The organism is Caulobacter sp. DWR3-1-2 (assembly GCF_049896225.1).
GTDB lineage: Bacteria > Pseudomonadota > Alphaproteobacteria > Caulobacterales > Caulobacteraceae > Caulobacter.
The window spans coordinates 53,856-107,888 of sequence record NZ_JAFCTW010000005.1 but is presented as its reverse complement, the minus strand read 5'-3'; the positions used below and the strand labels follow the sequence as shown (position 1 = coordinate 107,888).

The 54,033-nt window shown below is 67.7% G+C and carries 57 protein-coding genes and 1 tRNA gene (2 of these 58 running past the window's edge); 35 read left to right on the top strand and 23 right to left on the bottom strand.

Translation table 11 applies throughout. The features are described 5' to 3' along the window. Together ACP696_RS09185 and ACP696_RS09180 are read left to right on the top strand one after the other, a co-directional pair. Positions 1 to 885 carry the 3' portion of an ActS/PrrB/RegB family redox-sensitive histidine kinase gene (locus ACP696_RS09185; protein WP_426010127.1) on the top strand. Its footprint begins 516 nt before the window's first position, so the window shows 885 of its 1,401 coding nt (coding positions 517-1,401); its start codon lies off the left edge, out of view; the stop codon is at positions 883 to 885. Positions 886 to 975: 90 nt separating this feature from the next. After that, the gene (locus ACP696_RS09180; RefSeq protein WP_426010125.1) at positions 976 to 1,533 is read left to right on the top strand and encodes an ActR/PrrA/RegA family redox response regulator transcription factor; all 558 of its coding nucleotides are present in this window, start codon (positions 976 to 978) and stop codon (positions 1,531 to 1,533) included. Positions 1,534 to 1,578: 45 nt separating this feature from the next. Here the strand turns inward: ACP696_RS09180 and ACP696_RS09175 are convergent, their stop codons facing one another. The 3 genes from ACP696_RS09175 to ACP696_RS09165 all read right to left on the bottom strand — a co-directional run bounded on the left by ACP696_RS09175 (position 1,579) and on the right by ACP696_RS09165 (position 3,532). Then, positions 1,579 to 2,364: an SDR family oxidoreductase gene (locus tag ACP696_RS09175; protein WP_426043723.1), complete on the bottom strand. Its 786-nt coding sequence runs from the start codon at positions 2,362 to 2,364 to the stop codon at positions 1,579 to 1,581. A gap of 210 nt (positions 2,365 to 2,574) precedes the next feature. After that, positions 2,575 to 2,862 (bottom strand): 4a-hydroxytetrahydrobiopterin dehydratase, encoded by a 288-nt coding sequence (locus ACP696_RS09170; RefSeq protein WP_426010122.1) that lies wholly within the window; start codon positions 2,860 to 2,862, stop codon positions 2,575 to 2,577. Between the two features lie 28 nt (positions 2,863 to 2,890). After that, entirely contained in the window at positions 2,891 to 3,532 is a 642-nt protein-coding gene (locus ACP696_RS09165; protein ID WP_426011275.1) for an HAD-IA family hydrolase, read from the bottom strand. A 128-nt stretch (positions 3,533 to 3,660) separates the two neighbouring features. Between ACP696_RS09165 and ACP696_RS09160 the strand changes: the two genes are divergently transcribed. Beyond that, a complete protein-coding gene (locus tag ACP696_RS09160) occupies positions 3,661 to 4,053 on the top strand; it encodes a hypothetical protein (RefSeq protein WP_426043722.1) in 393 nt (130 codons plus the stop codon). 349 nt (positions 4,054 to 4,402) lie between these two features. Next, positions 4,403 to 6,388 carry an AsmA family protein gene (locus tag ACP696_RS09155; protein WP_426043721.1) on the top strand — a complete coding sequence of 662 codons (1,986 nt, stop codon included), beginning with the start codon at positions 4,403 to 4,405 and terminating at the stop codon, positions 6,386 to 6,388. Between the two features lie 55 nt (positions 6,389 to 6,443). Here the strand turns inward: ACP696_RS09155 and rsmD are convergent, their stop codons facing one another. Both rsmD and ACP696_RS09145 read right to left on the bottom strand, forming a co-directional pair. Further along, positions 6,444 to 7,007 carry a 16S rRNA (guanine(966)-N(2))-methyltransferase RsmD gene (gene rsmD / locus ACP696_RS09150; protein WP_426010116.1) on the bottom strand — a complete coding sequence of 188 codons (564 nt, stop codon included), beginning with the start codon at positions 7,005 to 7,007 and terminating at the stop codon, positions 6,444 to 6,446. Positions 7,008 to 7,009: 2 nt separating this feature from the next. Beyond that, positions 7,010 to 7,642 carry a TMEM175 family protein gene (locus ACP696_RS09145; RefSeq protein WP_426010114.1) on the bottom strand — a complete coding sequence of 211 codons (633 nt, stop codon included), beginning with the start codon at positions 7,640 to 7,642 and terminating at the stop codon, positions 7,010 to 7,012. 119 nt (positions 7,643 to 7,761) lie between these two features. Here ACP696_RS09145 and ACP696_RS09140 point away from each other — a divergent pair, with 119 nt between their 5' ends. After that, positions 7,762 to 8,709, top strand: coding sequence for a CPBP family intramembrane glutamic endopeptidase (locus tag ACP696_RS09140; RefSeq protein ID WP_426010112.1), 948 nt, complete (start codon positions 7,762 to 7,764; stop codon positions 8,707 to 8,709). A gap of 1 nt (position 8,710) precedes the next feature. Here the strand turns inward: ACP696_RS09140 and ACP696_RS09135 are convergent, their stop codons facing one another. Both ACP696_RS09135 and ACP696_RS09130 read right to left on the bottom strand, forming a co-directional pair. Then, on the bottom strand, positions 8,711 to 9,361 hold the full coding sequence (locus tag ACP696_RS09135) for a lysophospholipid acyltransferase family protein (protein ID WP_426010110.1): 651 nt from the start codon (positions 9,359 to 9,361) through the stop codon (positions 8,711 to 8,713). 2 nt (positions 9,362 to 9,363) lie between these two features. Continuing rightward, positions 9,364 to 10,266 carry a phosphatidate cytidylyltransferase gene (locus tag ACP696_RS09130; RefSeq protein ID WP_426010109.1) on the bottom strand — a complete coding sequence of 301 codons (903 nt, stop codon included), beginning with the start codon at positions 10,264 to 10,266 and terminating at the stop codon, positions 9,364 to 9,366. A 138-nt stretch (positions 10,267 to 10,404) separates the two neighbouring features. On the opposite strand from ACP696_RS09130, the gene ACP696_RS09125 reads away from it, so the two are divergent. Then, positions 10,405 to 11,064, top strand: coding sequence for a CDP-alcohol phosphatidyltransferase family protein (locus tag ACP696_RS09125; protein ID WP_426010107.1), 660 nt, complete (start codon positions 10,405 to 10,407; stop codon positions 11,062 to 11,064). A 39-nt stretch (positions 11,065 to 11,103) separates the two neighbouring features. Here the strand turns inward: ACP696_RS09125 and ACP696_RS09120 are convergent, their stop codons facing one another. Continuing rightward, positions 11,104 to 12,564, bottom strand: a complete 1,461-nt coding sequence (locus tag ACP696_RS09120; protein ID WP_426010105.1) for a pseudouridine synthase — start codon at positions 12,562 to 12,564, stop codon at positions 11,104 to 11,106. A 133-nt stretch (positions 12,565 to 12,697) separates the two neighbouring features. On the opposite strand from ACP696_RS09120, the gene ACP696_RS09115 reads away from it, so the two are divergent. From ACP696_RS09115 to ACP696_RS09105, 3 genes are read left to right on the top strand one after another with little or no spacing between them, the layout of a single operon-like run. Next, a complete protein-coding gene (locus ACP696_RS09115; RefSeq protein WP_426010103.1) occupies positions 12,698 to 13,225 on the top strand; it encodes a DUF7662 domain-containing protein in 528 nt (175 codons plus the stop codon). Continuing rightward, positions 13,215 to 13,640, top strand: a complete 426-nt coding sequence (locus ACP696_RS09110; RefSeq protein ID WP_426010101.1) for a type II toxin-antitoxin system VapC family toxin — start codon at positions 13,215 to 13,217, stop codon at positions 13,638 to 13,640. Before ACP696_RS09115 ends, ACP696_RS09110 begins: the two co-directional genes overlap by 11 nt. Further along, positions 13,637 to 14,113, top strand: a complete 477-nt coding sequence (locus tag ACP696_RS09105) for a nucleoside deaminase (RefSeq protein WP_426011274.1) — start codon at positions 13,637 to 13,639, stop codon at positions 14,111 to 14,113. The genes ACP696_RS09110 and ACP696_RS09105 overlap by 4 nt, the downstream gene beginning before the upstream one ends. Positions 14,114 to 14,124: 11 nt before the next feature. Here the strand turns inward: ACP696_RS09105 and ACP696_RS09100 are convergent, their stop codons facing one another. Continuing rightward, entirely contained in the window at positions 14,125 to 14,532 is a 408-nt protein-coding gene (locus ACP696_RS09100; protein ID WP_426010100.1) for a hypothetical protein, read from the bottom strand. 117 nt (positions 14,533 to 14,649) lie between these two features. Here ACP696_RS09100 and pseB point away from each other — a divergent pair, with 117 nt between their 5' ends. The 3 genes from pseB to ACP696_RS09085 all read left to right on the top strand — a co-directional run bounded on the left by pseB (position 14,650) and on the right by ACP696_RS09085 (position 17,341). Then, positions 14,650 to 15,684, top strand: a complete 1,035-nt coding sequence (gene pseB / locus ACP696_RS09095; protein WP_426010098.1) for a UDP-N-acetylglucosamine 4,6-dehydratase (inverting) — start codon at positions 14,650 to 14,652, stop codon at positions 15,682 to 15,684. Positions 15,685 to 15,703: 19 nt separating this feature from the next. After that, positions 15,704 to 16,864, top strand: a complete 1,161-nt coding sequence (pseC, locus tag ACP696_RS09090; protein ID WP_426011273.1) for a UDP-4-amino-4,6-dideoxy-N-acetyl-beta-L-altrosamine transaminase — start codon at positions 15,704 to 15,706, stop codon at positions 16,862 to 16,864. Between the two features lie 135 nt (positions 16,865 to 16,999). After that, a complete protein-coding gene (locus ACP696_RS09085) occupies positions 17,000 to 17,341 on the top strand; it encodes an endonuclease domain-containing protein (protein WP_426010096.1) in 342 nt (113 codons plus the stop codon). 434 nt (positions 17,342 to 17,775) lie between these two features. Here ACP696_RS09085 and ACP696_RS09080 read toward each other — a convergent pair whose 3' ends face one another. Continuing rightward, the gene (locus ACP696_RS09080; RefSeq protein ID WP_426010094.1) at positions 17,776 to 19,485 is read right to left on the bottom strand and encodes a hypothetical protein; all 1,710 of its coding nucleotides are present in this window, start codon (positions 19,483 to 19,485) and stop codon (positions 17,776 to 17,778) included. A gap of 228 nt (positions 19,486 to 19,713) precedes the next feature. Here ACP696_RS09080 and ACP696_RS09075 point away from each other — a divergent pair, with 228 nt between their 5' ends. The 5 genes from ACP696_RS09075 to ACP696_RS09055 all read left to right on the top strand — a co-directional run bounded on the left by ACP696_RS09075 (position 19,714) and on the right by ACP696_RS09055 (position 23,294). Beyond that, entirely contained in the window at positions 19,714 to 20,421 is a 708-nt protein-coding gene (locus tag ACP696_RS09075) for a response regulator transcription factor (RefSeq protein WP_426010092.1), read from the top strand. 7 nt (positions 20,422 to 20,428) lie between these two features. Then, positions 20,429 to 22,108, top strand: coding sequence for an ATP-binding protein (locus tag ACP696_RS09070; RefSeq protein WP_426010091.1), 1,680 nt, complete (start codon positions 20,429 to 20,431; stop codon positions 22,106 to 22,108). Then, a complete protein-coding gene (locus ACP696_RS09065; protein WP_426010090.1) occupies positions 22,105 to 22,539 on the top strand; it encodes an HPr kinase/phosphorylase in 435 nt (144 codons plus the stop codon). The genes ACP696_RS09070 and ACP696_RS09065 overlap by 4 nt, the downstream gene beginning before the upstream one ends. A gap of 75 nt (positions 22,540 to 22,614) precedes the next feature. Further along, complete coding sequence (locus ACP696_RS09060; RefSeq protein ID WP_426010089.1) at positions 22,615 to 23,019, top strand: PTS sugar transporter subunit IIA; 405 nt, start codon at positions 22,615 to 22,617, stop codon at positions 23,017 to 23,019. Further along, positions 23,016 to 23,294 (top strand): HPr family phosphocarrier protein, encoded by a 279-nt coding sequence (locus ACP696_RS09055; RefSeq protein WP_426010087.1) that lies wholly within the window; start codon positions 23,016 to 23,018, stop codon positions 23,292 to 23,294. The genes ACP696_RS09060 and ACP696_RS09055 overlap by 4 nt, the downstream gene beginning before the upstream one ends. A 173-nt stretch (positions 23,295 to 23,467) precedes the next feature. Here the strand turns inward: ACP696_RS09055 and bioB are convergent, their stop codons facing one another. After that, a complete protein-coding gene (gene bioB, locus ACP696_RS09050; protein ID WP_426010086.1) occupies positions 23,468 to 24,487 on the bottom strand; it encodes a biotin synthase BioB in 1,020 nt (339 codons plus the stop codon). 111 nt (positions 24,488 to 24,598) lie between these two features. Here bioB and ACP696_RS09045 point away from each other — a divergent pair, with 111 nt between their 5' ends. From ACP696_RS09045 to ACP696_RS09025, 5 genes are all read left to right on the top strand, one after another. Next, positions 24,599 to 26,134 carry a CHAD domain-containing protein gene (locus tag ACP696_RS09045; RefSeq protein WP_426010084.1) on the top strand — a complete coding sequence of 512 codons (1,536 nt, stop codon included), beginning with the start codon at positions 24,599 to 24,601 and terminating at the stop codon, positions 26,132 to 26,134. A 108-nt stretch (positions 26,135 to 26,242) separates the two neighbouring features. After that, on the top strand, positions 26,243 to 27,634 hold the full coding sequence (gene ahcY / locus ACP696_RS09040) for an adenosylhomocysteinase (RefSeq protein WP_426010082.1): 1,392 nt from the start codon (positions 26,243 to 26,245) through the stop codon (positions 27,632 to 27,634). 168 nt (positions 27,635 to 27,802) lie between these two features. Further along, positions 27,803 to 28,663, top strand: coding sequence for a bifunctional hydroxymethylpyrimidine kinase/phosphomethylpyrimidine kinase (locus ACP696_RS09035; RefSeq protein ID WP_426010081.1), 861 nt, complete (start codon positions 27,803 to 27,805; stop codon positions 28,661 to 28,663). 131 nt (positions 28,664 to 28,794) lie between these two features. Then, positions 28,795 to 29,922, top strand: a complete 1,128-nt coding sequence (locus tag ACP696_RS09030; protein ID WP_426010079.1) for a serine hydrolase domain-containing protein — start codon at positions 28,795 to 28,797, stop codon at positions 29,920 to 29,922. Between the two features lie 23 nt (positions 29,923 to 29,945). After that, a complete protein-coding gene (locus ACP696_RS09025) occupies positions 29,946 to 30,755 on the top strand; it encodes a transporter (protein WP_426010078.1) in 810 nt (269 codons plus the stop codon). 142 nt (positions 30,756 to 30,897) lie between these two features. On the opposite strand, the gene rarD is transcribed toward ACP696_RS09025, so the two are convergent. From rarD to ACP696_RS09010, 3 genes are all read right to left on the bottom strand, one after another. Next, entirely contained in the window at positions 30,898 to 31,800 is a 903-nt protein-coding gene (gene rarD, locus ACP696_RS09020; RefSeq protein WP_426010077.1) for an EamA family transporter RarD, read from the bottom strand. A gap of 95 nt (positions 31,801 to 31,895) precedes the next feature. After that, positions 31,896 to 32,924 carry an aspartate-semialdehyde dehydrogenase gene (locus tag ACP696_RS09015; protein ID WP_426010076.1) on the bottom strand — a complete coding sequence of 343 codons (1,029 nt, stop codon included), beginning with the start codon at positions 32,922 to 32,924 and terminating at the stop codon, positions 31,896 to 31,898. A 170-nt stretch (positions 32,925 to 33,094) separates the two neighbouring features. Continuing rightward, complete coding sequence (locus ACP696_RS09010; protein WP_426010075.1) at positions 33,095 to 33,988, bottom strand: LysR family transcriptional regulator; 894 nt, start codon at positions 33,986 to 33,988, stop codon at positions 33,095 to 33,097. Positions 33,989 to 34,084: 96 nt separating this feature from the next. Here ACP696_RS09010 and ACP696_RS09005 point away from each other — a divergent pair, with 96 nt between their 5' ends. Both ACP696_RS09005 and ACP696_RS09000 read left to right on the top strand, forming a co-directional pair. Next, positions 34,085 to 35,080 carry an aldo/keto reductase gene (locus ACP696_RS09005; protein ID WP_426010074.1) on the top strand — a complete coding sequence of 332 codons (996 nt, stop codon included), beginning with the start codon at positions 34,085 to 34,087 and terminating at the stop codon, positions 35,078 to 35,080. Positions 35,081 to 35,333: 253 nt separating this feature from the next. Further along, positions 35,334 to 36,527, top strand: coding sequence for a class I SAM-dependent methyltransferase (locus ACP696_RS09000; protein WP_426010073.1), 1,194 nt, complete (start codon positions 35,334 to 35,336; stop codon positions 36,525 to 36,527). A 9-nt stretch (positions 36,528 to 36,536) separates the two neighbouring features. On the opposite strand, the gene ACP696_RS08995 is transcribed toward ACP696_RS09000, so the two are convergent. Beyond that, positions 36,537 to 36,998 (bottom strand): SAM-dependent methyltransferase, encoded by a 462-nt coding sequence (locus ACP696_RS08995; RefSeq protein WP_426010071.1) that lies wholly within the window; start codon positions 36,996 to 36,998, stop codon positions 36,537 to 36,539. A gap of 35 nt (positions 36,999 to 37,033) precedes the next feature. Continuing rightward, the gene (gene glmS, locus ACP696_RS08990; protein WP_426010070.1) at positions 37,034 to 38,854 is read right to left on the bottom strand and encodes a glutamine--fructose-6-phosphate transaminase (isomerizing); all 1,821 of its coding nucleotides are present in this window, start codon (positions 38,852 to 38,854) and stop codon (positions 37,034 to 37,036) included. Between the two features lie 159 nt (positions 38,855 to 39,013). Here glmS and glmM point away from each other — a divergent pair, with 159 nt between their 5' ends. After that, positions 39,014 to 40,363: a phosphoglucosamine mutase gene (glmM, locus tag ACP696_RS08985; RefSeq protein WP_426010068.1), complete on the top strand. Its 1,350-nt coding sequence runs from the start codon at positions 39,014 to 39,016 to the stop codon at positions 40,361 to 40,363. A 134-nt stretch (positions 40,364 to 40,497) separates the two neighbouring features. Here the strand turns inward: glmM and ACP696_RS08980 are convergent, their stop codons facing one another. From ACP696_RS08980 to ACP696_RS08970, 3 genes are all read right to left on the bottom strand, one after another. Further along, positions 40,498 to 40,797 (bottom strand): winged helix-turn-helix domain-containing protein, encoded by a 300-nt coding sequence (locus ACP696_RS08980; RefSeq protein WP_426010066.1) that lies wholly within the window; start codon positions 40,795 to 40,797, stop codon positions 40,498 to 40,500. A gap of 2 nt (positions 40,798 to 40,799) precedes the next feature. Then, entirely contained in the window at positions 40,800 to 41,354 is a 555-nt protein-coding gene (locus tag ACP696_RS08975; protein WP_426010064.1) for a hypothetical protein, read from the bottom strand. Positions 41,355 to 41,602: 248 nt separating this feature from the next. Beyond that, the gene (locus ACP696_RS08970; protein ID WP_426010063.1) at positions 41,603 to 42,346 is read right to left on the bottom strand and encodes a DUF6065 family protein; all 744 of its coding nucleotides are present in this window, start codon (positions 42,344 to 42,346) and stop codon (positions 41,603 to 41,605) included. A 102-nt stretch (positions 42,347 to 42,448) separates the two neighbouring features. On the opposite strand from ACP696_RS08970, the gene ACP696_RS08965 reads away from it, so the two are divergent. The 5 genes from ACP696_RS08965 to ACP696_RS08945 all read left to right on the top strand — a co-directional run bounded on the left by ACP696_RS08965 (position 42,449) and on the right by ACP696_RS08945 (position 45,462). Then, the gene (locus ACP696_RS08965; RefSeq protein ID WP_426010061.1) at positions 42,449 to 43,015 is read left to right on the top strand and encodes an AAA family ATPase; all 567 of its coding nucleotides are present in this window, start codon (positions 42,449 to 42,451) and stop codon (positions 43,013 to 43,015) included. After that, positions 43,012 to 43,518 (top strand): prolyl-tRNA synthetase associated domain-containing protein, encoded by a 507-nt coding sequence (locus ACP696_RS08960; RefSeq protein ID WP_426010060.1) that lies wholly within the window; start codon positions 43,012 to 43,014, stop codon positions 43,516 to 43,518. The genes ACP696_RS08965 and ACP696_RS08960 overlap by 4 nt, the downstream gene beginning before the upstream one ends. A 117-nt stretch (positions 43,519 to 43,635) precedes the next feature. Further along, positions 43,636 to 44,550, top strand: coding sequence for a tetratricopeptide repeat protein (locus tag ACP696_RS08955; protein ID WP_426010058.1), 915 nt, complete (start codon positions 43,636 to 43,638; stop codon positions 44,548 to 44,550). A gap of 9 nt (positions 44,551 to 44,559) precedes the next feature. Then, positions 44,560 to 45,225: an LON peptidase substrate-binding domain-containing protein gene (locus tag ACP696_RS08950; RefSeq protein ID WP_426010057.1), complete on the top strand. Its 666-nt coding sequence runs from the start codon at positions 44,560 to 44,562 to the stop codon at positions 45,223 to 45,225. Positions 45,226 to 45,261: 36 nt separating this feature from the next. Then, entirely contained in the window at positions 45,262 to 45,462 is a 201-nt protein-coding gene (locus ACP696_RS08945) for a Trm112 family protein (RefSeq protein ID WP_426010056.1), read from the top strand. Positions 45,463 to 45,614: 152 nt separating this feature from the next. Here ACP696_RS08945 and ACP696_RS08940 read toward each other — a convergent pair whose 3' ends face one another. After that, entirely contained in the window at positions 45,615 to 46,865 is a 1,251-nt protein-coding gene (locus ACP696_RS08940; RefSeq protein ID WP_426010054.1) for a UbiH/UbiF/VisC/COQ6 family ubiquinone biosynthesis hydroxylase, read from the bottom strand. A gap of 107 nt (positions 46,866 to 46,972) precedes the next feature. Here ACP696_RS08940 and ACP696_RS08935 point away from each other — a divergent pair, with 107 nt between their 5' ends. After that, positions 46,973 to 48,058, top strand: a complete 1,086-nt coding sequence (locus tag ACP696_RS08935; RefSeq protein WP_426010053.1) for an AI-2E family transporter — start codon at positions 46,973 to 46,975, stop codon at positions 48,056 to 48,058. 375 nt (positions 48,059 to 48,433) lie between these two features. On the opposite strand, the gene ACP696_RS08930 is transcribed toward ACP696_RS08935, so the two are convergent. Continuing rightward, positions 48,434 to 48,892, bottom strand: coding sequence for an acyl-CoA thioesterase (locus ACP696_RS08930; RefSeq protein WP_426010051.1), 459 nt, complete (start codon positions 48,890 to 48,892; stop codon positions 48,434 to 48,436). Further along, the gene (locus ACP696_RS08925) at positions 48,870 to 49,139 is read right to left on the bottom strand and encodes a zinc-finger domain-containing protein (RefSeq protein WP_426011272.1); all 270 of its coding nucleotides are present in this window, start codon (positions 49,137 to 49,139) and stop codon (positions 48,870 to 48,872) included. The genes ACP696_RS08930 and ACP696_RS08925 overlap by 23 nt, the downstream gene beginning before the upstream one ends. 198 nt (positions 49,140 to 49,337) lie before the next feature. Here ACP696_RS08925 and ACP696_RS08920 point away from each other — a divergent pair, with 198 nt between their 5' ends. Further along, positions 49,338 to 50,300, top strand: a complete 963-nt coding sequence (locus ACP696_RS08920) for an ABC transporter ATP-binding protein (protein WP_426010050.1) — start codon at positions 49,338 to 49,340, stop codon at positions 50,298 to 50,300. 140 nt (positions 50,301 to 50,440) lie between these two features. Here ACP696_RS08920 and ACP696_RS08915 read toward each other — a convergent pair whose 3' ends face one another. Continuing rightward, entirely contained in the window at positions 50,441 to 51,352 is a 912-nt protein-coding gene (locus ACP696_RS08915; protein ID WP_426010048.1) for a 5'-methylthioadenosine/S-adenosylhomocysteine nucleosidase, read from the bottom strand. Positions 51,353 to 51,581: 229 nt separating this feature from the next. Between ACP696_RS08915 and ACP696_RS08910 the strand changes: the two genes are divergently transcribed. The 3 genes from ACP696_RS08910 to ACP696_RS08900 form a co-directional block, all read left to right on the top strand. After that, on the top strand, positions 51,582 to 52,637 hold the full coding sequence (locus ACP696_RS08910) for a purine nucleoside permease (RefSeq protein WP_426010047.1): 1,056 nt from the start codon (positions 51,582 to 51,584) through the stop codon (positions 52,635 to 52,637). After that, complete coding sequence (locus ACP696_RS08905) at positions 52,638 to 53,954, top strand: NCS2 family permease (RefSeq protein ID WP_426010045.1); 1,317 nt, start codon at positions 52,638 to 52,640, stop codon at positions 53,952 to 53,954. 60 nt (positions 53,955 to 54,014) lie between these two features. Continuing rightward, positions 54,015 to 54,033 (top strand) — tRNA-Arg (locus ACP696_RS08900) (it continues 58 nt past the right edge of the window).

The window sequence follows — 54,033 nt, the reverse complement described above, 5'->3', positions numbered from 1 at the left end:
CCCCTGCCCTATCGTTCGGCCGCGGGTCCCGGCCCCATGCCCGGCATGCTGACCATGATGACCATCGTGCTGTCGCGGGTGCTCGGCATCGCCCTGACCGGCGCCTATGCCTGGCAGGCGGCGACGGAATCAGCGCGGATGGAACTGGCGCTCAATGTCACCGAGACGGTGTTGGCCCGCGAGCAGCGGCTGTCGGCCCTGGGCGCCCTGGCCGCCGCCGCCGCCCACGAGCTCGGCACGCCGCTAGCCACCATCTCGGTCGTCGCCCGCGAGATGGTCCGCAACGCCCCCGACGAGCAGACCCGCGAGGACGCCGAGCTGATGATCGGCCAGGCCGCCCGCTGCCGCGAAATCCTGCAGCGCCTGACCGAGATGCCCGAGGCCAAGGACGCCGTGCACGAGCGGATGAGCCTGGTCCAGTTGGTCCAAGAGACCATCGAGCCGCACATGATCCACGGCGTCCGCGTCGAGGCCGTGGTCAATGGCCCGTCCGGCGAGGCGGCGCCCGACATTTGGCGGCGGGCCGAGGTGATCCATGCCCTGACCTCGATCGTCGAGAACGCCGTCGACTTCGCCCGCGCGGAGGTGATCGTCATCGCGCGTTTCGACGCCCGCGCCGTGGTCATCGAGGTGCGTGACGACGGTCCCGGCTTCTCGCCCGAGGTGCTGGCCAAGCTGGGCGAACCCTATGTGACCTCGCGCCCCGGAGCGGAGGGCTCGCGCACCGGCCATATCGGCATGGGACTGGGCTTCTTCATCGCCAAGACCCTGCTGGAACGAACCGGCGCCACCGTGGATTTCAGGAATGGACGGCGTGGCGGCGCGGTTGTGGCGGCGCGCTGGCCGCGATCGGCGCTGGAAGCGCCGGGCTTCGTGGGCGTATGAGCATGAAACGCTTGCGGTCCAATGGAATCGGGCGACATGATGACCCCCGGGGGTTCAGGTTAAGTATTGGCGCGGGGAGGCGCTGAGTTCATGGCGGATATCGTAGAACTGGTTGCGGCCTTGCCGGACAAGTCCCTGCTCCTGCTCGACGACGACGCGCCTCTCCGGACGCGTTTAGGCCGGGCGCTGGAGCAACGCGGATTTTCGGTGACACTCTGTGCTTCGGTCGCCGAAGCCATGAGTTCTCTACGAAGTCATGCTCCCGCCCACGCGGTTCTCGACATGCGTCTTGAGGACGGCACCGGTTTGAAAGTCGTGGAAGCCGTGCGCGATGCGCGCCCCGACGCCAAGGTCATCATGCTGACGGGCTATGGCAACATCGCAACCGCCGTGGCGGCGGTGAAGGCCGGGGTGATCGACTACCTTTCCAAGCCCGCCGACGCCGACGACGTGGCCCGCGCCCTGCTGGCCGCCAAGGGCGACGCCCCAACCCCGCCGGAAAACCCGATGAGCGCCGACCGCGTCCGTTGGGAGCACATCCAGCGCGTCTACGAGATGTGCGGCCACAATGTCTCCGAGACCGCCCGCCGCCTCAACATGCACCGCCGGACCCTGCAGCGCATCCTGGCCAAGCGCGCGCCGCGGTGACTGCTGATGGGGACATGCGCACGCGCATGTCCCCAATCGTATGGCTCACATCGCCGAAATGCCGCCGTCGACCTTGATCTCCGCGCCGGTCATGAACTTGCTCTCGTCGCTCGCCAAATAGAGCACGGCGTTAGCGATATCCAGCGGCTCGCCGATGCGGCCCAGCGGCACCTGCCGCGCCAGCTTGGCATGGGCCTCCTCCTTGCCGAACCGCGCTGTGAAGCCATCCAGGATCGGCGTGTCGATGAAGGTCGGGTGGATCGAGTTGGATCGAATGTTCAGCCCCTGCTTGGCGCAGTAGAGGGCGATGTTCTTGCTGAGCAGCCAAACCGCCGCCTTGGAAGCGTTGTAGGCCGGCGAATTGCCGTTGGCGATCAGGCCGGCGATCGATGAGAGGTTGATGATCGAGCCCGGCTGGTGGGCCCGCATGTGGGTCAGGGCGTGCTTGGCGCCCAGGAACACCGAGTCGACATTGACCGACATCACCTTTTTCCAGAGCCCGAAATCAAGGCTCTCGATGGGGCCATCGCCGCCGATGCCGGCGTTGTTGACCAGCACCGACAGGCCACCCATCGCCTCGGCCGCCTGTGCCAGAACCTCGATCCACTGGTCTTCCTGGGTGACGTCCAGCTCATAGGCGAAGGCCGTGCCCGCGCCGTGGGCGGCGTTCAACTCGTCGGCCACGGCCTGGACGCCGGAGAAATTGATGTCGGCCACGGCCACCTTGGCCCCGTGCTCGGCCAGCAGCCGCGCCGCCGCCGCGCCCAGGCCTTGGGCGCCGCCCGTGATGAAGGCCTTCTTGCCGGCGACCCGGCCCGTGCTCTGCGCCATTCGGCGTCCTCCCGATTATAATTCAAACGATAGTTTGAACCGGATGGGCGGCTGGAGGAAGGGGGAAACGCAAGTCCTCCCCCTGTGAGGCAGGTGTCGGCGCAGCCGACGGAGGGGGAAGCGATTGGCAGGCCGCAAGGCCGACGAGCTTCGATCCCAGAACTCCCCCACCGATCGCTTCGCGATCACCTCCCCCACAGAGGGAGGAACTCAGCCGGCGATCTCGTCCATGAACCGGGCCATCGTCACGTCCAGGTCGCTGACCCCGTCGGCGTCGTGGGTGGTGAGCACCACCTCGACCCGGTTGTAGACATTGAACCATTCGGGATGGTGGTCGAGCTTGTCGGCCAGCAGGGCCACGCGGGTCATGAAGCCGAAGGCGGCGTTGAAGTCCGCGAACCGGAAGGTCTTGCTGATCGCATCCTTGTCGGACACGGTGGCCCAGCCCTCCAGTTGGGCGAGGGCGGCGGGCGCGCCGATCTTGGCGGGGCGGGACATGGCGGCTCCTGCGGAAGGCTTTCCCCAGTCAGAACGCCAAACCGGTCGCCGCCGCAAGGTCCGCCAACGCCTGGTCTTCCGTAGCGACCTTGATCGCGGTCATGCCCAAGGCTGCCGCCGGCTTGCAGTTGACCCCCAGGTCGTCGAGATAGACGCAGTTTTCCGGCGCGACGCCGAGCGCCTCGCACATCATCTGGTAGATGCGCGGATCGGGCTTGCGCACCCCGACCTTCGAGCTTTCCAGCACCACCTCGAATTCAGCGATGATCCGCGCCACCGCCGCCGCCTTGTCGGCCGAGCCCGACATGCCCGCGCCATGGCCGGTGACCACGTTGTTGGTGATGCAGCCGACCCTGAAGCACGCCTTGCAGGTCTTCAGCGCCGCCACCACGCGTGGACGGATGTCGCCCGACAGCAGCGGCAACACCTCGGCGCCGGCCAGTGGGTGGCCCAGGCGCGCGGATTCTTCCAGGAACCGGGCGTCGAAGGCGGGGGCGTCGATTTCGGAACGCTCGAACAGCGCCCAGGCGTTGGTGTCGGGGTTGGTGGCGTTGACCCGGCGGATGAAGTTCTCGGGCAGGCCGCGCTGAGCCTCGAACCGCGCGAAGGCCTCGAAGGGCGACGTGGTGAACACGCCCCCGAAATCCCAGATCACCGCCTCGATCGCCATATCGCCCTCAAACAACTGTTTAATCGCACGCTAGGCCGGGAGAAATCTCATGGCAACGCTCGCGTCGCGGATGAAATCCTGAGCGCGCCCCTTACGCTTCTGATTTGTTAACTTTCTGGAGTTTCCGCATGTCGCGCCGCCTCGTCCTTTCGCTGTTGCTGCTCGCCGCGCCGGCTTTCGGCGCCGGCGTCGCGACGGCTCAGGACCGGCCGGGCCTCTACCTTGATCCCCAGCAATTGCCGCCCGACACGCGCTCGGGCGAATGCGTCACCCGCCGGGTCACCGGTCCGGGCGGGGCCTATCGTTGGGATCGGGTGGAATGCGAAGGCGACGGCGGTTGGAGCGATTTCGATCGTTGGGGGCATGGACGTCCGCTGAACGTCGAGAATCGGACGGAACGCGGCGGCCGCTACGGTTATGAATATCGGCCCGGGTGGGGATCCGGGCCGAACGATCGTCGCTACCGCGTGGCGGGCCGCGACGGCGACGGCTTCCTGGTCTGGCCAGGCAAGCAGCCATAGGAACACGATTTTTTGGCCCGAGGATTGCGTCCGGGGGGACTGGACGCATCAATTCGGGACGGGGGGACTACCATCATGCGATCGCCTAACGGGCCGCTCTTCAAGCGATATGAGATTATCGCCATCGTCGCTTTCGTGTTGGCGGCTGTCGCCGTCAGCAGCTTGAGGCTGGTCTACTAAGCCAGCTTTCGAGCGGGTTCGGAACACAAGGCCCCCGTCTGCGCGTTGTGGGCGGGTACCGGAGGTTCCCGCCCTGTCCACGCCGTCGATCACGTCCGCTCAAAACCCCGCCTGGCATCACAGGGCGGTGAAGCATTGGCGCGGCCTGCCGCCTGGCGCGCGGCGCGGCATGCTCGCCGCGACCCTGGTGTTCGCGGCCGTCATCGTCTTCCTGATCCTCTTCGATTGGAACTGGTTTCGAGGCGCGGTGGGCCGATTGGCTTCGGCCCAGCTGAACCGCGAAGTGGTCATCCAAGGCGACCTGCGGGTCCACCCTTGGTCGTTCTCGCCCAAGGTCGAGGCCTATGGCGTGCGCGTAGCCCAGCCCGATTGGGCGCCGAAGACAGGGGATCAGGCCGGGCGGCCCATGGCCAAGGTCGACCGCATCGCGGTGCAGATCAAGATCCTGCCCCTGCTGAAGGGCGAGGTGATCCTGCCGCTTCTGGCCGTCGATCGACCCGACGTGCGCCTGTTGCGCGAGGCCTCGGGCCGCGCCAACTGGGTGTTCGGCAATCCCAACGCCCCGAAAAAGCCGCTGAAGCTGCCGGCCATCCAGCACTTCATCATCAATGACGGCCAACTTCGCTACGAGGACAAGCAGCGCGACATCTTCTTCAACGGCATGGTCAGCTCCAACGAACAGGCGACCGGCGACGGGCGGGGCAAGTTCGTGCTGGAGGGCAAGGGCCAACTGAACCGCTCGCCGTTCACCGCCATGGTCACCGGCGGCCCGCTGCTCAACATCTCGCCGCGCAGGCCCTATCCGTTCGACGCCACGGTCGATGCGGGTCCGACTCATGTCACCGCCAAGGGTGACATCACCAAGCCCTTCGACCTGGGACGGTTCGAAACCCAGGTCAGCGTTTCGGGTCCGGACCTCAACCGGCTGTACGCGCTCACCGGCCTGACCCTGCCCAACACCCCGCCCTACAAGATCAGCGGCCACCTCAGCCGCAAGGATGAGCGCTTCGATTTCCAAAAGCTTGTCGGGCGCATCGGCGACAGCGACGTCTCGGGCGACCTGTTCGTGCTGATGGGCAAGGAACGCCCCTATCTCGAGGCTGACCTGCAGTCCAAGCGGCTGGACTTCGATGACCTGGGCAGCCTGGTCGGCGCCGCGCCGGCCACGGGCAGGGGCGAGACCGCCTCGGCCGGCCAGAAGGTCGAGGCCGGACAGCGCGACGCCACCCAACGCCTTCTGCCCGACGCCACCCTGCAAGTGGATCGCGTCAAGGCCATGGACGCCAAGGTCAAGTACCGCGCCCTGGCCGTGAACGCGCCCAACCTGCCGCTGAAGAAGGTTCGCCTGGACCTGACGCTGGACAAAGGCGTGCTGACCCTGGACCCGATCGCCTTCAGCTTCTCGCGCGGCGATCTGGCCGGCAAGATCCGGCTCGACGCCAATCCCAAGGTGCCACGCACCGATCTCGACCTGCGGCTGACCAACGCCAAGCTCGAGGACTTCATTCCGATCAAGAGCGGTGGGCAGCCGGCGATCGAGGGCGGGGTGATGGCCCGCGCCAAGCTGACCGGCTACGGCAATTCGGTGCACCGCGCCGCGTCCAGCGCCAATGGTCAGGTGACGGTTGTGTCGCCCAAGGGCGAGATGCGCCAGGCCTTCGCCGAGCTGCTGGGCGTCAACGCCTCCAAGGGCCTGATCCTGCTGCTGTCGGGCGACAACCGCCAGACCAGCGTGCGCTGCGCCGTCGCCGACTTCACGGTCAAGGACGGGATCATGCGCTCCAACCAGATCGTCGCCGACACCGGCGTGGTGCTGGCCAAGGGCACGGGCACGATCGACCTGCAGAACGAGAAGCTGGACCTGCGCATCGAGGGCCAGAGCAAGAAGCCCCGCTTGGTGCGGCTGTTCATTCCGATCAACATCAAGGGCCCGTTCATGGCGCCCAAGGTCGGGCTCGACACCAGCGGCGCGGTGACCCAAGGCGGTATCGCCGCCGTGCTGGGAACGCTGGTCAACCCGCTGGCCGCGATCATCCCCTTCGTCACTGGCGGCGGCGCCAAGGACGCCGACTGCGCCAGCCTGGTCGCCGGGGCCCGCGGCGACGGCGCCCCGGTGAAGGTGACCCAGACCACGCCGGCCAAGGTCAAGAACTAGGGTTGGGCCGGGGTGCGGCCGGGGACATGCCCATGGCCATATCCCCGGCGGTTCTTTAGGCCAGTCGGAAGAAGAACACCCGCGCCGCGCCGTAATCGCGCGCGTCTAGCCGCTCGAAGCCTTGCGGCGCCGGGTCGAGTTCGTCGCGGCCGCGTTCGAACATCACGATGGCGCCAGGCGCCAGCCAGTCGCCGGCGATCAGTTCGGCCAAGGCCTTCTCGCCCAGGCCCTTGGCATACGGCGGATCCAGAAAGGCGATCGTGAACGGCGCGCCGACGCTGGCGGGGCGCAGGCCCAGATCGGCGGCGTCGCGGCGGTGGACCTTGGTCTGGCCGAACAGGCCGAAGGCGTCGATGTTCTCGCGGATCGCGCCGCGCGCCGCGTCGTCGGTCTCGACGAACACGCAGAAGGCCGCGCCGCGCGAGATCGCCTCCAGGCCCAGGGCTCCGGAGCCTGCGAACAGGTCGATCACCCGCGCGCCGTGCAACTCGGGAGCCCAGGCGGCGTGCTCCAGGATGTTGAACACCGCCTGGCGGGCTCGATCGGAGGTGGGGCGCGTGGCAGCGCCGGGCGGCGTGGCGATGGCCTTGCCGCGATACTGGCCGGAGACGATGCGCATGCCTAGGCCTCGGAAGGCAGGGGCGCCGGCTTGGGCTGCAGGCGGCGGCCGATCAGGGCCAGGGCCAAGCTGATCGCCCCAATGCCCAGGAACCCCCAGGGGGTGTGCGTGCCGAGGCTGAGGAACGACAGGCCGCAAAACAGGCCCGGCAGCAGCGTCACGCGCAGCAGGATGAACAGCCGCACGCCCAGGCCTAACGGCTCTGCCAGCTTGCCGATGAAGGCCGCATGGGTCCAGATGAGGCCCTGGGTCAGGCCGATGACAGCCACCAGGCTGACATAGAGGATCAGCGGCCCAGCCGTGTGCACGCCCCACAGCAGCTGCGTCGCCAGGGGCAGCAGCGCCACCAGCCCCAGCATCAGAAAGTTCAGCACGTCCAGCAGGGCGTCGGCGCGCCGCAGACGGGAGAAGGTTCGCCGGTGGCTGATCCACAGCACGCCGATGGTCGCGAAACTAACGGCATAAGACTGCAGCTTGGCGGCCATTAGATGGAAGAAGGATCCGACCTCGCCATCCCAGCCTTCGGGTGGGTGGATCTCGATAGCCAGCAGGGTGATGGCGATGGCGAACACCGCGTCCGAGAACAGGATCAGACGGTGGAGGTGCTGCTCTTCCTTGTCTGCGATGTTGGTCATGGGGCGCCCCGTCTTTGAACCGATGTGTGCCGCGCTCCGGCCATCGCGGCAAGTCGCCTGTTGGGCGCCTTGCGTCCCGCGCGGCGAACGCCTAGCGGTGAACCAGGATTTGAACGGGAATGACGGTGCTAGCAAAGCTTCAACGGTCACCGTTCCTGGACGACCTGACCCCCGACGACCGGCGCGTGAGCCGCGTCTTGCTGACCTTGCCGCTGGGCGTCGTGGCCGCCTTGCTGAACGCCGTGATCGCCGGACTCTTGGTCTTCCTGGTTTTCCTGTTCGGCGCGGGCCTGGGCGAGGCGCGGTTGATGGACGCCCTGCGCGGTCGGGTTCCGCTGGGCGGCGACGTCATGCTGGTGATGTTCGTCCTGGCCCTGCTGGCGGCCACCAATGGCGGCATGGCGGCCGCCTTCACCGCCGTCGCGGCGCGCTTGCATCATCGGCGGCTTCGCTCCTACGTCACCGCCGCGCCCCGCTTCCGCTGGCGGTTGACGCTGCTAGGCCTGGCCCTGTTCGCGGCGGGCATCGGTCCGCTGCTGCTGCTGTCGGTGGCGCTGGATCCCAAGACCGCGACCATCACCGCGCCGATCCTGACCATCAGTCCCAGCCTGGAGGGCCGCGCGGCCTATGCGGTCGGCGCGGTCGTCCTGCTGCTGCTGGCGGCGGCGGCCGAGGAACTGGTGTTCCGCGGCTGGATGGTGAAGGTGCTCGGCGCCTATACACGCTCGCCATGGGTGCTGATGATCGTCAGCGCGGCGGCGTTCTCGGCCGTGCATTTCGATCCCAATCTCGACGCCAACCTGATCCGCGCAGCGATGGGCGTGGGCCTGGCCTGGAGCGTTCTGCGCCTGGGCGGCATCGAGTTCGCCATCGGCGCCCACGCCGCCAACAACATTCTCATCCTGCTGTTCCTGCAGCCGATGTCGCTGAAGCCCGAGCCGCCGCACGCCTTTCCGCTGGAAGTACTGATCCTCGCGCCGCTGATCCTGGCCGGCTACGTCGCCATGGCCGAGATCGCCGCCCGCTGGACGCCGCTGCGGCGGTGGAGCCAGGTGGCTGTCGCCTAGGCTAAGACCAGCGAAGGGGCGGCGCTTCGGCCCTCAGGGCCAGCAGCGACGAGCGCAGCTTGGTCATGAAGGCGTGGCGGTCACCCTCCCAGGCCAGGGGCTCGCCGACCAGCACCGCGCAGTTCAGCGGCACGGGGATGGTCTCGCCCTTGGGCAGCACGCGGCCGGCGCCCTGGATCCAGACCGGCGTCACCGGCGCGTCGGGAAAGGCCTCGGCCAGACGCGCCACGCCGCTCTTCAACTGACCCATGCCCTCGTCGCCCTCGCCGTCGCCCCGCGTGCCTTCCGGAAACACCACGACGATGTCGCCGGCCGCCAGGGCCGCGCGGGCGGGCGCGAGAACGTCCTCGTCGCGCCCGAACTTGCGCCGCGCCACGGGCACGATGCCGATCACGTGGCGCGAGAACCAGCCGATCACCGGGTCCCTGAGGAAATAGTCGGCCGCCGCCGCTGGCCGCACCCGCGCCAGGGCTCGGGAGGGAAAGATCGCCAGCAGCAGTAGGGTGTCGACATGGCTGGAATGGTTGGCCGCGACGATCGCCGGTCCCTTCAGCGGCAAGCGCTCGCGCCCCGAAACATCGGCCCCCGTCATGAACAGCGCCAGGGGGCGGGCCACCAGGATCAGCAACAGGAAGCGCAACCAGCCCTTCATGGTCAGAACTTCACCAGGGCGAACAGCGCCAGCAGATGGAAATAGAGCGGGGCGGTGAAGGTCAGGCTGTCGGCGCGGTCCAGCACCCCGCCGTGGCCGGGGATGGCGTGGGAGGTGTCCTTGACGCCGATGTCCCGCTTGACCGCGCTCATGGTCACATCGCCCGCGAAGCCCGCCACCGGCAGGGTCACGGCGACGACCAGCAGGCCCAACCCGGCCAGCGGGGTGAACACCGGCCCGACGAACCAGATCAGCAGGACTGTCGCCAGCCAGCCGCCGAGGAAGCCTTCCAAGGTCTTGTTGGGGCTGACGGTGGGGGCGATCTTGTGGCGGCCCAGCAGCTTGCCGAACACATATTGCGCCACGTCGTTGAACTCGGTGACCAGCAGCAGGAAGAACACCAACCCAGCCGCCCCGGCCGGCAGGGGTTCGCTGGCCGGCGTGCGCATCAGGAAGGCGGCGAAACCCAGGTTGTAGACGCAGGTCACCAGGCCCCAGTGAAAGGTCGCGGCAGTGGTGAGAAAGCCGCGCGTCTGCCCCAGCATGGCCATCAGGAAAGGCAGACCCAGGAAGGTCCAGACCGGGATGAACACCAGATAGAACATGTACTGGTCGGCGGCGACGAAACCGTAGGCGGCGATCAGGATCAGATAGGCCGCCAGGATCGCCGGACGGTCCTCCTTGCGGATCGGGGCCAGGGACAGGAACTCGCGCAGGGCCATGAACGAGATCAGGGCGAAGACTACGACCGTGGCTTGCCACCCCACCAGCAGCGCCCCGGCTAGCAGGGCCACCATCACCCACCAGCTGGCGATGCGCTGGCGCAGTTCGAGATAGGACTTGTCCGGCCGCAGCGCCGTGAGCACTGCGGCGACGATCCCGGCCACCCCCAACAGGATCACCACGCCGACCAGGCCCGCGAGCAGGGCGGGCGGTTGGGCGGCGATGAGGGCGCGGATGGTCGGAAGAATGGTCCTGCGTCTCCTGGCGGCGATCGGGTTTAGCTATAGCCTAGTTCGTGTTCGCGACCACCGGAGCGCCGCATGACCGACGACCTCGACAACCGCCGACCGCTGAAGGTGCGCCAGGCCGCCTTCGCCCGGCGCCTGGCCCAGCGTCTGGCCGACGCCAAGATCACCCCCGACGCCATCTCGGCGATGAGCGTGGCCTTCGCCTTGCTGGGCGGGGCGCTGCTGGCGGTGTCCGGCGCGTTCGACGGGTTCATTCGGGGCGCGTGCCTGGTCCTGGGTGCGGCGTGCATCCAGGGCCGGCTGCTGTGCAACCTGCTGGACGGCATGGTCGCGGTCGAGCACGGCCGGGCCAGCAAGGCCGGGCCGGTGTGGAACGAACTGCCCGACCGTGTCGCCGACATCTTCCTGCTGGCAGGAGCGGGTTACGGCGCCCAGACGGCCGGGCTTGTCGGGGCAGACGCCCTGGGTTGGATCGCCGCCGTGCTGGCGGTGCTGACCGCCTATGTCCGCGAACTGGGCCGAGGCCTGGGCTTGCCCGCCGATTTCTCGGGCCCGATGGCCAAGCAGCATCGCATGGCCGCTCTGACGGTGACCTGCGGGATCTCGGCGTTTGAGCCCCTTTGGGGCGGCCAGGCGCAGGTGCTCGTCGTGGGGCTGGCGGCCATCGCGATCGGGACGCTGGTCACTGTGGTCCGGCGGACACGGAACCTGGTGCGGGGACTCAAGGGCTAGCCCGCAGCGCCGGGGAGCGGACGGTCCCCGTCCTATCCGCTAACGCTTGCCGCGTGGTCCGCCGGCGCCGCTGGACTTGCCGCCCGGACGAGGGGCCGACTTGGCCATCCCAGGCTTGGACCACACCTTGCCCGCTTCGCCGGGCCTGGTCGCGCCGGTCGCCTTGACCGTGCTGGGCTTACTCCCCGGACGCGCGCCGGGGCTGCTGGCCGGCTTGCCCGAACCCTTGGCGTCCAGCGGCTTATAGCCATTGGCCCGCAGCGCGCCCAGCTTCGGCTTCGACGGCGGCCTGGAAGACGGAGCGCTCTCGGCCTTGGCGGGCCGCTCGGTCTTGCCGCTGGCCGCGCGCTTGTCGGCGGCGTTCTTGCTGGCCATGCCCTTTTCGCGCACGCGCTTGGCGGCGGCGTCGCGGTAGGACAGCGGCTTGGGGCCGATCATCTTGCTGTCGAGCGACTTCTTGGCCGCCCTCACGGGCTCGCGGCCAGCGATCACCGGCTTCTTCTTGGGCTTGGCCCAGCCCGGCTTACGGACGAACTTCGCCTCTTCCACCGGTTCCTCTTCGGTGATGATCGACACCTGGGTCAGCCTGTTGCTGCGCGGCACGCCGCGCCGCTGCATCTCGCCGCCGCCCGTCGTGCCCACGGCCTTGATCGGATCGGCCACGCCCATGAACTGCGGCTTGTCGCCCTTGGGCATGTTCTCCTCGGAGACGATGCCGTCCAGCAGTTCCCGGATCACCCGGGGGCCGACCTCCTCGACCTGGCCCGGCATCAGCGTGCCCAGGGCGAACGGGCCGTAGGACAAGCGGATCAGGCGATTGACCTTCAGGCCGAGCGACTCCAGCACGCGCCGCACTTCGCGGTTCTTGCCTTCGCTCAGAGTGAGGGTGATCCAGATGTTCTTGCCGCCGCCGACCTTTTCCTGGGCCTTGTCGAGGCGGGCCTCGATCGGGCCGTAGCGGACGCCCTCGACCGTGCAGCCGTCCTTCAGCCTGCCCAGCTTGGCCTGGGTGGTGTCGCCGAACGCTCTGGCGCGATAGCGCCGCACCCAGGCGTTGTTGGGCATTTCCAGGGCGCGTGACAGGGCGCCATCATTGGTCAGCAGCAGCAGGCCCTCGGAATTGAGGTCCAGCCGGCCGACCGAGATCAGCCGGGGCAGGTCGCGCGGCAGGGCCTGGAACACCGTCGGGCGTTCCTTGGGATCGTTGTGGGTGGTCATCAGCCCGGTGGGCTTGTGATAGCGGAAGACGCGCGTCGCCTCGGGCGCGTCGATCATCTTGCCGTCGACCGTGAGGATGTCGTCGGCGCGAACCTTGACGACGGGACTGGTCAGAACCTCGCCGTTCAGCGCCACGCGCCCGGCTTCGATCAGCCGCTCGACCTCGCGCCGCGAGGCCACGCCAGCCCGAGCCAGCATCTTGGCGATCCGCGAACCGCCCTCGCCGTCGTCTTGACCGGGGACGGCGTTGTCATGCAGGTGGGGCTGGTATTTCTCGGTCATGGCGTCGGTCCTTCAAGGGGAGAGGCGCATCTCACGATGGGCAGCTTTCTAATGCGCACTGAATGCGGCCCGGATCAAGTTTGACCGCGTTCAGAAATAGTATATACTAAGTATAATATCTGGAGTTAGCGCAGTGAAGTACGGGCCTCTGAAGCACCATCTGGAAGGGCTGTTCCCAGCGGTCGAGACCCGGCTCGATTTCGCGGACATCGAACGCATCCTGGGCTTTGGCCTGCCACGCTCGGCCTATGAGCACCCGGCTTGGTGGTCGAACACCCGCGCCGGACACTCGCACGCGGCGGCATGGCTCGACGCGGGCTGGAAGACGGCCGCCCTCGATCGCGCGGCGCGAACCGTCGGCTTCGTCAAGGCTGAAGCGGCGCCCGCCGGCGTGGCCGAGGAGCAGGCGGCGTTCCTGCAAGACGCCCCCGCTATGGTGACCTTTCCGCTCGCCGCCCTGGGCGAACGCGCCCTGCGGATGATCGACGAGCACGCCAAGGAGCACGGCGGCGACCGGGCCGGCGCCTGCGTCACCCTGCTGAACCAATTGGCCAATGATCGGCTCGTGGCGATGGTCGAGTGGTTCCAGAACGCGTCAACGCCGTCCACGATCTCCGGCGCCGACTTGATCCGGGAGGATCGAGACAGCGATGAGCGATGAGGTCGTGCTGGACGCCTCGGTCGCTGTTGACTGGCTGCTTCCAGGGCCAGGATCGGCGGCGGCGCTGACCTTTATGCGATTGGGTGCGAGACGAATTGCGCCAGACCTGATCTTCGCCGAATTTGCTTCGGCCGCGACGAAGTTCGTTCGGCGTGGCCTGACCTCGAAAGCGGATGCGCGCGCGGCTGTCGAGCGGCTGCCCCGATTGATTGACCAAGTCGCGTCCTTGGGTGATCTGGCGGGACCTGCCTATGATTTGGCGACCAGCCGCGGCTTTTCCGCCTATGACAGCCTCTACTTGGCCCTGGCGCTACGACGGGGCCTCCGTCTGGTCACCGCCGACGCGAAGCTGGCCAGACGGGCGGCGGATGTCGGGTTTTCCGCCCATGTCCATCTCCTGACCCCGGAGTCCTGACCATCGCCGCCCCGCTCACCGACGAAGCCGCCATGGCCCTGGCCCTCGACGCGGCGCGCGACGCCGCCGCGCGCGGCGAGACGCCGGTGGGGGCGGTGATCCTCGATCCGGCGACGGGCGAGGTCGTGGCGACGGCCGGCAACGGGCCGATCGGCGCGCATGACCCCACGGCCCACGCCGAGATCACCGCGATCCGGCTGGCCGCCGCGCGCTTGGGCAATTACCGCCTGACCGGCCTGACCCTGGTGGTCACTCTGGAGCCCTGCGCCATGTGCGCCGGGGCGATCAGCCACGCACGGATCGGCCGGGTGGTGTTCGGGGCCGAGGATCCCAAGGGCGGGGCGGTGGTGCACGGCCCGAAATTCTTCGCCCAGCCCACCTGCCACTGGCGGCCCGAGGTGACCGGCGGGGTCATGGCGCAGGAGAGCGCTGACCTGCTGCGAGGCTTCTTCAAGGCGCGGCGAAAGAAGTAGGGCTCTGCGCCCTAATTCACCATCGCCGAGCCCAGAAGCACCTTGGCGCCCTTGCGGCCCAACACCTTGTCGGCGGCGTCCTGCATCCGCGAGCCCAGATAATCGAGGTTCGGCGCCGCGCCGCGGGGCATGCCGGCGGTGTAGGTCATCAGCACTTGGGCGAAGGCGGCGCGCAGGCGGGGTTCGGACTGCTTGGCGCGCTCCATCACCTTGGGATCAAGGGCCTCGATGCCGCTCTCCAGGGTCATGACCCCGCGCCGGCCATCGCGACGGATGGTGGTGGCGGTGATCGTTTCGAGGGCGAAATAGGCCACGGGCGCCCCCTTCTCCTCCTTGCCGTGGCCGGCGAAGGCGGGCGTGGCGGCGAGGCTGGCGGCGGCCAGCAGCGACAGGACGGGGATCAGGAGGGCGCGGCGCATGACGCCTTGTGACACGACGGGGTTGACGTCCTCTTTACGTCTGGCGCGCACAAAGGGGCGTTAACCATGAAACGCCCCGCTCCACGATCCTCGCGGCGGGCGCGCAGGAGATTGAAATTGGGGCGCTTTTCTCCGAAAAACCTCGATCTGGACGGCAAGGTCATCCTGGTGACCGGCGGCACCGGGTCGTTTGGCCGCCGCTTCATCGAGACCGTGCTGCGGCTGTCGGACCCGCGGAAGGTCATCATCTATTCCCGCGACGAATTGAAGCAGAGCGACATGCAGCAGGAGCTGCGCGAGCAGTTCGATGACGCCACCTATGGCAAGCTGCGGTTCTTCATCGGCGACGTGCGCGACCGCCAGCGCCTGACCCTGGCCCTGCGCGGCGTTGACATCGTCATCCACGCCGCCGCCCTGAAACAGGTGCCCGCCGCCGAATATAATCCGTCCGAATGCATCCACACCAATATCATGGGCGCCGAGAACGTGGTCTGGGCCAGCCTGACCAACCAGGTGAAACAGGTGGTCGCCCTGTCGACCGACAAGGCCTGCAACCCGATCAACCTCTATGGCGCGACCAAGCTGGCCTCGGACAAGACCTTCGTAGCCGCCAACAACCTGTCGGGCGACATCGGCACGCGCTTCGCGGTCGTTCGCTATGGCAACGTCGTGGGGTCGCGCGGCAGTGTGGTGCCGCTCTACAAGCGCCTGCTGAGCCAAGGCGCGACCGAGCTGCCGGTCACCGACCCGCGGATGACCCGGTTCTGGATCACCCTGAACGAGGGCGTGGCCTTCGTGCTGTCGTCGTTGGAGCTGATGCGCGGCGGCGAGATCTTCGTGCCCAAGATCCCGTCGATGACCATGCCCGACCTCGTCAAGGCCATGTCGCCCCAGGCCGGCGTCAAGATCGTCGGCATCCGGCCGGGCGAGAAGCTGCACGAGATGATGATCAGCGCCGACGACGCCCGCGCCACGGTCGAGCTGGAAGACCGTTACGTGATCGAGCCGACCTTCGTGGAATATCCTCGCGACCGTTTCGGCCCGGCCGATGGCGCCAAGCCGGTGGACGAAGGCTTCAGCTACAGCAGCGACAACAATGACGATTGGCTGAGCGAGACCGGCCTCAACGCCATGCTGGCCGAGAAGGCCTGAGGTGTCGGACCTGCCGCTCCTGCCCCCCTTTCTCCCTTATGGCCGTCAGACCATCGAGGATGACGACGTGGCGGCGGTGGCGGCGGCCCTGCGCGCCGACTTTCTGACCACGGGCCCGACCGTCGAGGCGTTCGAGACCGCGTTCAAGACCAAGGTCGGGGCCGAGCACGCCGTCGCCGTGGCCAATGGCACCGCCACCCTGCACCTGGCCATGCTGGCCCTGGGGGTCGGCGAGGGCGACGTCTGTATCGCGCCGTCGGTCACCTTCCTGGCCACCGCCAACTGCGCCCGCTATGTCGGGGCCGAGGTGGTCTTCGCCGATGTCGATCCCGATAGCGGCCTAATGACGCCCGAGACCCTGGCCGACGCGCTGAAGCGCGCGGGCGACCGTCGCGTCAAAGCCGTGCTGCCGGTGCACTTGCGCGGCGACATTTGCGATCTGCCGGGCCTGAAGGCCTTGGCTGACGGCGTTGGCGCGGTGCTGGTCGAGGATGCGCCCCATGCACTGGGCACGGTGGGGACCTTCGACGGGGTGGCCCATCCGGTCGGCGATGGCGCCTTTTCGGCCTTCGCCAGCTTCTCGTTCCATCCGGTCAAGACCCTGGCCACCGGCGAGGGCGGCATGCTGACCACCAACGACGCGGCCCTGGCGGCGCGGGCTCGCTCCCTGCGCGGCCACGGCATGGTGCGGCCCGAGGGCGCCGCGCCGTGGGTCTATGAGATGCCGGAGCTGGGCTTCAACTATCGCATCCCCGACGTGCTCTGCGCTCTGGGGATCTCGCAGCTTTCCAAGCTCGACCGCTTCGTGGCCCGGCGGCGGGCGTTGACGGCGCTCTATGCCGAAAAACTGGCGGTCCTGGTCCCGCACGTGCGCCTGGCTGAGAGCCCCGCCTGGTCCGACCCGGCCCTGCACCTGCTGACCGTGCTGATCGACTTCGAAGCCGTGGGCGCCACCCGCCGCGCGGTGGTCGAGGCCCTGAAGGCGGCGGGGATCGGCAGCCAGGTTCACTACATCCCGGTCCACACCCAGCCCTATTACCGGGCCCGCTACGGCGCCCTGGAGCTGCCCGGAGCGGATGCCTGGTACGCCCGCTGCCTGACCTTGCCGCTGTATCCGACGATGGCGGATGAGGATGTGGAGCGGGTGGTGGAGGCGTTGTCGAGAGCGTTGGGGCGGTAGTGCGCTAAAACCCTCTCTCTTCGAGAGAGGGAGGGGCCCGCCGCGAAGCGGTGGGAGGGTGAGAGGTTACACCGCTTCCGGAAAATCCCGATTCCTCCCGTTGATCGGCCCCCGGGCGTCAGGCCAAGTTCGGCCATGGACAAGACCGCCAACGCCCGTCGCCTGCGCCGCGACCAGACTCTGGCCGAGAGGACGCTCTGGGCGCTCGTGCGCAATCGTCGTCTGGGCGGATTCAAGTTCCTGCGACAGGTGGCGATCGACCGCTACTTCGCCGATTTCGTCTGCGAGGCGGCCAAGGTGATCGTCGAACTGGATGGCCCGGCCCATGATGGGCGGGAGGAGTACGACGCTGGCCGCACGGAGACCTTGGAGTTGTTTGGATACATCGTGGTGCGGTTCCGTAACGAAAAGGTCTTGGCCGACATCGGTGCGGTCGCCGACGATCTGCTCGCCGTGCTCCGATCGGCGAGAGTGTAACCTCTCACCCTCCCACCGCTTCGCGGCGGGCCCCTCCCTCTCTCAAAGAGAGAAGGAAACTAAGGGGGCGACCTCCGCCCGCAGCGGCCGCATCCGAGGCGGCGGACTTCAAAACCAATGGCTATTCATTGCCCGCAAGAAGCCGGGATCGTCCACGGGAAGGCCTGATGCCGATCCCAGGACCGAGTCAATTTGGTAGTGCGGGCAAATAGCTGTGCCTGAGCCCTCGTTCAGCCAACGCTCGACCTCGGCTGGCTTGAACGTTTCAAGGCAATAGAAGCAGCCGCAAATACGGCTGCCCTCAATGGCCTTTCGATGCCCGGACGAGTGCCGGTGCGCTGCTCTTAAAGTGTCCGCAGAATAGGTCATACGGTAAGGGTGGATGAAGGTGCCAGCGTCTGCAACGGGCGGAAAGCAGACCTTGCCTCAACCCCCTAAGCTGCCGCCTTGTGCATCACCATGCCCTTGAGCAAATCCATCGTCTCCGGCGAGGCGGCCAGCGCCTCGCGGGCCTCCGGGGCGCGGGCCAGTTTCATGGCCTCGAGCTTGGCCTTGTCAGCCACCGGACCTGTCGGGCCGGCTTCGCCCATGGCCAGCTTGATCAGCAAGGCCAGCCTCTGCGGCAGGGGAGCGGGCGCGCGGGCCAGCATGGCGATCAGGCGGGTGTCGGCCTCGATCATGCCGCCCACCTCGCCGATCTTGGCGCACAGCGGCTCATAGTCCTCGATCACCAGGCCCGAGCGGACCAGCGACCGTTGCAGGGCGCCCAGGGCGGCCAGCTTGGAGGCGGCGCTGTCCGGTCCCTGGCGCAGCTCGCGCTCGAAGCGCAGGGCCTGGATATTGGCCAACAGCCAGCGGGCGGCCATGCGCTTGTTGACCGCGCCCATGACGTTCTCGGCCAGGCGGATCAGCATCTGAATCTCTTCACGCGACGAGCGCTCGCGGCCGAGCAGGGCCTCGATGAACTCGCCATTCAGCAGGGTCTTGGAACGGGTGGTGAAGGCGCTGGTGATGTCCTCGGCCGGCAGGATGCGGCCGGCGGCGGCGGTCAAGCTCATGGCCAGGGCGCGCAGGTGCTCGATCTCGGATTCGGCGTCAGTGGGCTTGAGGCGGCGCACGCCGTTCAGCTCCTTGAGCACCCGATGGGCGATAGACGAGCGGACGGCGGGGAAGTCGTCGCCGGTCAGCCACTCGCTCAGGCGCTTGGCGGTGCCCGACAGGGTCGGCATGCAGTTGCGCACGCCTGCCTCGACACGGATCAGGGCCTCGACCTGGGCGCCGCCCGCCAGGCGGGTCATGCCGGCCAGGGTGGTGCCGAGGTCGGCGTTGTCGGCGCCCAGCAGGTCGGCCATGCCAGCCTTCGAGCCAATGATCTCGGCCAGGGGCTGTTCGAGGGCGGCCAGGGCTGCGGCCCTGGCGCGAGGCTCGGTGGGCGCGGCGTCGGCCAGGTCGAGCAGGCGGGCGATCTTCTCAGACCAGTTCTTGCCGGGCGCGATCGAGGCGGCGACGCCGGCCCCCAGCAGGAAGGCGCGGTCGGGATCGCTGACCAGACGCTCGGCGGCGCGGGCGAAGCCTTCCTTGTCGAGATCGGGCAGGGCGCCCTTCTTGAAGGCCTTCATCAGGTTAGCGACGGTGCGCTCGACCAGGCCCTGGAAGGTGCGGATCAGCTCGTGGACCGACATGCCCCGGGCCTCGGCCTCGGGAATGGCGATCTTTTGCAGGGCGTGCTGCAGGTCGGTGCCCGAGGCTTCCAGCTTCTCGACCAGGTCGGGACGGTGCAGCAGCTCGAACGGGGTGGCGTTGTGCCGCGCCAGCCAGGCCTCCAGCAGCCGGCCGATCCGGTCGCGCGCGTGGGTGGTGTAGAGGTCGGACGGCTGGACACACAGCGGGTCCAGGTCTTCCTGGACCTTCTTGGGCTTGCCGCCATCGACCTGGCCCTTGGTGAAGATCGAGATCGACTTGTACTCACGGGAGTCGTTGTCGAGGGTTTCCTTGGTCACCCTCACGGCGATCGCACGGCCCTGCTGCAAGGTCTCCTCGGCGACGGCCAGGGCGTGGGTGCGGATCTCGGTCGCCATGTCGAGCGTCCACTGCGCGCCGGGCTTGCGGCGCACAAACAGCTCATAATGGACCTGATCACTCATGGGCTAAAGGGCTCCCCGGGGCTCCGTTATGGGATACGAGACCTTAAGGCGAAGTTGCCGGGATACCGCGCCTGAAGCGCTTGGCCGCATTGGCGCCACGCTGGAGCCGCAAAAGATCGCGAAAGCTTGGCCGCCTCCCAAGGCGCCATGGGCGTTGCAGGCGCGTTGTACGGGGGCTCGTCGCCCGATAGTATCGGCGGGAAGACTCGAAAGGACCGATAAGGCTCGATGGCCGATATTACTCTCATCGACGACGACGAGAACATCGTCGCCTCGGTTTCGCTGGCCCTGGAAAGCCATGGCCATGTGGTGAAGGCGTATTATGACGGCGCCTCCGGCCTCGACGCGGTCGAGAGCCAGGCGCCCGATCTGGTGATCCTCGACGTCAAGATGCCCCGCATGGACGGCATGGAGGTGCTGCGCCGCCTGCGCGCCACCACCGAGATTCCGGTGATCATGCTGACCTCCAAGGACGACGAGATCGACGAAATCCTGGGCTTCAACCTTGGGGCCGACGACTATATCCACAAGCCGTTCAGCCAGCGCCTGCTGCTGGAGCGGGTCAAGGCCGTGCTGCGCCGGGCCCGCCCAGAGGAAGACGAGCCGGGTGTCGCGCCGGGCTCGCCCAATTCCAAGATCATGAAGCGAGGCAAGCTGACCCTCGACTCGGCGCGCCACGACAGCCTGTGGGACGGCAAGCCGGTGCGCCTGACGGTCACCGAGTTCCTGCTGCTGCAGTCCCTCGCCCAGCGCCCCGGCTTTGTGAAGAGCCGCGACAACCTGATGGACGCCGCCTACGACGATCAGGTGTATGTCGACGACCGCACCATCGACAGCCACATCAAGCGGATGCGCAAGAAGTTCCGCCAGGTCGATCCGGAGTTCGACTCCATCGAGACCCTCTACGGCGTCGGCTACCGCTATCGCGAATCCTGATCCCGCCGTGGGATCGGAGTCCGCACAGCGGCCAAAGCGCCGATTGAGCTGGCCCAAGCTGGTTTGGCCCAATTTAGCCTGGCCCAATTTAGCCTGGCCCAGGGGTTCGCGCCTGGGCCGGCTGATCATCGGGCTCAACGTCCTGGCCCTGGCGATCCTGCTGGGCGGGGCGCTGGTGCTCAACGAGCTGCGCAGCGGGCTGATCAAGGCTCGCATCGACAGCCTGACCACCCAGGGCGAGCTGATCGCCAATGTCATCGACCTGGCCGCCACGGTCGGCGATCCCGAGCCACGGCTTGAGGCCGATCGGGCCAGCGACATCCTGCAGGGGTTGTTCATCCCTCGCTCGCAGCGCGCCCGGCTGTTCGACGCCCGGGGCAATCAACTGGCCGACAGCTATGTCGTCGCCGATCGGGTGGAGTCGCAGGCGCTGCCGCCGGCCCGCAAGCCCGGCCAGCCCGAGTTCCGCCTGCCCACCCACGATGCCGACACCAAGCCCAAGGCCGTCGCGGAGGCCCGCGCGGCCCTGATCGCCGAGATTTCCCGGGCCCGCGAGGGCGGCCCGGTGGCAGGCATGCGCCGGGCCGAGAATGGCGAGCGGGTGGTGTCGGTGTCGATCCCCATCCAGCACGTGCGGGCGGTCCTGGGGGTGCTGACACTGGAGGCCGGCGATGTCGACGAGATCATCGCTGGCGAGCGCAAGGCTTTGCTGCCCTTCGCCCTGATCGCGGTGTTCACCACTCTGATCTCGTCGTTCCTGCTCAACCGGCTGATCGCCCAGCCGGTGCTGCGCATGGCGCGCGCCGCCGACCGCGTGCGCCTGGACGGCGCGCGAGCGATCACCCTGCCCGAGATTTCTGGCCGCAAGGACGAGCTGGGCGACCTGTCGCGGGCCCTGGAAGAGATGACCGACTCGATGTCGGAGCGGATGGACGCCATCGAGCGCTTCGCCGCCGACGTGGCCCATGAGATCAAGAACCCCCTGACCTCGATCCGCTCGGCGATCGAGACCCTGGACCTGGTGTCCGACCCCGCCGCCCGGGCCCGGCTGCTGGGCATTTTGCAGCAGGACGTCACGCGCCTGGATCGGCTTGTGACCGACATCTCCAACGCCTCGCGCCTGGACGCCGAGCTGTCGCGCGAGGCGCCCAAGGCCTTCGCGCTGAATCTGCTGCTGCTGGAGGTGATCCACCTCTACGAGGCTCAGCTTCGGCCTGGCGACGCGCCGGGCAGCGTGCGGGTGACCTTCGACGACAAGGCCGCGCCGCAGCATGTCTGGGTCATGGCGCGCGAGACTCCGATCGGCCAGGTGTTCCGCAACCTGATCGACAACGCCCGCTCGTTCAGCGCCGCCGATGGCGAGGTGCGGGTGGCCCTGGCCCGCGAGCATGGCCTGCGTGACCACCACAACCGATTGATCGTCACGGTCGATGACGACGGACCAGGCATCCCGCCCGACAATCTCGAGACCATTTTCGAGCGCTTCTACACCTCCCGGCCCAAGGGTCGGGCGTTCGGCGGCAATTCGGGCCTGGGCCTGTCGATCGCCCGCCAGATCGTCGAGGCCCATGGCGGCCAGATGATCGCCCAGAACCGCAAGGACGGGGACGGCAGGGTGGTGGGGGCGCGGTTCCGCGTCGATCTGCCCGAGGCCGGCGCCAGCCACCACGGCGGCCAGCGCGAATGATCCGCCATGCCGGCCTGATCGCCTGCCGGGTGGCCGGCGCCTGGCGCGGGGCGCTGATCGAAGGGGCGTCCGGCGTCGGCAAGAGCGACCTGGCGCTGCGGGCGCTGGACCAGGGGTTCGCCCTGGTCGCCGACGACCGCACCCTGGTCTTCGTCTCGAACGGTCGGCTCTTTGGACGCGCGCCCGACGCCCTGGCCGGGTTGATCGAGACGCGGGGGGTCGGAATCCTGTCCAGGCCTTATCGGCCGTTCTGTCCGGTGAACCTGCTGGTGCGCTGCGTGGATCGGCCGCAGGCGGTCGAACGGCTGCCCGATCCGATGTTCGAGACCTTCGAAGGCGTTGTCACGCCGGTGCTTGAGCTGTGGCCTCTGGAACCCGGCGCGCCCGGGAAAATCCGCCGCATGTTTGAGCATCTTGGAGTCGCCGAATAACAAGCGTATCAAGGCGACCCGCGCGGCCCTCCCTGGTCGTCACGGGTTATGGGGATCCCGTTTGAGAGATCAGGCATGATCGGGCTCGTGATAGTCACGCACGGGCGGCTGGCGGAGGAGTTTGTCTCCGCCATGGAGCACGTGGTCGGGCCGCAAAGCGCGGTCAAGGCCATCTGCATTGGCCCGGAGGACGACATGGAGCGTCGCCGGTCCGACATTTTGAAGGCGTGCGCGGCGGTCGATAGCGGCGGCGGCGTCATCCTGCTGACCGACATGTTCGGCGGCACGCCCAGCAATCTGGCCATCTCAGTGATGGAGCAGACCAAGGCCGAGGTGATCGCCGGACTGAACCTGCCGATGCTGATCAAGCTGGCCAGCGTGCGCCAGCGTGAGACCCTGCAGACCTGCGTCGCCCACGCCCAAGAGGCTGGACGCAAATATATCTCCGTGGCCTCCTATGTGCTCGCGGGAGAAAAATGAGTCGCATGGCGACGCGCACGGTCGAGATCGTCAATGAGCGGGGGCTTCACGCCCGCGCCTCGGCTAAGTTCGTCAAGCTGGCCTCGGGCTTCGACGCCGAGGTTACCGTGGCCCGCGACGGAACCAGCGTCGACGCCCGCTCGATCATGGGCCTGATGATGCTGGCCGCCGGCATCGGCTCGACAATCGACATCGAAGCCGATGGACCTGAAGCAGAGGCGGCGCTTGAGGCGCTGACCGAGCTGGTGGCCAATCGGTTCGACGAGGAGCGATAGCCTCTTCCCTCTCCCCTTGTGGGAGAGGGTAGCCCCGCAGAGCGGGGTCGGGAGAGGGGTCGAAGGCCAAAAAAGCCGCGAAAGCCGAAAGGCCGGTCGCGGCTTCTGTCGTTCGAGAGACCCCTCATCCAGCGGCTACGCCGCCACCTTATCCCGCAAGGGGAGAAGGAAAATTACGCCGCCGCCACCGCTTCCGGGGCCACGGCCGTGGCGACGCCCATCGGGCGCAGGTCCAGGTCCTGGAACAGCGCGCTATCCTCGTCCTGGCCGGGCAAGGGGGTGGTCAGCAGCTTGCCGCCGACGAAGATCGAGTTGGCGCCGGCCAGGAAACACAAAGCCTGCAGCTCGCGGCTCATGTCGTCACGGCCGGCCGACAGGCGAACCATCGATTTCGGGCACACGATCCGGGCCACGGCGACGGTTCGGACGAACTCGATCGAGTCGATCTGGCCTGCCTTCAACACCTTGTCGCCCAGTGGCGTGCCGCTGACCGGCACCAGGCCATTGATCGGCAGGCTGTCGGGGTGGCTCGGCAGGTTGGCCAATTGGCGCAGCAGGCTGGCGCGGTCGCGGCGGGTCTCGCCCATGCCGACGATGCCGCCGCAGCAGGTGCTCATGCCGGCGTCGCGCACATGGGCCAGGGTGTCGAGGCGGTCCTGGTAGGTGCGGGTGGTGACCACGTCGCCGTAGTACTCAGGGCCCGTGTCGAGGTTGTGGTTGTAATAGTCGAGCCCGGCGTCCTTCAGCTGTCGCGCCTGGTCCGGGGTCAGCATGCCAAGGGTGGCGCAGGTCTCCAGGCCCAGGGCCTTCACCCCGCCGATCATCGCCGCCAGCCGGGGCAGGTCGCGGTCCTTCAGCTCGCGCCAGGCGGCGCCCATGCAGAAGCGCTGGGCCCCGCCGTCGCGGGCCTCGCGGGCCTTGGCGATCACGACGTCGGCGTCCATCAGCTTCTCGGCCTTCAGGCCGGTCTTGAAATGGGCGCTCTGGCTGCAATATCCGCAGTTCTCTGCGCAGCCGCCGGTCTTGACCGACAGCAACTGCGACAGCTGCACCTCGGACGGGTCGAAACCGGCCGCCCGATGCACCGAGGCGGCGTCGAACACCAGTTCCATGAAGGGCAGGTCGAACAGGGCTTCCACCTGGGGAAGCGTCCAGTCGTGGCGAGGTTCGGCGGCGAAATTGATCTGCGTCATGGCGCGCAGGTTTGGACTCGGCGATGCCGATTGGCAAGCGCGCGAAGCGCGTTCGCCCCTCGCGGCGACCCGCTTGCAGCCAAAACCCGCCGCTCCGGTTATAGTCAGGCCATGGATCACGAAATCGAGCTGAAGTTCCTGATCGCCCCGGAGGCTGCGACCGCGATCCTGGCCCGTCTCGAGGGACGGGAAGCGGTCAAGCAGCTCGACGCCACCTATTTCGACACCGCCGACCACGCCCTGCGCAAGGCGGGCTTCGGCCTGCGGATCCGCGACGGCGAGAACGGCCGCAAACAGACCCTGAAATCAGCCTCGGCCGGCGGGGTGTTCGCGCGCGGCGAATGGGAGAGCGCGGTGGTCGGCCCCGAGCCGGACCGCGACCTGCTGGCCAAGACCCCCGCCGCCCAGACCGTCAACGGCGCCGCTCTGATCCCCGTGTTCGCCACCAATGTACGCCGGGTGACCCGCATGATCGAGCGCGAGGGGGCGACCATCGAAGCGGCGCTAGACCAGGGCGAGCTGCTGGCCGACGCCCGCCGCGCCGGAGTCAGCGAACTGGAGCTGGAGCTGAAGTCCGGGCCGGCCAGCGCGCTGTTCGACCTGGCCCGCGACGTCGCCGCCCACGCGTCCCTGCGCCTGTCGCTGGTCAGCAAGGCCGAGCGCGGTTACGCCCTCGCCCTGGACGAGGCGGACGGCCCGCGTCCCGCGACGCCGCTGGCCCTCAAGGCCACCACCAGCGAGGCGTTGCAGGCGCTGGGCCGGGCAGCGCTGTGCCGTCTCTGCTCCGCCGCCGAGGCCCAGCGCACGCGCCCTGGCCCTGAGCGGGTGCACAAGCTGCGGGTGGCGGCGCGGCGCTTCCGCGCCCTTCTGTCGACCTTCAAGCCGCTGGCCGGTGACTCCGCCGCGCGCCACGTTCGGGCCGAGCTCAAATGGTTGGCCGACCAACTGGGCGCGGCGCGGGGCCTAGATGTGTTCATCGCCGACGTCTGGCGTCCGGCCGCCGAGAGCCAGGCCGCCGAAACGCCGGCCGAGGCGGCTGTCGACGCCGCCGCCGAGGACGAGGCCCGCACCCTGGCCGCCTTCGGCAAGGCGCTGCTGAGCGCCCAGACCCAGGCCTATGCCCAGGCCGAGGCCGCGGTCGATTCGGCTCGCTTCCGCGCCTTGGCTCTGGAAGCCGCCGCCTGGCTCGAGGCAGGCTCCTGGACCACCGACAAGCGCCTGAAGACGGTCCGCGACCGCCCCGCCGCCGCCTTTGCCGCCGACACCCTGGCCAAGGCTCGCCGCCGCATCCGCAAGGACGGCGCCGACCTGGCGGCCCTGAGTCCGGGAGACCGTCACCACCTGAGGATCCGCGGCAAGAAGCTGCGCTATGCGACGGAGGATCTCGGCGCCCTGTTTCCTGACCATCCGAAGCGGCTGGCTCGGTTCGTCGAGGCCACCAAAGTGTTGCAGGACAGCCTGGGTCTTCTGAACGACCTGGCGGTGCGCGAGGCCTTGGCCCGCGAGGTCGCCCTATCCAGCGAAGACCCTGAAGTTGCTTTCGCCGCCGGCCGCCTGACGGCGGGCGGACCTGAACGCGAAGCCGAACTTCTCGCCGACGCCCAGGGCGCCTATGTCACCTTCGCCGAGGCTAAACGGTTCTGGTGACCCGTATATTTTCGGGCATATAAAGAAATCCTTATGCCTTAATTGCGAGAAGGGCGCGGGCGGGGTATAGACCCCGCAAGACCTTCCCCCGACTGCAGGAGCCCGACCGTGGCCGACTACATCGTCAAGGACATCTCGCTCGCCGATTTCGGCCGCAAGGAAATCGACATCGCCGAGACCGAAATGCCCGGTCTGATGGCTACCCGCGCCGAATATGGCCCGGGCCAGGTGCTGAAGGGCGCCCGCATCGCCGGCAGCCTGCACATGACCATCCAGACCGCCGTGCTGATCGAGACGCTCACCGCGCTCGGCGCCGACGTCCGCTGGGCCTCGTGCAACATCTTCTCGACCCAGGACCACGCCGCCGCGGCCATCGCCGCCTCGGGCGTGCCGGTCTTCGCCTTTAAAGGCGAGAACCTGGTCGAGTACTGGGAATACGCCCACAAGATCTTCGAATGGTCGGACGGCGGCTATCCGAACCTGATCCTCGACGACGGCGGCGACGCCACCCTGCTCTGCGTGCTGGGCCCCAAGGCTGAGAAGGACCCGACCCTTCTCAACAATCCGCAGAACGAGGAAGAAGAAGCCCTCTACACCGTGATGAAGCGCTATCTGGCCGAGAAGCCGGGCTTCTACACCGCGATCCGCGACGCTATCGGCGGCGTGTCGGAGGAAACCACCACGGGCGTCCACCGCCTGTACCAGATGGCCGCCAAGGGCGACCTGCCGTTCCCGGCCATCAACGTCAATGACAGCGTCACCAAGAGCAAGTTCGACAACCTCTACGGCTGCCGCGAATCGCTGGTCGACGCCATCCGTCGCGGCACCGACGTCATGCTGTCGGGCAAGGTCGCCGTGGTCTGCGGCTATGGCGACGTGGGCAAGGGTTCGGCCGCCAGCTTGCGCCAAGGCGGCGCCCGCGTGATCGTCACCGAGATCGACCCGATCTGCGCCCTGCAGGCGGCGATGGAAGGCTATGAGGTCCAGACCCTGGACGACGTGGCCGGCCGCGCCGACATCTTCGTCACCGCCACGGGCAACAAGGATGTCATCACCGTCGACCACATGCGGGCGATGCGTAACAACGCCATCGTCTGCAATATCGGTCACTTCGACTCGGAAATTCAGGTCTCCGGCCTGAAGAACTTCAAGTGGGATGAGATCAAGCCGCAGGTCCACCACATCGAGTTCCCGGACGGCAAGAAGATCATCCTGCTGTCGGAAGGCCGCCTGGTGAACCTGGGCAACGCGACGGGCCACCCCTCGTTCGTGATGTCGGCCAGCTTCACCAACCAGACCCTGGCCCAGATCGAACTGTGGACCAACAGGTCGGCCTACAAGAACGACGTCTACACCCTGCCCAAGCACCTTGACGAGAAGGTCGCCCTTCTCCACCTGGCCAAGCTGGGCGCCAAGCTCTCCAAGCTGCGCCCCGACCAGGCTGAATATATTAACGTCCCGGAAAACGGCCCGTTCAAGCCGGACCACTACCGCTACTAGACTTCGCCTCCGGGTGAAGTCTGAAAGGCCCGCTGCGGAAACGCTGCGGGCCTATATTCGTGGCGAGTGTTCAACCATGATCAATTGATACCGACGTTCTCTCACCTAAGCGTCACCATTGCACGATCGCCCTATTCAACGTCGCATTGCTCGGCTAAGCGCTTGAGTATGCCGCTAGCCTTGATCATCTCCAGCCATGTCGCCGGCAGCCGGGTCGGCGCGTCGGCCCAGGCCTCCGCTCTCGTACAGTTCCGCATCGATTCGATGATCGTGCCGACCGTGCTGTATGGCCGCCATCCCGGCTGGGGCATTCCGGGCGGGGCGCCCGTGCCGATCGAACTGGTCGAGAGCATGCTCGACGGCATCGAGGCCAATGGGCTGTTTGGCCAGACCGACATGGTCATTACCGGCTATTTCGCCAGCGCCGCCCAGGTCCGCGCTGCGGCCCGAACCATTGACGCCGTGCGCGCTGCGCCGCGCGACAACGCGCCCCAGGGCGGCGTTGTCCGCAAGCCAACCGTCATCGTCGATCCCACCCTGGGCGACGCCGGCAAGGGGCTGTATGTGCCCGCCGAGGTGGCCGAGGCCGTCGCGGCCGAGCTGATCCCGCGCGCCGATGTCGTGGCCTGCAACGCCTGGGAGCTGCAGCACTTGACCGGAACCGACGCCCGCGAGCCCCAGGCCGCCGTGCGCGCCGCGCGTCTGCTGAACAAGCCGACCCTGGTGTCGTCTGTACACAGAGGAAGCGAGATCGGCGTGGTCTATGCCGACCGCAAAGAGGCCTGGTTGGCCGCCCACGCCAAGGCCGAACGCTCGCCCAGCGGCACCGGCGACCTGCTCACCGCTCTCTACGCCGCCTCCATCCTCGAAGGTCAGACTCTCTCCTACGGCCTGGCCCGCGCCGTGGGCGGCGTGGCCGAGACGGTGACGGCGGCCAATATCTGGAACGCCTCGGAACTGCCGATCGTGGCCATGGCGGCGCGCATCAAGCAGACTTCGCCGACCGTCCGGATTGAACGGCTGGCCTAGTCCCCACCCCTCTCCCTTTGGGGGAGCAGTCGCGAAGCGACTGAGGGCTGTGGATCGCTTCCGAGCTCACTCCCCCCTCCGGCCCTTCGGGTCACCTCCCCGACGGGGGGAGGACCTGCTAAACCCTCCCCATGACCGTCGACATCACCGGCTTCTGCCCCGACCGCTTTTCCGCCGTCCGCGACGCGTTCGCGGCCAATTTCGAGAACCATGGCGAACTCGGCGCGCGCTTCAGCCTGGCGATCCAGGGCGAGGTGGTCGTCGACCTGATGGGCGGCCACGCCGACCGCAAGCACCAGGTCGCCTTTGGCCCGGACACCCTGACGCCGCTGTTTTCCACCACCAAGGCCGTGGCGGCCCTGCTGATCGCCCGCCTCGTCGACCAGGGCCGGCTGACCTACGATCAGACCGTGGCCTCGGTCTGGCCGGAGTTCGCCCAGGCCGGCAAGCAGGACGTCACCGTCGGCCAGGCGATGTCGCACCAGGACGGGCTGTCGGGCTTTCTGGACGAGCAGGATCCCGCCCTCTGGTACGACTGGGACGCCACCTGCGCCAAGCTGGCGGCCATGGCGCCGCTGTGGCCGATCGGCTCGGCCAGCGGCTATCACCCCGTGACCTTCGGTTTCACGGCCGGCGAGATCTTCCGCCGGGTCGATGGTCGGACCATGGGAACGGCGCTGCGCGAGGACCTCGCCGAGCCCTTGGGCCTGGACCTGTGGATCGGCCTGCCCGACAGCGAGCACGCCCGCTGCGCCGAGCTGATGCGGCCCACGGGCCTGCCACGGTTCGGGGCGATGAACGATGCGGTGAAAGCCGCCTTCATGACCAAGTGGGCGGCCCCCGGCGGACGTGGCACGGCCGACTGGCGACGGGCCGAGATCCCCTCGGCCAACGGCCATGCTACCGCGCCAGCGCTCGCCCGGCTGATGGGCGCCCTGGCGTCGGGAGGCGAACTGGACGGCGTGCGGGTGCTGTCGCCCGAGGCGGTCGCCATGGCCAGCGCCGAGCGCATCGTCGGCCAGGACCTCGTCCTGCCGTTCGTGATCAGCTGGGGCGCGGGGTTCATGCGCAATACGCCCAACTTCTTCTATGGCCCGACGCCGGAAGCCTTCGGCCACAGTGGCTGGGGCGGCTCCTGCGCCTTCGCCGACCCGTCGCGCGGGGTGTCGGGGGCCTATGTGATGAACAAGCAGGGCACGGAACTGATTGGCGACCCGCGAGCTGTTCGGCTGATCCAGGCGGCCTATTCGGCGCTTTGAACGGCTTTCAGGGGATCGACCCGATGCGACGACTTTTTACGGCCACGACCCTGTCTCTGCTGGCGATGGCCGGCGGCGCTCGCGCTCAAGACGCCACCCGCGATTTCTGCGCCGACCGGCCCGGCAAGGGCTCGCCGCCCTGCGTTCTTGATGTCGGGCGCTTCCAGGCCGAGCTGGGCGTGGCCGACGGCGCCTGGAGCCGGGGCGGCGGGACCTCCACCGTCGACACCGCCTTTGGAGATTTGGAGCTGCGCCTGGGCCTGACCCCGACGGTCGAGGGACAGGTCAGCTGGACGGCGCATGAGCGCATCCGCGACGAGGATCGGACCAGCGGCGCGGTCTCGACCGTCTCGGGCGCCGGCGACCTGAACCTCGGCCTACGGTGGTCGCTGAAGAACCCCGGCGGTGACGGCGTCTCGATCGCCTTGCAGCCGTTCGTCACCGCGCCCGTCGGGTCCGACGGGATCGGCGACGGCGCGTGGCAGGGGGGCCTGATCGCTCCGATGTCGCTGCCGCTGAACGCCGACTGGTCATTGGCCCTGTCACCCGAGGTTGACGCCCGGGCTGATGGGGACGGTAGCGGCCGCCATCTCGGCTATGCGGCATCCGTGGGCGTCGGGCGCTCGATCGGCCCGTTCGGCCTGGGCGTCGAACTGTGGGCCGATCGCGATGAGGACCTGTCCGGTCACGTCACCGAGGCCAGCTTTGACCTGACTGCGGCCTGGACGCCGAAGGCGGTTTCCGACCTGCAGCTGGACGCCTCGGCCTATGTGGGGCTGAACCACGATACGCCGGACCTGGAGCTGGCGTTCGGGGTGGCCAAGAGGTTCTAGAGCAGTTTTCGAGCGAAGTGGTTCCGGTTCGCGTGAAGAAAAATGCGTCAAAACAAAAGATTAGAGCTCAAGGCCTGACGCAGTCAGGTCGGGAAATGTTCTAGGCGCGGACGGGGACAGGCGCATGCGCCTGTCCCCAAACCTAAACTCCGCGCGTCCGCTTCCACGCTCCATAGGCGAACACCGCGACGCCCAGCCAGATGAAAGCGAAGGACAAGGCCCGCATCGGGGTGAAGGCCTCGCCCAGGGCCACGCCGATCGCGAACTGGATGGTCGGGGCGATGAACTGCAGGAAGCCCATGGCGCTGAGCGGCATGCGGCGCGCCGACCAGGCGAACAGGGCCAGGGGCACGACGGTGGCCGGGCCGGCCAGCATCAGCAGCGTCGTGACCTTGGCCGTCGCCCCAAAATGCCCCAGGCCGGCGGCTTGCAGATGCAGAACGTACAGCAGGCCGGGGAGGGCCAGATAGGCGCACTCGATGAACAGGCCGGTCTGGGCGTCGGCCTTCACCTGCTTGCGGAGGATGGCGTAGAGGCAAAAGCTGAAGGCCACGCCCAGCGAGATGATCGGCAGATGGCCCAGGGCCACCGTCTGGATCGCCACGCCGATCACCGCCAGGCCGATGGCGATCGCCCCCTCGCGGCTGATCCGCTCGCGAAACAGCAGGGCGCCGGCCGCCATGTTCATCAGCGGGTTGATGTAATAGCCCAGGCTGGCCTCGATCACGTGGCTGGCGTTGATCGCGAACACATAGATCGACCAGTTGATGAAGATGGCGGTTGTCGACAGCGCCAGGATCGCCAGGGTGCGCGGCTGGCGCAGCACGTCCATCACCTGCCGGCCTTGCCGCGCCAGCAACACGGCGAGGAAAGCCCAGGGCGCGGCCCATAGGGTACGGTGAGCGATCATCTCCCACGACCCGACGCCGAGCAGCGCCAGCAGGTGGAAGTACAGCGGCAGGAAGCCCCACATCAGGTAGCAACCCACCCCGGCGATCAGCGCCGTCCGACCCTCGTCCGGGCTTTTGCTCAAATCCGCCGTCATGGCGTCGTGTCCTGTCATTGGCATGAAAAAGGGCTCCCGGGACTTAAGTCCCGGGAACCCTTGAAATCGTCCACCCGCTTGTTGCGGAGGGCGGCTTAGGCCGGGAGTTTCTGCTTGATCAGGCCGCGCTCATGGAGGAGCTGGGCGATCTGCACCGCGTTCAGCGCCGCGCCCTTGCGCAGATTGTCGGCGACGCACCACAGCACGATGCCGTTCTCGACCGTGGGGTCGGTGCGGATGCGCGACACATAGACCGGGAACTCGCCGGCGCTTTCCTTGGGCGTCATGTAGCCGCCATCCTCGCGCTTATCGACGACCGACACGCCGTCGGCGTCGCGCAGAATCTCGCGGACGTCATCCTCGTCCAGCGGGGTCTCGAACTCGATGTTCACGGCCTCGGCGTGGCCCACCATCACCGGCACCCGCACGCAGGTGGCGACCAGCTTGATGGACGGATCCAGGATCTTCTTGGTCTCCATCATCATCTTCCACTCTTCCTTCGTGAAGCCGTCCTCCATGAAGCTGTCGATATGGGGGATGACGTTGAAGGCGATCTGTTTGGTGAACTTCTTGGGCGGCGGGGCGCCGAGGACGAACACGCCCTTGGTCTGCTCCCACAGCTCATCCATGCCTTCCTTGCCCGCGCCTGACACCGACTGGTAGGTCGAGACGACCACCCGCTTGATCTTGGCTTCGGCATGCAGCGGCGCCAGCACCACCACCAGCTGCGCCGTGGAGCAGTTGGGGTTGGCGATGATGTTCTTGGGCATCTTCAGCACGGCGTCGGGATTAACTTCGGGCACCACCAGCGGCACGTCCGGATCCATCCGGAAGTGGCTGCTGTTGTCGATGACGATCGGACCGGCCGCGCCGATCTTCTCGCCCCATTCCTTGGAAATGGCGCCGCCGGCGCTCATCAGGACGATATCGACCGTGCTGAAGTCGAACTGAGCCAGGTCCTCGCAGTGCAGGATTTTGTTGCCGAACGAGACTTCCACGCCGATGGATTTGCGCGAGGCTATGGCATGCATTTTCTCGACGGGGAACTTCAGTTCCTCGAGGATATTGAACATCTCACGGCCCACATTGCCCGTGGCGCCGACCACGGCGACCCGGTAACCCATCGCAGCCTCCAATTCGATTGTTTCCACGCCTGCAGTGGCGAGAGCGGACCCGTTACGCCCGGGAGGGCCGGGAAGCAAGAACAGGCTTTCTAAGGCGACGCTTAGCGCAGAGCGTTGGGGGAAGATTTCATCTGGTGTGGACGGGTTCTGCATCTGACGCGTCGCGGCGGCTAACGTTTCTCCGCCTTCACGAAATCCACGAAGGCCCGTAGCGGCGCGGGCATGTGCCGGCGGCTCGGATAGTAGAGATAAGGCCCGCTGAACGGCGCCAGCCAGTCGTCCAGCACCGTCTCCAGCTTTCCGGCCGCGACGAGGTCGGCGACGAAGTCCTCGAAGGTGGCCAACAGGCCCACGCCGGCCACGGCTGCGGCCTGTTCCAAGTCGATGCTCGTGGTGATCAGCGGTCCGTCGGGCGAGACGCGGATCACCTCGCCGTCCTTCTCGAACTCCCAGGCATAGCTGGTCCCGCTGGCGAAGCGGTGGCGGATGCAGGGATGGTTGAGCACCTCGCGGGGGTGAACCGGCCGGCCGTGCGCCGCGAAATAGGCCGGAGAGCCAACCACCACGAAGCGCTGCGGGCCGGCCAGGGGGACGGCGATCATGTCCTTTTCCAGCCGCTCGTCGTAGCGCACGCCGGCGTCGAAGCCGGCCGCCAGCACATCGACGAAGCTGTCCTCGACCGTGACCTCGACCCGGACGCCCGGGTGGGCGGCCAGGAAGCGCGGGATCAGGTCCGGAAAGACGATCCGCGACACCGCGCCGGGCACGTTGAGCTTCAACACCCCCGTGGGGCTGTCGCGGAAGGCGTTGACCTCGTCCAGCGCCAGGGTCACCTCGGCCAGGGCCGGGGTCAGCCGGGCCAGCAACCGCCCGCCGGCCTCGGTGGGGGTGACGCTGCGGGTGGTGCGGTTCAGCAGGCGGACGCCAAGATCGGCCTCCAGTCGGCGCAGCGCCTCGGACAGCGACGAGGCCGACACCCCGCGCAAGGCCGCCGCGCCGCGGAAGCTTCGCGCCCGGGCCACGGCGGTGAACGCGTCGAGATCGGCAAGGTCGGGCTTGGCCATTGTGCGGATTTCCAAACAGCTCGTGCAGCGGTGAATGGATTATCGCACGCGAGACGCCGAGGCATAGTCCCCTCGTCGCATTCAAGGAGACATCCCATGCAGCAGCGCAAACTCGGAAATACCGGCCCCACCGTCTCGGCCCTGGGCCTGGGCGCCATGGGCATGTCGGGCATGTACGGCCCCTCGGACCGCGCCGAGAGCCTGGCGACGATCGATGCCGCCTTGGAGGCCGGGATCACCTTGATCGACACCGGCGACTTCTACGGCATGGGCCATAACGAGATGCTGATCGGCGAGGCCTTGAAGGGCTCCAAGCGCGACCAGGCGATCCTCAGCGTCAAGTTCGGCGCCCAGCGCGATCCGGCCGGCGGCTGGATCGGCTTTGACGGCCGTCCGGCGGCGGTGAAGACCTCGCTGGCCTACACGCTGCAGCGCCTGGGCGTCGACCATATCGACATCTACCGCCCGGCCCGCCTGGACCCCTTCGTGCCGATTGAGGACACGGTCGGAGCCATCGCCGAGATGGTCCAGGCCGGATACGTGCGCCACATCGGCCTGTCGGAGGTCGGGGCTGCAATCATCCGCAAGGCCCATGCCGTCCATCCGATCGTTGACCTGCAGATCGAATATTCGCTGATCTCGCGGAGCCTCGAGGACAGGATCCTGCCGGTGCTGCGCGAGCTGGGCATCGGCATGACCGCCTATGGGGTGCTGTCGCGCGGCCTGATCAGCGGCCATTGGGACAGGAATCAGGGGCAGGAGAAGGGCGACTTTCGAAGCGTCTCGCCACGCTTCCAGGGCGATAATGTCGACAAGAACCTGGCCCTGGTCGAGGCCCTGCGGACAATCGCGGCAGCCAAGGGCGTCAGCGTCGCCCAGATCGCCATCGCCTGGGTCGCCGCCCAGGGCGACGACATCGTGCCGCTGGTTGGGGCCCGCACCCGCGCCCGGCTGGCCGAGTCGCTGGGATCGCTGGACGTGATCCTGTCGGCCGACGACCTGGCGGCTATCGAGCATGCGGTTCCCAAGGACGCGGCGGCCGGCACGCGCTATGCCGAGGCCCAGATGGCCCACCTCGACAGCGAGCACTAGCCGGGCGTTTGGCTTACACAGAAACAGCACTCCAAGTTCCGTTTTCCCGGAGAAGGTCGGGACCCAGTTTCATCCAGAGCCTCTCGCGGGTTTCACCTGGGCCTCGGCCTTCGCCGGGAAAACGGAAATTTGGATGGCGATTGAATCTGAGCCCAACCCGCAACAGCCGTTTCGTGAGCGCCGTTCCGCAAGGGAAGACGGACGAAAATTTCGGTCTGTTCCTGGCGGCGGCGCTCGCGCTACGGTTGGCGCCATGATCGAAGCTCTGCTCAAAAAGATGATCAAGGTCGGCGACCTGACGATCCACATGCCGAACGGTTCGGTGGTCAAGGCCGGCGACGGCGCGGGTCCGCCGGTGACGATGCGCGTCACGGCCAAGGGCCTGCGGCGGCTGGTGACCAATCCGAGCCTCGGCCTGGGCGAGGCCTATATGGACAGCGACCTGACGATCGAGCAGGGAACGCTGTGGGACCTGCTGGAGATCGTCGGCAAGAGCGGCGGGCGCACGCCCAAGCGCGGCTCGGCCCTGAAGCGGGCCCGCAAAGCGCTGAAGCGTACGGTGCAGTCGGTCAATAACCGCCTGGCCTCGCGCCGCAACGTCGCCCACCACTACGACGTGTCGAACGCCCTCTATGAGCGGTTCCTCGATGCGGACATGCAGTACAGCTGCGCCTATTTCGCGCGGCCCGACATGACACTGGAAGAAGCCCAGGTCGCCAAGAAGGCCCATATCGGCGCCAAGCTGAACATCACGCCGGGCATGAAGGTGCTGGACATCGGCTCGGGCTGGGGCGGCCTTTCCATGACCCTGGCCGCCGACCACGGGGCGAAGATGACCGGGGTCACCCTGTCCACCGAGCAACTGGCCCTGGCTACCGAGCGCGCCACGAAGGCGGGCCTGTCCGATCAGGTCAAGTTCCGCCTCACCGACTATCGCGACCTAGACGAGACTTTCGACCGCATCGTCTCGGTTGGCATGCTGGAGCATGTCGGCGCGCCGAACTTCCGGACCTATTTCGACACCGTCAAACGCCTGCTGGCCGACGACGGCAGCGCCGTGATCCACGCCATCGGGCGGATGAGCGGCCCCGGCGCCACCAACGCCTTCACCCAGAAATACATCTTCCCCGGCGGCTACATCCCGGGCCTGTCGGAGATCGTCAAGGCGGTCGAGGCGGCCGGCCTGTGGATCACCGATATCGAGATCCTGCGCCTGCACTATGCCGACACCCTGCGCGAATGGCGCAAGCGCTTCCTGGCCGATCCCGAGATCCCGACGATGTTCGACGCCCGCTTCCTGCGGCTCTGGGAGTTCTACCTGTGCGGGGCCGAGCTGGGCTTCCGCTATGGCGGCCACATGGTCTTCCAGATCCAGGTCGCCAAGAAGGTCGGCGCCCTGCCGATGACGCGGGACTACATGTTCGAGGGCGAGCGGACGCCTGGATAGGTCCTCCCCCTACCAGTAGTCCTTCATGATCTCGCCGGCCCAATCCGGCTCGCGATGTTCGCCGCGCGGGGCGAAGCCGGCCATCACCGGCTTGAGGTCGAGCACCGGCGTGCCGTCGATGGCGTCCAGGCCCCGCACCTCCAGCGACAGGCCCTCGACCGAGACGATGTCGCAGACCGTCACCCCGATGCGGTTGGGCCGGTTCTTGCCGCGCTGGGCGAAGATGCCGACCTTGGGCCAGGCCTTGTTGCCGCGCGGGTGACGGGCCCCGGTGACGATCTGGTCGTCGGTCACCTTGTCGAAGACATAGATCACCTCGACGTGGCTGAAGGCCTCCAGCCCCAGCAGCGCCTCGGCGTCGAACCGCGCGGGGTCGAGATCAATGCGCGCCCGGCTCGGGCCCCAGTCATCGTCCTCGGGCACGTCGCGACCGCCGTGGACGACGCCGATGGGTGTCATGGTGATCGACATGGCTTCTCCTTGTTTGCGCAGGGCCGGCGTCGCGCCTATTCCACCGTCACCGACTTGGCCAAGTTCCGCGGCTGGTCGACGTCCGCGCCCTTGATGACCGCCACATGATAGGCCAGCAGCTGGATCGGAGCCGACATCACCAGCGCCGAGACCAGGGGGTCGCAGGCCGGGGCGGTGACCACCACCCGCGCGCCCGCCGGGGCGTGGCGCGCGCCTTCGGGGTCGGTGATGAACACCACTTGGCCGCCGCGCGCCATGACCTCGCTCATGTTCGAGGCCGACTTCTCGAACCATGAGTCGTAGGGCGCCAGGATGATGATCGGGGTCTGGTCGTCGACCAGGGCGATCGGCCCGTGCTTCAGCTCGCCGGCGGCGTAGCCCTCGGCGTGGATATAGCTGATCTCCTTGAGCTTCAGCGCGCCCTCCAGAGCCAGGGCCGACATCGGGCCGCGGCCGAGGTAAAGCACGTCGCGAGCCTTGGCGATCTCGCCGGCGATCTCCTTCAGCGAGTCCTCCAGCCCTATGGCCTCGGCGATCAGGCGTGGGGCTTCCAGCATCACCTTGACCAGGCGCTGCTCCTCGGCGTCGTCGATCGTCCCGCGCGCCTTGGCGGCGGCGACGGCCAGGGCGATCATCACGCTGACCTGAGCGGTGAAGGCCTTGGTCGAGGCGACGCCGATCTCCGGCCCGCAATGGATCGGCCAGACCACGTCGACCTCGCGGGCCATGGTCGATTCCTGGGCGTTGACCACCACGGCGCTCTTCATGCCCTTGGCCTTGCAGTAGCGCAGGGCCGCCAGGGTGTCGGCGGTCTCGCCCGACTGCGACATGGCGATGACCAGCGAGCCTGGACGCAGGGCCGGGGTGCGGTAACGGAACTCCGAGGCGATCTCGACATCGACCGGCAGGTCGGCCAACTGCTCGATCAGGTACTTGCCGATGACGCCGGCGATGTAGCTTGTGCCACAGGCGACGATCTGGATGCGCTCCAGGGCCGCCAGGTCCAGGCCGCCGGGCATGGCCGTGCGGGCGGTCAGGGCGTCCACATAGGCGGCGATGGTGCGCTGGCAGCCCTCCGGCTGGTCATGGATTTCCTTCTCCATGAAGTGCCGGTAATTGCCCTTCTCCATCATCACCGCCGAAGCCGGGACGATCTTGACGGGGCGGGTCACGGCCGCGCCGCTGACGTCGAAGATCCGCGCGCTGTCATGGTCGAGAGCCACATAGTCGCCCTCCTCCAGATAGATCACGCGGTTGGTGAAGGGGCCGACCGCCAGGGCGTCGGAGCCCAGGAACATCTCGCCCTGGCCCTTGCCCACCACCAGCGGGCTGCCGCGACGCGCGCCGAGGATCAGGTTGTCGGCGCCCTCGATCAGCACCGCCAGGGCATAGGCGCCGGTCAGCCGGTCCAGCGTGGTCTTAAAGGCCTCCAGCGGCGCCAGGCCCGTGGCCAGTTCGGCGTCGATCAACTGGGCTATGACCTCGGTGTCGGTGTCGCTCTCGAAGGTGCGACCGGCTGCGGCCAGCTCGGCCTTCAGCTCGGCGAAGTTCTCGATGATGCCGTTGTGCACCAGGGTGACGCGGCCGGCGGTGTGGGGGTGGGCGTTCTTGAGATTGGGCGCGCCATGGGTGGCCCAGCGGACGTGACCGATGCCGTTCTGCCCAGCCAGCGGCTGCTCGGCGAGCAAGGCCTCCAGGTTCCTGATCTTGCCCTGGGCGCGCCGGCGCTCGACCTTGCCATCGGCGACGGCGGCGACGCCGGCCGAGTCATAGCCGCGATATTCCAGCCGCTTGAGGCTGTCGATCAGCCGGTCCGAGACGGGCTTGACGCCGACGATGCCGATGATGCCGCACATGGGCCATGATCCTTTGTAGAACGCAGCGACCAGACTAATGCTGTCGCAGCGGATATTTCACGGCCGGGCTTTAGCATTCGTGCAGGACCTGCCCTCATAAATCTGCATTTCGGATCGTTTCGCGGTTCGACGATGGCCTAACGAGACCGGAAGACGACCATGAGCAAGCGCGCCTATTTCGGCACCGACGGCATCCGCGGCCAGGCCAACCTGCACCCGATGACCGCCGAGGTCGCGCTGCGCGTCGGCTTGGCTGCGGGAAAGCTGTTCCGCTCGCAGGACGACCGCCGCCACCTGGTGGTGATCGGCAAGGACACCCGGTTGTCGGGCTACATGATCGAGCCGGCCCTGGTCGCTGGTTTCGCCAGCGTCGGCATGGACGTGCGGCTGTTTGGCCCGCTGCCGACCCCGGCCGTGGCGATGATGACCCGCTCGATGCGCGCCGACCTGGGCGTGATGATCTCCGCCAGCCACAACGACTTCGCCGACAACGGCATCAAGCTGTTTGGCCCCGACGGCTACAAGCTTTCGGACGCCCAGGAGCTGAAGATCGAGGCCCTGATGGACGAGGGCCTGCAGGAGGGCCTGGCGCCGCCGCGCGGCCTGGGCCGGGTGCAGCGCGTCGATGACGCCCAGGCCCGCTATATCGAGATCGTCAAGGCGACCTTCCCGCGCAACATGAGCTTGGCTGGCCTTCGCATCGTCATCGATTGCGCCCATGGCGCCGCCTACAAGGTGGCTCCCCAGGCCCTGTATGAGCTGGGCGCCGAGGTGTTCCCGCTCGGGGTCGCCCCCAACGGGACCAATATCAACGCCGAGTGCGGCTCGACCCATCCCGAGGCCATGGCCAAGCTGGTGCGGGAATATCGCGCCGACATCGGCATCGCCCTGGACGGCGACGCCGACCGCCTGGTGATCTGCGACGAGAAGGGCTTGGTGGTCGATGGCGACCAGATCATGGCGATCATCGCCCTGGCCTATGCCAAGGCCGGCAAGCTGAAGGCCGGCGGCGTGGTGGCCACGGTGATGTCCAATCTTGGCCTTGAGCGGCTGATGGCCGACAACGGGCTGAAGCTGGAGCGCACCGGCGTCGGCGACCGCTATGTGATGGCCCGCATGCGCGACGGCGGCTTCAACCTGGGCGGCGAGCAGTCGGGCCACGTGATCCTGTCGGACTTCTCGACCACGGGCGATGGCCTGATCGCCGCCCTGCAGGTGCTGGCGGTGATGATCCAGTCCGGCCGGCCGATGAGCGCCCTGGGTCGCCAGTTCGAACCGGTGCCGCAACTGCTGGAGAACGTCCGCTTCGCCGGGGGCAAACCGCTGGAGGCCAAGACGGTGATGGAGGCCATCGCCGACGGCGAGAGCCAGCTGAACGGCTCGGGCCGCATCGTGGTGCGGCCCTCGGGCACCGAGCCCCTGATCCGCATCATGGCTGAGGGCGACGATCCGGCCCTGGTCAAGAAGGTGGTCAAGTCGATCGTCTCGGCGGTGAAGGCGGTTTCCTAAATCCGCTCATCCCGGCGAATGCCGGGACCCAGATGGAAGACTCAGACTGGGTTCCTCAAGCGCTGAGCTCTCCCAATCAGCCTCGACGCCATACGATCTGGGTCCCGGCATCCGCCGGGATGAGCGGTCGTTGTCTACTCCCCGCCAACCCCCTCCACCACCTCCCGCAGATACTCCACATGCCGGCGGAAGGCCTTGCGGCCGGCCGGGGTCATGGCCACGCGGGTGCGGGGCTTCCTGCCAACGAAGTCCTTGGCGATCTCGACATAGCCGGCCTTTTCCAGGGTGGTCAGGTGGCTGCCCAGATTGCCGTCGGTGGCCTGGGTGATGGCCTTGAGGCGCGCGAACTCCAGCGGCTCGGCGCCTTGGGCGTGCAGGGCCGCCATGATCTTCAGCCGCAGCGGCTGATGGATCAGCTCGTCCAGCTCCGCCACGCTCACGCCCTCCGCAGCCATAGGCCGCCCAGGATCAGCCCGCCGCCGCCGACCGCGGCCATCCAGAAGGCCAGCCATGGCTGGAAGAAGAAAAACCCGACCAGGGTGGCGACGAACACTCCCGCGCCGATCCACAGGAAGCGCGGCGCGAAGGCGATGCCGACACCGCCATAGACCAGGCCGGTCATCAGCCCCGGATAGACGATGGCGGGCTCTAAAGAGGTCGGCTGGAAGACCAGATAGGTGGCCGTCATGAACGCCATGATCGTCAGGGCGCTGGCCGCGATCTTCCAGCCCGACCCTGCCCGCGCGGCGTTCTTGCCGCGCCGCGACATCAGGATGGTCGCCAGGATGCCCAGCGCGTCCAGCGGCAGCCAGGTCATGCCCCATTGCTCCGGCGGCAGCAGGCCCATGCCGGTATAGCCCAGGATCCAGACCACGCCCCAGACCATCAGGATCGGCCCGGCGATCTGGTAACCCTTCAATTCGCGGCTGCGGCCGGCGGTGCGTTCGATGTCGGTCAGGGCCGACGCCGCCTCGGTTCTCGAAATGCCCATTGGGGCCTCCATTGCTGAGCGTCCAGAGCGCTCTGTCAAACAGAGTGACATGATTTAGTGCTCTGTCAATCAGAGTTCTCTAAAATTGTGGCGATGACGCTGCGATGGGTAGACCCAACACTGGGAGGGCTGCGAGTCACGGCCCACGGAGACCCCGATCGGCGCCCCTGTGATCGCGCACGCGCTGAAGTCGCGCCGTGCAATCGGGGACACGCCGCAAGGGCATGTCCCCGGCCGTGGTCACCCCATCATCCCACCTTCGGCGCCTTCAACCGCCGCTTGTTGACGTGGCTCGCCGGGGCCGGGGCCTCGACCTCCTCGGGATATTCCCCTTTGAAGTAGAACCGCTGCCAGGCCTCCTTCATCGCCTCGGGGTCGCGCTTGAAGATGCGGGTGTTGAACTCGCCGCGCTTGGCGGCCCAGGCGTCGTACTGGCCACGCAGGTCGGGGTTGGAGTTCATCGAGCGGATCACCGGCTGCACCTGCTCCAGGGGCTTGTCCTGGATCATCATGAAGAAGCAGAATGGCTCGCCCTTTTCGAAGCGCACCGTGCCCGGGCGGGTGAAGATCCAGTTCATCGTGAAGGGGAAGGGCAGCCAGTCGGTCTCGACCAGCCCCGCCAGCGGTTGGACGCCATCCTTGATGTGATTGGGCGGGCCCATGGTCCAGATCGACCAGCCGGGCGGGGTGCGAAACAGATAGCCGGTGTGGAAGGTGATGGTGCCGCGCGAGAAGTGTGACTTGACGAAATCGTCAAACCCCGGATGCGGATGGTCGGCCTTGAAAGTGATGCAGTTCTGATGCGCCCCGCCGTCCCAGGTGGCGGAAAAGCCGACCGGGCAGAGGATTTCCCAGCCGGTGGTGTTGGCCATGGTCAGCGGCAGGCAGCGATAGGGATGGCGGTCGGCGAAATGGTCCATCCAGGCCCGCTGCGGCCGGCCCGGCACGATCTCGGGCGGGCGATTTTCGGTGGGGTAGCACTCCAGTTCCATGCCGCTCTCTTCTTCCTGCGTTCGCCATTCCCTATCCTGCTCTAGCGCCCGAAGGGCGAGCCCGTCCAGCGCACCGACCCGCACCGATCGAAAGGGGCCTTGATGAAACCCATGCTCACGCGCCGCTTTGTCGTCACCGGAGGACCGGGGGCGGGCAAGACCAGCCTGATCGACGCCCTGGAGGCGCGGGGCCTTCCGTGCGTCTTCGAGAGCGGCCGGGCGATCATCCGGGGCCAGGTCGAGGCCGGCGGCACGGCCCTGCCGTGGGCGGACCGCGAGGCCTATGCCCGCTGGATGCTGGTCATGGACAGTCGTGCGCATGCCCTCGTAGAGCTGCTCAGCGGGCCTGTGTTCTTCGATCGCGGCGTGCCGGACATTGTCGGCTATCTGCGGCTGTGCGGCCTGCCGATCCCGGAGGACCTCGCCGCAGCGGCCTTGACGCTGCACTACGAGCCGCTGGTGTTCATCGCCCCGCCGTGGCCGGAGGTCTTCACCAACGACGCCGAGCGCCGCCAGGATTTCGCCGAGGCCGTACGCACCCACGCCATGATGGCGCAGGTCTATACCGAGCTCGGCTACACCTTGGTGGATCTGCCGCAGGCCCCAGTCGAGGACCGCGTCGCTTTCGTGCTGGAACAGGTCCTCGCCCGCCTTAGAACGTCCGGATGAAAACCCGCGCCGACCTCTTCGCCTTCCTCGACGCCCACGGCGTCGCCCATTCCACCCTGGATCATCCGCCGGTGTTCCGGGTGGAGGAGGGGCTGGAGATCAAGGCGACCCTGCCCGGCGGGCACACCAAGAACCTGTTCCTGAAGGACGCGAAAGGTCAGCTATGGCTGATCTCGGCTCTGGGCGAGACGGTGATCGACCTGAAGCGCCTGCACACGGTGATTGGCTCGGGCCGGCTGTCGTTCGGTTCTCCCGACCTGATGCTGGAGACCCTGGGGGTGACGCCGGGCTCGGTCACGGCGTTCGGCCTGATAAACGACACCGACCACCGCGTGCGCTTCGTGCTCGACGCGGGCTTGGCCAAGTCCGATCCGGTCAATTTCCATCCGTTGGCCAACAACGCGACCACGGCGATCTCTCAGGACGGCTTGCGACGGTTCCTGGCGGCGCTGGGCTTCACGCCGATGATCGTCGATTTCCCGGCCATGGCGGTGGTCGGATAACCGGCATCCCCCGATTGCGAACCCCGGCGCGAGAGACCATCTTGGCCCCCTAGACCGGCGCCCGCCCGATCCAATCGGCGCGCCATGCGTTGAAGACCCTGCGTGAAGAGAGACCCGATGGCCCTGATTGGCGAAAAACCCGCTCCCATCCTTGCTGGCGGAGCGAGCAAGAGCGAGCACATCAAGGACGGCACGGACGCCAGCTTCCTGGCCGACGTCATCGAGGCCTCCAAGATCCAACCGGTGATCGTCGACTTCTGGGCGACCTGGTGCGGTCCGTGCCGCCAGCTGACCCCGGCCCTGGAAAAGGCGGTCAACGCCGCCGGAGGCGCGGTCAAGCTGGTCAAGATCGATGTCGACAAGAACCCCGGCTATTCGGGCCAGTTGCGCGTGCAGTCGATCCCGACCGTCTACGCCTTTGTCGACGGCCAGCCGGTCGACGGCTTCCAGGGCGCCCAGCCCGAAAGCGAGATCAAGGCCTTCATCGACCGCATTTCCGGCCCGCCGGCCCAGAGCGACGCCGACGCCCTGCTGGCCATGGCCACGGAATCGATGGAGCTCGGCGACATCGGCGGCGCCGCCCAGGCCTTCGCACAGCTGCTGCAATTGGACCCGGCCAGCCTCAAGGCCATCGGCGGCCTGGCCCGCTGCTATCTGATCGGTGGCGACCTGGAGGGCGCGGCCGAAGTCGCCGCCACCGCCCCGGCCGACGCCAAGGACCCCGACCTCGAGATCGTCCGCGCCGCCTTGGTCCTGGCCCAGGACGCGCCGTCCGAGACCGCGCCGTTCGAGCAGCGCCTGGCGTCCGACGCCGACGACCACGAAGCCCGGTTCGAACTGGCCAAGGCCCTGGCCGGCGCCGGCCAGCTTCAAGCCTCTTCCGACCATCTTCTGACCATCATCGAACGCGACCGCACCTGGAACGACGAGGCGGCGCGCAAGCAACTGCTGACCGTGTTCGAGGCGGCCGGCTATACGTCGGAAGTGGCCAAGGCCGGCCGCAAGCGGCTGTCGGCCATTCTGTTCAGCTAGGAGAACCCGATGCCGGGCGTCTATCGAAGGGCCGACGACCTGCCGCTGGTGATCCCGGTGTTTCCGCTGGACGGCTGCCTGCTGCTGCCCGGCGGCCAGTTGCCGCTCAACATCTTCGAGCCGCGTTATCTCAACATGTTCGACGACGCCATGTCGGGTGAGCGGATCATCGGCATGGTCCAGACCCGGCCCGGCGGCGACGACGAGCGGCCCAGCCTCGCTTCCGTCGGCTGCGCGGGCCGGGTGACCAGCTTCGCCGAGGCCAGCGACGGGCGTTATCTGGTGACTCTGACCGGCGTCTGCCGCTTTCGGCTGGGCGCGGAGTTGCCCAGCCGCGCGCCCTACCGCCAGGCGCGCGTCGATTTCTCGACCTTCGAAGCCGACCTGCGCGAGGCCGCCGAAGGGGCCACCTCGGGCGGCGAGGCCGAAGCCCTGTTGGCGGCCCTGCGCCGTTATCTCGACCATCGTGGTCTCGACATCGACTGGACCAGCGCCGAGGCCGCGCCCTCCGACGCCTTGATCAACAGCCTGGCCATGGCCCTGCCGTTCGAGCCGGTCGAGAAACAGGCCCTGCTCGAGGCCCCCACCCTGACCGACCGCCGCGAGACCCTGGTGGCGTTGCTGGAGATCGACGCGGCGCTGGGGGACGACGAGGAACCGGGGATGCTGCAGTAGTTTGCGCCGCTGCCAAAACCGCCTACAACGCCGCCCATGACCGCCGCTTCTCCCCCTCCGCCCGCCGATCTCGACCCGCGCCTGCTGGAGGTGCTGGTCTGTCCCGTCACCCGCGCGCCACTGTTCTATGACCGCGCCCGGGGCGAGCTGATCAGCAACGCCGCCAAGCTGGCCTATCCGATCCGAGACGGCGTGCCGATCATGCTGCCCGAGGAAGCCCGCAGCCTGGAAGACTAGACACGGCCAAGTCCTCCTCCTGTGGGGAAGGTGTCGGCGAAGCCGACGGAGGGGGGGCGTGGTCGGCCACCGGCCATGCTCCGGACCGCCGATTTCAAAAACTCCCCCCCACCGATCGCTGCGCGATCGCCTCCCCCACAGGGGGAGGACCGCTAGATGGCCATGCCCCTGAGCAGTTTCGGCAGATCCCCGACCCCGCCGCCGGCCTCGTGCATGAAGAACCGCCGCGCTGGCGCGATGCGGTTGACCGCCGCCATGCCCACGCCGCGCGCCAGGCGTAGCAGTGGATTGTCGTTGGAGAACAGGCGCACGAAGCCGTCGAAGGCCAGGGCGTTGGTGATATTGTCGAACCGTCGCCAGCGGGCGTAGCGCTCCAACACGGCCTCGGCCCCGATGTCCTCGCCATTGCGCAACGCCTCGACCACTACCTGCGCCAAGGCGGCGGCGTCCTTGAGGCCGAGGTTGAGGCCCTGGCCGGCGATCGGGTGCACGCCGTGGGCGGCGTCGCCGATCAGGGCCAGGCGCGGCGCGACCAGCCGTTCGGCCAGCGACAGCGACAGCGGATAGACGAAGGTTGGGCCAGCCATCTCGACCGTGCCCAGAAACTCGCCGAACCGTCGCATCAGGTGGCTGTGGAAGGCTTCTGGCGAAGCGTCGCGCAGGGCCTCGGCGCGCAAAGTGCTTTCGGTCCACACCAGGCTGGCGCGATTGTCCGTCAGCGGAAGAATGGCGAATGGGCCGCTAGGCAGGAAATATTCGTGGGCCACGCCCTGGTGCGGGTGCTGCAGACGCACAGTGGCCACCACGCCGCTCTGGCCGTAGCGCCAGCCGATGTCGCCGATGCCCGCGGCCTTGCGCAGCACGCCATTGCGGCCCTCGGCGGACACCACCAGCGGCGCCGAGAGGGTTCGGCCGTCGGTGAGGGTCAAGGTGGCGCCAGCGGGGGTGACGTCCAGCGCCTTGGCGCCGGCCGGCGCCAGCACCTCTATGCCCTTGTCGATCACGGTCTGGGCCAGGGCGGCGCGGATCTGGCGGTTCTCGATCAGATAGCCCAGGGGCTCGCCGTTGGAGCGGTCGGCGATCTCGCCGCTGTCGAAGCGCAGGAAGAACGGCGAGGGGCCGCCCGAGGCCGGACCCGGGGTCTTGCCGTCGGTGACCAGGATCTGCTCGATCCGCTGAGCGTGGGGCGCCAGGGCCTCGCCGGCCCCGATCGTCCGCCATTGGCGAAACGACGAATAGGCGACGGCCGAGGAGCGCCCATCGAAGCTCGGCGCCAGCTGGGTGTCGAACGGCTGGGGATCGACCAGCAGGGCCTTGACCCCGGCCGAGGCCAGGGCGAGCGCCAGGGTGGTTCCGGCCATGCCGGCTCCGGCGATGATGACGTCGGCGTCGTGGTCGTGCATGGACGGATATGGCGCTGGAGGGGGCGGGGTGTCCAGACGGGAATGGCGGACGGGGCCAGACCGGGGCATAGCTGGAACCTTCAGACGCTCCCTAGGCCGACCTGACCATGACCGATTCCGCGCCGAACCCCCCGTCTGTCAATCTGCTGGGCCACGTCACCGCCCTGAAGGTGGCCGCAGTGATCACCGCCACGATCCTGACGGGCTTTGCGCTGTGGGCCTTGCGGGGAATCCTGGAGCCGTTCGTTCTGGCGGTGTTCCTGCTGATCATCATCGACGGCCTGGCCCGCCTGCTGACGGTCCGACTGCCCAAGGCGCTGCGCCGGCTGGCCCTGCCGGTCGCCATCGCCGCCATCGTCGCGGTGCTGGTGGTGACGATCTGGGTGACGGCCGACAACGCCAGCGACTTCGCCGCCCAGTCCGCCAGCTACACAGCGCGGATCAACGACCTGCTGGGCCTGGTGGCGCAGCATCTGGGGCTGCGCGTCACGCCGACCCTGTCCAGCCTGATCCAAACGCTCAACCCGGCCCAATATGTGGGCGTGGTCGCCGGCTCGTTCAGCCATTTCGCCGAGGCGACAATCTTCGTGCTGATCTATCTGGGCTTCCTGCTGGCCTCGCGCCGGGGCTTCAAGGCCAAGGCCCAGGGCATGTTCCAGAACGCGGAGCGTCGCGTCGAGGCCCAGCGGGTGTTCAACCAGATCCGCGACGGCCTGCAGAACTATATCTGGGTGCAGACCGTGGTCGGGCTGATCATCACTGCGGCCTCGGCGGCCTTGATGGCGGCGGTGGGTCTGTCGCACATCCCTTTCTGGTGCCTGATCATCTTCCTGACCAACTACATTCCGGCCATCGGCGCCGCCGTCGGCGTACTGTTCCCGGCGGTGTTCGGCCTGGTGGAGGTGCAGGACATCTGGCGCGGGGTGATCCTGCTGGTCGGCCTGGAAGCCATCCACTTCGCCGTTAGCCACGTGGTCCAGCCGCGCATGCAGGGCCGCAGCCTCAACCTCGACCCGATCGTGGTGCTGCTGGCCCTGGCCTTCTGGGGCTTCCTGTGGGGCGTGACCGGGGCCTTCCTGTCGACCCCGCTGGCGGTGATGACCATGGCGATCCTGGCCGAGTTCAGCGGCACGCGGCCTTTGGCGGTGCTGATGTCGAGTGATGGAAAGCCGTATGAGGATTTGGCGGGGTAGGGGTTCTGCTTTCGACCCAAATCGGACTTCCAGGCGGCCGCTTCGGGCGCTTTTCAGGTGAGATCACGCGCCCTTGCCCCCACCTGACGGCTTCGCCGTCTGTCCGCCCCCACCTGACGGCTTCGCCGTCTGTCCGCCCCCATCGGGGGCGGAGCTCTCGCGTTTTAGGCTCTTCCCCCTATGGGCGAAGACGATCGCGAAGCGATCCGTAGGGGGCAGGTGAGACGCTGAATAGGTCCTCCCCTCGTGGGGGAGGTGTCGGCGAAGCCGACGGCGGGGGAGGGATCGGATGACGGTCGAACCTACGATCAACGATCCCAAAACACCCCCCACCGGTTGCTGCGCGACCGCCTCCCCCACAGGGGGAGGACCTTGCTACCGCGGCAGCGGCCTCGGCTTGCGATCCTCGCCAATGGCCACGAACGTGAACACGCCCTGGGTCACCTTGTGGGCCTGCTCGCCGTCGCGGCGGCGGCGCCAGGCCTCGACCTCGACCTTCAGCGAGGTGCGGCCCACGTGGACGACCTTGGCGAACAGACTGACCTCGTCGCCGACGAACACCGGGCTGATGAAGGTCATGCCGTCGATGGCGATGGTGGCGCAGCGGCCGGCGGCGCGGTGGAAGGCGATCGAGGCCGCCGCCAGGTCCATCTGCGACAGCAGCCAGCCACCGAAGATGTCGCCCTCGGGATTGGTGTCGGACGGCATGGCGATGGCCCGCAGCACCGGCGCCTCGTGCGGCCATTCGGCAGCCGCCCAGGCCTGGGCCAGGGTCTCGGCGCGGCGCAGGGACGCGGACTCGTCGGTCACCTCAGTGGCCGCCGGAGCCTTCATAGACGCCAGGGGCCAGTTGCTCGTCCTCGTCATGACCCGGGGCGGTGGCGGCGATGAAGCGGCGGTCGCAATAGGAGCAGTCGACGAAGCCGGCCGCGCCCATCTCCAGCCAGACGCGTGGATGGCCCAGGGCGCCGCCGACGCCGTCGCAGGCGATGCGGTGCGAGCGGACCATGATGGTTTCGGGGGCGGAGCCAGGATGGGCCAAGGTGTCCATGCCGGTCGGGGCCGTGGCGGGCCCCGACATCGCCGATCCGGGCAGGGCGTCGAGAGCGGAGGTGGACTTGGCCTTGCGCGCCATCTTGGTAAAACCCTTGAAATCCAGACGCGGCCTTGGCGTGGCGGCGATGCAGGCATACCTATGCGACCTGTCGCGCCGCCGTCAATTCGCACGCACGCGTTCGTTTTTCTTCAAGCGCCCCAAAGCGCCGCATCTGGACGTTTCATGGACCTGCCCGCCTACGCGATCGAAGCCGAAGGCCTGTTCAAGACCTATCCCGCCAGCAAGACATCACCCGAAAAACGGGCTTTGAACGGCATCGACCTCAAGGTGCCGCGTGGCTCGATCTTCGGGCTCCTGGGACCGAACGGGGCTGGAAAGTCGACCTTCATCAACATCCTGGCCGGCCTGACCCGCAAGACCAGCGGCACGGTGCGGATCTGGGGCCGCGACATCGACGAGCGCCCGCGCGACGCCCGCGCCGCCATCGGTGTGGTGCCCCAGGAACTGGCGGCCGACGTATTCTTCACCCCGCGCGAATCGCTGGAGGTCCAGGCCGGCATGTACGGCGTGCCCAAGAGCGAGCGTCGCACCGATGAACTGCTCAACGCCCTGGGCCTGGGCGACAAGGCCGACGCCTATGTCCGCCAGCTGTCGGGCGGCATGAAGCGCCGGCTGATGGTGGCGAAAGCCATGGTCCACCAGCCGCCGGTGCTGATCCTCGACGAGCCGACCGCAGGCGTCGATGTCGAGCTGCGTCGCCAGCTGTGGAGCTATGTCACCGGGCTGAACAAGCTGGGCGTGACTATCGTGCTGACCACCCACTATCTGGAAGAGGCCCAGGAGCTGTGCGACCAGATCGCCATCGTCAATCGCGGCGAGGTGGTGGTCAACGAGCCGACGGCCAAGCTGCTGAGCCGAATGGACATCCGCAACGTGGTGGTGACGCCCGAAGAGCCGGTGACCGCAGCGCCGCTGCTGGCGGGCTTCGAGACCAAGCTGCGCGGGGCCGGGGCGTTCTCGGTCTCCTACCGCACGGGTCAGTCCAGCGTCGAACAGGTGCTGGCCGCGGTGCGGGCCGAGGGTCTGAAGATCAAGGACATCGCCACCGAGGATCCGGATCTGGAGGACGTGTTCGTGTCGCTGACCTATGGCGATCCGAACGCCAAGGATCCGCTGCGGGCCTGAGTTCCTCCCCCTGTGGGGGGAGGTGGCGGCGAAGCCGACGGAGGGGGGAGTGATCGGGAGCTGGCCATTTCCACACGATCGACGATCCTAAAACGCCCCCCACCGATCGCTTCGCGATCGCCTCCCCCAAAGGAGGAGGACTAGGGCAGCGCCTTGACGAACGCTCTCACGACGGTGGCGCTGTTGGCCGCAGCGAACTTCAAAAACACCGGGAACTGGTTGCCGGCCGGGTCGCCACCGGCCAGGTCCGACAGGCTGCGGAAGGCGATGAACGGCGTCTTGTTGACATAGGCCACCTGGGCGACGGCGGCGCTTTCCATGTCCAGCACGCGTGCCCCGAACGTCGTGTGGGCATATTGACGGAAGGCGGCATTGTCGACGAACACCGGCCCTGAACCGCCCACCCCGCCGACCACCACCTTGGGCGCCTTGGTCAGGCACTGGTCGGCGGCGCAGCGTTGCAGGGTGACGCGCTCGGCGACCCGCCGGGCGACCTTCAGCAAGGCCGGATCGGCCGGGAAGTTCAGCCGCTCCTCCGGCGCCTCGCCCGGATCGCGCTGAGCGCGGACCGGGCGCGGATACATCATGCCGAAGGCCGGCAGCCCGGCGGTCAGACCTTGGGGCGGAGCAAAGCCGCCGGGAACCTCGCGGGCATAGGCCATTTCCGACGACTGCACCCAGCTGTCGGGGGCCACCACGTCGCCGACCTCAAGGTCGGGATCGGCCCCGCCGGCTACGCCGGAGAACACGATCCGCTCGATCTTGAAATGGTCCAAGCCTAGCTGTGTGATCATCGCTGCGTTGACCATGCTGACCCCGCTGAGGAACAGCACCACCGGCTTGCCCTCCAGTGTGCCGGTGACGAAGCGCGTGCCGGCCGCGGCATGGTCGTGCTTGTCGGTGGTCGCGGCTTCCAAGGCCATCAGTTCGGGCGGGAAGGCGCTGATCACCGCCGTGCGCGGCGTGGCGTCCAGCAGGTCGGCGGCCTGGGCGGCCAGCGGGGCCGAGAGCGGCGCGCAGGTCAGGAACAGAAGCGTCAGGGCAAGGCGCATGGATAGGCTTTCGGGGCGTTGGTGAGTCGGTCCACCTTACCGCCTTGCCGGCGGGAGAGGCGAGCCTGGCGAGTGTCGCTCGGTCAGCTTGAACGTGGAAGCCCCCGATCGGGCGCCGTCGCCCAGACGACGCGCAAACGGGCGCGCTCTTGCCGCCAGCCAATTTCTCCGATTGCATCGCGCGGCGGAGCGGATGATTTTCGCCGCCAGTTTGGGGCGTGAGGACGGTATGCGGCGATTTCTGTTTCGGGTCTTGATGACCTTCGTGCTGGCGACCGGCCTTGGCGGCGTGGCGCTCGCCAAGCCGATGCCGATCAAGGTCGTCATCGTCACCACCTTCGAGGTCGGGGCCGACACCGGCGACTTCGCCGGCGAGTTCCAGCCCTGGGTCGAGGGCTGGCCGCTGACCCACGAGATCAAGATACCCGGCGTGCGTCACATGGCGCGCTATTCCGACGACGGCGTGCTGGCCATCGCCAGCGACATGCGCGGCCGAGCCCGCGAAAGCGTCGCCGCCCTGATCCTCTCCAAGCAGTTCGACCTGTCCAAGGCCTATTGGATCGTCAGCGGCATCGCCGGGGTCGATCCCCAGGTCGCCTCGGTCGGCAGCGCCGCCTGGGCCAATTTCGTGGTCGACGCCGACCCGATCTACGAGGTCGATGATCGCGAAATCCCCGCCGACTGGCCCTATGGCCTCTATGCGCTGCAGACCGACCGTCCCCAGGTCAAGGGCGACGCCAACGGCTCCAGCGGCATGGTCTGGAAACTCGACGCCGGCTTGGTCGACTGGGCCTATGGCCTGAGCAAGGACGTCGCCTTGCCGGATTCGGAGAAGCTCAAGGCGCTGCGTAGTGGCTATGCGGGCCAGCCCCTGGCCCAGAAGCCGCCCTTCGTGCTCGAAGGCGACGTGCTGGGCGCCACCCGCTTCTGGCACGGCGACCGCCGGACACAGTGGGCCCGAGACTGGGTCCAGCTTTGGACCGACAAGGCCGGCGTCTTCGCGATGAGCGACTGCGAGGACCAGGGCATACTCGACGTGCTGCACCTCTATGGCGACGCCGGCCAGATCGACGCGCGCCGGGTGCTGGTGCTGCGCACGGCGAGTAACTATACGCGACCGCCCCTCGACCAGCCGACCTTCCCGCGGGTGTTCAACCATGACGGCGCGGCCGCCGCCTTCGCCGCCACCTTCAAGGTCGCCGGTCCGGTGGTTCGCGAACTGACCCATCACTGGAACGCCTACGCCACGACCCTCCCGGTCGGCGCGCCCACCGGGAGCCGCTGAATGCTTGAGAAGCTCTTCGGCCTGAAGGTCAACGGCACGAACGTTCGCACCGAGGTGCTGGCCGGTTTCACCACCTTCATGACCATGGCCTATATCGTCGTGGTCAATCCGACGATCCTCGGCGAGGCCGGCATGCCGGTGGCCGCCGTCGCCGTCGCCACCTGTCTGGCGGCCGGCTTCGGCTCGATCCTGATGGGGCTGATCGCCAACTATCCTCTGGCCCTGGCCCCCGGCATGGGGCTGAACGCCTATTTCACCTACACCGTGGTCAAGGGCATGGGCGTGCCGTGGGAGGTGGCCCTGGGCTGCGTCTTCCTGTCGGGCGTGGCCTTCCTGATCCTGACCCTGGTGGGCGTTCGGCAGATGATCGTCGCGGCCATCCCCAAGCCGCTGTTCTCGGCGGTTGCGGCCGGGGTCGGCCTGTTCATCGCCTTCATCGGCCTGAAGGAGGCGGGGATCATCGTCGCCAGCCCCGCCACCACCGTGGCCCTGGGCGACCTCACGACCCCCAGCGCGGCCCTGGCGATCATCGGCCTGCTGGTCATCGCCGTGCTGCAGGCCTGGCGGGTCAAGGGCGCGATCCTGATCGGCATCCTGCTGGCCACCGCCGCCGGCTGGGTCCTGGGCCTTGCCAAGGTCATCCCCGCCACCTCCAGCCTCGCCGACCTGACCGCCACGGCCTTCAAGCTCGACATCCTCGGCGCCTTCCACCTGAAGGGCGGCCTGGCGCTCGCCATGCTTGAGATCGTCTTCGTCTTCCTGTTCGTCGACCTGTTCGACAATGTCGGCACCCTGGTGGCGGTGACCAAGAAGGCCGGCCTGCAAGCGCCGGACGGCTCGATCCCCCGCCTCAACCGCATCCTGTTGGCCGACTCGGCGGCCACCATGGTCGGCGCTGTGGCCGGCACCAGCACGGTGACCAGCTATATCGAGAGCGCCGCCGGCGTCACGGCTGGCGGCCGCACCGGCCTGACGGCGGTGGTCGTGGGCCTGCTCTTTTTGCTGACCATGTTCTTCGCGCCGCTGGTCCAGGCCATACCGGCCGCCGCCACCGCGCCGGCCTTGATCCTGGTCGGCGCCCTGATGGTCGGGTCGCTGGTCGACATCGACTGGGCCGACCCGACCGTGGCGATCCCGGCCTTCCTGACCCTGATCACCATTCCGCTGACCTTCTCGATCGCCAACGGCCTGGCCTTCGGCATCACCAGCTACGCCTTGCTGCGCCTGTTGACCGGCAAGATCACCAAGGCCGACTGGCTGCTGCTGGTGCTGGCGGCCCTGTTCATTCTGCGCTTCGTCTATCTGGCCAAGGGATAGGAAAGACCCGTTTGCGCCGGCGCGGCCTTTCCGCTAAGACCGCGCTTCCGCAAGGCGGAAGCACCCGTAGCTCAGCTGG

Coding starts and splice junctions, on each gene's coding strand:
- ACP696_RS09180 (WP_426010125.1), top strand. CDS start 976: ATGGCGGATATCGTAGAACTGGTTGCGGCCTTGCCGGACAAGTCCCTG.
- ACP696_RS09175 (WP_426043723.1), bottom strand. CDS start 2,364: ATGGCGCAGAGCACGGGCCGGGTCGCCGGCAAGAAGGCCTTCATCACG.
- ACP696_RS09170 (WP_426010122.1), bottom strand. CDS start 2,862: ATGTCCCGCCCCGCCAAGATCGGCGCGCCCGCCGCCCTCGCCCAACTG.
- ACP696_RS09165 (WP_426011275.1), bottom strand. CDS start 3,532: ATGGCGATCGAGGCGGTGATCTGGGATTTCGGGGGCGTGTTCACCACG.
- ACP696_RS09160 (WP_426043722.1), top strand. CDS start 3,661: ATGTCGCGCCGCCTCGTCCTTTCGCTGTTGCTGCTCGCCGCGCCGGCT.
- ACP696_RS09155 (WP_426043721.1), top strand. CDS start 4,403: ATGCTCGCCGCGACCCTGGTGTTCGCGGCCGTCATCGTCTTCCTGATC.
- rsmD (WP_426010116.1), bottom strand. CDS start 7,007: ATGCGCATCGTCTCCGGCCAGTATCGCGGCAAGGCCATCGCCACGCCG.
- ACP696_RS09145 (WP_426010114.1), bottom strand. CDS start 7,642: ATGACCAACATCGCAGACAAGGAAGAGCAGCACCTCCACCGTCTGATC.
- ACP696_RS09140 (WP_426010112.1), top strand. CDS start 7,762: ATGACGGTGCTAGCAAAGCTTCAACGGTCACCGTTCCTGGACGACCTG.
- ACP696_RS09135 (WP_426010110.1), bottom strand. CDS start 9,361: ATGAAGGGCTGGTTGCGCTTCCTGTTGCTGATCCTGGTGGCCCGCCCC.
- ACP696_RS09125 (WP_426010107.1), top strand. CDS start 10,405: ATGACCGACGACCTCGACAACCGCCGACCGCTGAAGGTGCGCCAGGCC.
- ACP696_RS09120 (WP_426010105.1), bottom strand. CDS start 12,564: ATGACCGAGAAATACCAGCCCCACCTGCATGACAACGCCGTCCCCGGT.
- ACP696_RS09110 (WP_426010101.1), top strand. CDS start 13,215: ATGAGCGATGAGGTCGTGCTGGACGCCTCGGTCGCTGTTGACTGGCTG.
- ACP696_RS09100 (WP_426010100.1), bottom strand. CDS start 14,532: ATGCGCCGCGCCCTCCTGATCCCCGTCCTGTCGCTGCTGGCCGCCGCC.
- ACP696_RS09085 (WP_426010096.1), top strand. CDS start 17,000: ATGGACAAGACCGCCAACGCCCGTCGCCTGCGCCGCGACCAGACTCTG.
- ACP696_RS09080 (WP_426010094.1), bottom strand. CDS start 19,485: ATGAGTGATCAGGTCCATTATGAGCTGTTTGTGCGCCGCAAGCCCGGC.
- ACP696_RS09075 (WP_426010092.1), top strand. CDS start 19,714: ATGGCCGATATTACTCTCATCGACGACGACGAGAACATCGTCGCCTCG.
- ACP696_RS09065 (WP_426010090.1), top strand. CDS start 22,105: ATGATCCGCCATGCCGGCCTGATCGCCTGCCGGGTGGCCGGCGCCTGG.
- ACP696_RS09060 (WP_426010089.1), top strand. CDS start 22,615: ATGATCGGGCTCGTGATAGTCACGCACGGGCGGCTGGCGGAGGAGTTT.
- ACP696_RS09055 (WP_426010087.1), top strand. CDS start 23,016: ATGAGTCGCATGGCGACGCGCACGGTCGAGATCGTCAATGAGCGGGGG.
- bioB (WP_426010086.1), bottom strand. CDS start 24,487: ATGACGCAGATCAATTTCGCCGCCGAACCTCGCCACGACTGGACGCTT.
- ACP696_RS09045 (WP_426010084.1), top strand. CDS start 24,599: ATGGATCACGAAATCGAGCTGAAGTTCCTGATCGCCCCGGAGGCTGCG.
- ACP696_RS09035 (WP_426010081.1), top strand. CDS start 27,803: ATGCCGCTAGCCTTGATCATCTCCAGCCATGTCGCCGGCAGCCGGGTC.
- ACP696_RS09030 (WP_426010079.1), top strand. CDS start 28,795: ATGACCGTCGACATCACCGGCTTCTGCCCCGACCGCTTTTCCGCCGTC.
- ACP696_RS09025 (WP_426010078.1), top strand. CDS start 29,946: ATGCGACGACTTTTTACGGCCACGACCCTGTCTCTGCTGGCGATGGCC.
- rarD (WP_426010077.1), bottom strand. CDS start 31,800: ATGACGGCGGATTTGAGCAAAAGCCCGGACGAGGGTCGGACGGCGCTG.
- ACP696_RS09015 (WP_426010076.1), bottom strand. CDS start 32,924: ATGGGTTACCGGGTCGCCGTGGTCGGCGCCACGGGCAATGTGGGCCGT.
- ACP696_RS09010 (WP_426010075.1), bottom strand. CDS start 33,988: ATGGCCAAGCCCGACCTTGCCGATCTCGACGCGTTCACCGCCGTGGCC.
- ACP696_RS09005 (WP_426010074.1), top strand. CDS start 34,085: ATGCAGCAGCGCAAACTCGGAAATACCGGCCCCACCGTCTCGGCCCTG.
- ACP696_RS09000 (WP_426010073.1), top strand. CDS start 35,334: ATGATCGAAGCTCTGCTCAAAAAGATGATCAAGGTCGGCGACCTGACG.
- ACP696_RS08995 (WP_426010071.1), bottom strand. CDS start 36,998: ATGTCGATCACCATGACACCCATCGGCGTCGTCCACGGCGGTCGCGAC.
- glmS (WP_426010070.1), bottom strand. CDS start 38,854: ATGTGCGGCATCATCGGCATCGTCGGCGTCAAGCCCGTCTCGGACCGG.
- glmM (WP_426010068.1), top strand. CDS start 39,014: ATGAGCAAGCGCGCCTATTTCGGCACCGACGGCATCCGCGGCCAGGCC.
- ACP696_RS08975 (WP_426010064.1), bottom strand. CDS start 41,354: ATGGGCATTTCGAGAACCGAGGCGGCGTCGGCCCTGACCGACATCGAA.
- ACP696_RS08970 (WP_426010063.1), bottom strand. CDS start 42,346: ATGGAACTGGAGTGCTACCCCACCGAAAATCGCCCGCCCGAGATCGTG.
- ACP696_RS08965 (WP_426010061.1), top strand. CDS start 42,449: ATGAAACCCATGCTCACGCGCCGCTTTGTCGTCACCGGAGGACCGGGG.
- ACP696_RS08960 (WP_426010060.1), top strand. CDS start 43,012: ATGAAAACCCGCGCCGACCTCTTCGCCTTCCTCGACGCCCACGGCGTC.
- ACP696_RS08955 (WP_426010058.1), top strand. CDS start 43,636: ATGGCCCTGATTGGCGAAAAACCCGCTCCCATCCTTGCTGGCGGAGCG.
- ACP696_RS08950 (WP_426010057.1), top strand. CDS start 44,560: ATGCCGGGCGTCTATCGAAGGGCCGACGACCTGCCGCTGGTGATCCCG.
- ACP696_RS08945 (WP_426010056.1), top strand. CDS start 45,262: ATGACCGCCGCTTCTCCCCCTCCGCCCGCCGATCTCGACCCGCGCCTG.
- ACP696_RS08940 (WP_426010054.1), bottom strand. CDS start 46,865: ATGCACGACCACGACGCCGACGTCATCATCGCCGGAGCCGGCATGGCC.
- ACP696_RS08935 (WP_426010053.1), top strand. CDS start 46,973: ATGACCGATTCCGCGCCGAACCCCCCGTCTGTCAATCTGCTGGGCCAC.
- ACP696_RS08930 (WP_426010051.1), bottom strand. CDS start 48,892: ATGAAGGCTCCGGCGGCCACTGAGGTGACCGACGAGTCCGCGTCCCTG.
- ACP696_RS08925 (WP_426011272.1), bottom strand. CDS start 49,139: ATGTCGGGGCCCGCCACGGCCCCGACCGGCATGGACACCTTGGCCCAT.
- ACP696_RS08920 (WP_426010050.1), top strand. CDS start 49,338: ATGGACCTGCCCGCCTACGCGATCGAAGCCGAAGGCCTGTTCAAGACC.
- ACP696_RS08915 (WP_426010048.1), bottom strand. CDS start 51,352: ATGCGCCTTGCCCTGACGCTTCTGTTCCTGACCTGCGCGCCGCTCTCG.
- ACP696_RS08910 (WP_426010047.1), top strand. CDS start 51,582: ATGCGGCGATTTCTGTTTCGGGTCTTGATGACCTTCGTGCTGGCGACC.
- ACP696_RS08905 (WP_426010045.1), top strand. CDS start 52,638: ATGCTTGAGAAGCTCTTCGGCCTGAAGGTCAACGGCACGAACGTTCGC.